Consider the following 56974-nt stretch of genomic DNA (forward strand, 5'->3'; position numbering starts at 1 on the left):
GATCGCGAAGATCCGCCGCGGGTTGTGGATCATGAGCGCGTCGAGCTGCTCGTCGGTGACGCCCTTGGACTTCAGGCGCGGGACGAAGCTGGTGAACATGTAGCCGAGGTCGACCTTCTCGTTGAGCAACTGGGGGTCGGACTCGGTCACCCCGGCGCGCGGATTGAAGAACCAGCGGTCGAACGAGATGACCACGTTGTCCAGGTATCCCTCGTCGATGAGCGTCACCAGGGCGTTCGCCATGGCTTCGTCCAGTTCCTCGGCGCTGCCGACGCGCCAGGGGATGCCGACGTGGTCGAGCTGGACGTTGGCGCCCATGGCGAGGATCTCGCGCATCATCTCGACCTGCGGGGGGACGAAGGCGTGGCCGATGATGACCTTCGCCAGGTCCATGCCCTCCTCCGCGAGGATCTCCAGTTGCTCGCGGCCGGGGTTGGTCACCTCGAAGTCCATGGGATCGATGTGGGTGTTGATGGCGCAGCCCACCTGCGTCGCCGCCCGGGCCGCGGCGCGGATCACCCGGTCCTCCACCTCGTGGATGTGCCGGCCGTTCGGGCCGAGCGGGCTCGGCTTCGGCGTGACGCTCTCCTGGCCGGTCGCGATCTTGATGGCACCGGCCCGGTAGGGGGTCTGCTGCCAGGCGAAGACCATTCCCTCGGTGAGGTCCTTGACGAAGAACTCGGTCAGCTCCTCGACGGTCTGGCGCCGCCAGTAGTACGGCACCCCCATCCGCTCGGGGAAGAAGCCCGTGATGGCGACGACGTTCATGCCCGTCTGCTTGGCCACGTCGACCATGAACTGCGGGTGGCGGCCGACCTCGGGCGGGGTCATGTCGACGATGGTCCCGTAGCCGTACCCGTCCATCCCGCGCTGGACCTGGCCCGCGACGAAGTCGACCGCGGCGCTGTAGTCCAGCACGGTGCGGTGGTCCAGCTCCGCTCCGGGGTAGCCGTAGAGCAGGTGCTCGTGGCTGAGGATCTTGCCCGAGTTCTCCGCGGGCACGTCACCGAGGACTGTTCGTAGAATCTTCAACGTTTCTGCCTCCTGCTCTCGAATGCGGTCGTCGTCACTTCTGGGACCAGCGGCTGAACAGCTCCCGGTACAGCTCGGGCATGCCGTCGGCGTCCGGCGCGGTCAGCCAGTTCGGGCTGGTGAAGCCGGGGCCCAGCAGCGAACGCACGAGGTCGGTGCCGGTTCCGCTGGAGACCAGGTGGCCGTGCCGGACGGAGAAGTCGCCGATCAGGGCGCGCTGACCGGCCGAGGCGACCGGTACCGCGCCCACGCCGCCCGGCACCACCAGGGCGTCGATGGTCAGCCCCGCCAGGTGGTCGACGGTCGAGGTCGGAACGACGGGGTAGCCGAGGTGGCTCTCGCAACCCTCCGGGTCCGACGTGACCAGGTGCAGGTCGGCGCCGGCCTCCCGCGCGCGGAACACCGGATACCAGAACTCGACCTCCTGGTACCCGGGGAACGACAAGACGACGACTGTCCGGGACTGGGGCATACGACTTTCCTTCGGGTTGCACACGGCAAATGAACCTGGCTGGTTGTCTTACAGGTTGAGTATGCGGGATATGTTCAAGGTTCCGCAAGGTTTGTGACCCGAGGTGGGGGAGTGTCCGCGGGGTATCCGGCGGGCTGGTGATTGCGCTCGACCCCCTGACTGGCGCAGACTAGGGTCCGTGGAAGAGCAGCCAGACAGTCTGTCAATACCGGTCCGGGAGCGGCAGTCGCGCAAGCTCGTGGCGATGAAGCGGGTGGCACGGCACAGCGCTGTCGATGTCGTACGCAATCAGCTCGTCGAGCTCATCGAGCGCGGCGAGATTCCCGTGGGGGACTGGCTGCCCTCAGAGGCGGAGATGTCGCGCGCGTTCGGGGTCAGCCGGCCCGCCCTGCGCGAAGCCCTGGGCAGCCTGCGGGCGTTCGGCTACATCGAGTCCCAGACCGGCCGGGGTTCGATGGTGGTCTCCAACCGGGCTTCCAGCTCACTGACGTTGAGCCAGTACTCCTCGACCGATCTCAACGAGGTGCGCCGCCACCTGGAGGTGCCGACGGCCAAGCTGGCCGCGACCCGCCGGTCCGAGGAGGAACTCGCGGTCATCGTGGAGGCCTGCGAGGCGTACGCGGTGGAGGCGGACCCGGAGATCAGGGTCCGGCTGGACAGCGAACTGCACATCGGGATCGCGTCCGCGACGGGCAACCCCCTCTTCCCTCGGCTGATCAAGGACATCCGGTCGATCCTCGAGGAGCAGTCCCTGGCGCTCTCCGTGTCCGCCGAGCGCTGGCGGCACTCGACGGAGGAGCACTTCGCCATCTGCCGGGCGATCCGCGACCGCGACCCGGACCGCGCCTCCGAGGCGATGGTCGCCCACCTGCGCGCCGTCGAGGACGCGGTCAGCATGCTGCAACGACCGGAAACGCCGCTGTCGTCGAACTGAGGTGACCGCGGCGCCACGAGAGTGGCGTCGTCGCGGCCATGAGGCCCGGAACGCCCCGAAGGGGCGTACGACCGGCTCGCACTCCACGTCCTAGCTGTCTGACAGGTCGCCCGAACGCCGTCACGGGACCCGGCTCGCCGTCTGTCGCCGAGCCGTGCCGCGCCGCGCTGAGTCGCGCGTTGGTGCGCGCCGCCGCGCCGCCCTCCGGCATGCGTCCCATGCCCCATGCCCAATGTGTCCGTTACCCCGTGTCCGGGTACGCGTCGGCGCGCGCACCGCCGCGACCTGTGACGCGCCTGCTCCCCGCCGCGTCGCCGTGCTACATTTCAACCTGTCAGACTGCCTGACCTTTGGGGGAAATGTGGGTGACTCGGAAGTGATCGGGATCATCGCGGACGACATCACCGGCGGGTCGGACGTGGCCGCGGCGCTCAGCGCGGCGGGCAGACGGACGGTCCAGCTGGTGGGCGTGCCCGGCCCCGACCTCGAACTGCCTCCGCATGACGCCGTCGTCGTCTCGCTCAAAACGCGCAGTGTGCCGCCGGAAGAAGCGGTGGCCGAATCGCTGGCGGCACTGCGCCGACTGCGGGACCTCGGGGCGCGCCGGATCGGCTTCAAGATCTGCTCGACGTTCGACTCCACGCCTCGCGGCAACATCGGACCCGTCGGACTCGCCCTCGCGGACGCGCTGGACAGCGGGATCACGCTGGTCTGCCCGGCCGCACCGGCCAACGGCAGGACCGTCTACCAGGGGAACCTGTTCGTCCACGACCTGCCGCTGGCGGAGTCCTCGCTGGCCCGGCACCCCCTCAATCCGATGACCGACTCCAACCTCGTACGGCTGCTGACCGCCCAGACCACCGCCGAGGTCGGTCTCGTGGATCACTCCCTCGTACGGTCCGGCGCCCCGGCCGTACGCGCCCGGCTGGCGGACCTGCGCGCGGCCGGTGTGCGTTTCGCGGTCGCGGACGCGATCTGCCGTGACGACCTGCACGTCCTCGCGGACGCCATCGGTGACGCGGCCTTCTGGATCGGGGCGAACGGTCTGCACGCGGCGGCCGGGGCGGCGGCTCAGGACAGCGCGACCTCGCACAGCGCGGTCCCGGCCGAAGCGGTCGGGCCCGGCCCCGGCGACTTCGCGGACACCATCGCGGGACCCACCTTCATCGTCGCGGGCAGCTGCTCGGACGCCACTCGCGGCCAGATCGCCGCCTTCCGCGAGAGCGGCCCGGCCATCGCCCTCGACCTCGCACGGGTACGGGACGACGCGGGGTACGCGGCCGAAGTCGTCGCGCGTGCGCTGACCTTGCTGTCGGACTCGCCTGCGGTGCTGGTCCACAGCGCGGCGGACGCCCGCCAGCCGACCGAAGAAGCCGGGGCCGAAGCCGGGGCCGGAACCGGGGCCGGCTCGACCGACCTGGGCTCCGCCATCGAGACCTTCCTCGCCGAACTGGCCGCCGGAGCGGTCGACGGCGGGATACGGCGTCTGGTCGTCGCCGGAGGCGAGACCTCCGGCGCGGTGCTGCAACGGCTCGGCGTACGGGCCCTCCAACTGGGCGGCCCCATCGATCCGGGCGTGCCCTGGATGCGTTCGCTCGGCCCGACCGAGCTGGCACTCGCGTTGAAGTCCGGCAACTTCGGCGGACCGGACTTCTTCCTCAAGGCCGTGGCCCGATGACGCCGACAGCCGCGGGCGACCTGGTCGCGTACGCCAAGCTCCTGTCCGACCGCGGGCTCGCGCACGGCCGTACCGGAAACCTGAGCGTGCGCACGGCGGACGGCGTGCTGGTCACCCCGACCGGCTCGGCACTCGGCTCGCTGACCGAGGACGGCCTCGCGCACGTCGACGAGCGGGGCGCCCGGTTGTCCGGCCCGCCGCCGACCAAGGAACTCATGCTGCACCTGGCGGTGTACCGCGCCCGCCCCGAACTGCGCGCCGTCGTCCACCTCCATTCCCCCTGCGCCGTCGCGGTCTCGCTGCTGCGGGACACCGATCCGTCCGACGCGATTCCCCCGCTCACCCCCTATTACGTGATGCGGGTCGGCTGCCTTCCGGTCGTGCCGTACTTCCGGCCCGGTGACCCGGCCATGGCCGAGGCGGTCGGCCCGCTGCTCACGCGGTCCCACTGCCTGCTGCTGGCCCACCACGGCACGCTCGCCGGAGGCGGCACGCTCGCCGACGCGGCGGAGGCTGCCGAGGAGATCGAGGCGACCGCCAGATTGTGGCTGGCCGTCCGGTCCCATGACATATCCACTCTGACCAGCGACCAGATCGGTGCCCTGCGTCCGGCCGACCCGAACAGGTGACCCATGTCCGACCGTCCTGTCATCACCATGATCCACACCGTGACCACACTGCCCCCGGTCTTCACCGCCCTGGCCGCCGAGTCGCTCCCCCACGAGATCGAGCTGCGCCACATCGTGGACGACAGCCTCCTCTCGGTGACCCGCGCGGAGGGAGGAGTACGCGCCGGAACCGCCCGGCGCCTGCTCGGGCATGTCTGGTCGGCGGCCGACGCGGGCGCCGACTTCGTACTGGTCACCTGCTCGTCGCTCGGCGAGGCGGTGGAGCTGACCAGGCCCTTCAGCACGGTCCCGGTGCTGCGGATCGACGAGCGGATGGCCGAGGAAGCCGTACGGAGCGGTCCGCGGATCGGGGTGATCGCGACCCTCGGCACGACGCTGGCCCCGACCGCGAATCTGATCCGCCGGGCGGCCGAACAGGCCCATGCGCCGCTCGAACTGGTCGAGACGCTGTGCGTGGGCGCCTTCGAGGCACAGGCGGCCGGCGACCCCGCCGCCCACGACGCGCTGGTCCGTGAGGCGCTGGGCGAGCTGATCCCCCGATGCGACGTCATCGTGCTCGCTCAGGCGTCGATGAGCCGCATCGTCGCGGAACTCGACGAAGCCCCGCGGATTCCCGTACTGGCCAGTCCCCGGTCGGCGCTTGAAGCGCTCGCCGACCGGCTGCGCCAGTCGTGACGGGTACGGCCGAGGACCGGGAGGCGAGCCCGGCCACGCGTATCCGGGCGCGGTGGCTGTACGGGGGAGCGGGCGTCGCGCGACGGGGCGCGGCGATCCTGGTCCGCGGCGACAGGATCGCCGCGGTCGGTCCCGACGCCGATGTTCCGCACACCGGCGGTCCCGAGCTGACGTTCGAGGCGGCGACGGTACTTCCCGGCCTGATCGACGCGCACACCCACCTCCTTCTGCCGTACGGCCGGGATCTGACGCGGGTGGACAGCGGTTCCGCCGCCGCGACGGCCGCCGCGCGCGCCGTCGCCGCCCGTCTGCTGGGCAGGGGTGTCACCACCGTCCGCGATCTCGGCTCACCCGGGACCGACGGCCAGGCCCTGCGGGACGCGATCGGCGCGCGGCCCGCGGACGGTCCCACCGTCGTGGCCGCGGGCCGCCCGATCACCTCACCCGACGGCCACTTCCGCTCGTTCGGCATCACCGTCGAGGGGGCCGCCGAGGCGGCCGGGGCGGTGCGGCTGCTGCACGACGAGGGAGCCGACCTCGTCAAGATCGCGGTGACCGGCGGTTCGCTGACCCCTGGCACCGATATGAGCAGGGCGTATCTGGGGCGGTCCGAGATGGCCGCGATCGTGGCCGCCGCGCACGCCCGCGACATGCGGGTCGCCGCCCACGCGCACGGCACCGAGGGGATCGAGATCGCGCTCGCCGCCGGGGTCGACACGATCGAGCACTGCACCTGGCTCGATGCCCGCGGCCGGATTCAGGCGCCGCCACCTGAGCTGCTGCGCGCCCTGTGCGACCGGAAGCAGTCGGTCGTTCTCGCCGGTCCGATCGAGCCGGCGATCGCCGATCTGCTGGACACGCCAGTGCCGTCCGGCGCGGATTCACCGATGGCGCCCGGCCTGGAGCGGCGGCTGCGGATCTGGCGGAACGGACGGACGCTCGCCCGCGCGGGCGTGCCGGTGGCCCTGGGATCGGACTCGATCTACGGGCAGTTCCCCGACTGCCGCGACCTGACGGTCAGGGCGCGCGCGATGGTCGCGTTCGCCGGATGGCGACCGGCGGAGGCGCTGGCGGCGCTGACCTCCGGAGGCGCCCATGCCCTCGGCCGCGCCGGTGAGGTGGGCACGATCGCGCCCGGCGCGTACGCCGACCTCCTGGTCGTCGCGGGAAACCCGACCGAGTCGATCGGCGACCTCGACCGGGTCGTCGCGGTGTTCAAGCGGGGCCGCCGGGTGGCGCGGGACGCCCCCGTGAACGGCTGACGTTTTTCTCCGCCCAAGAACGCGAACGGCGACCGCCGCCTACCCGAGGGTAGTCGGCGGTCGCTCATGTCCTGCCGCTGCGCCGGCGGTCGGCCTGGGGTCAGCCGGTGGCCGGCAGGTAGTCCGGGGCGACGCAGAACACCGCGCGGGCCCCCTTGGCCGCCACGTTGTAGAACGAGTGCGGCGTACCTTCCGGGATCTGGCACGAGTCGCGCGGGCCGAGCTCGAAGAAGACCCGCGTCTCCGGGAACTCGACATGGACGGTGCCTTCTTCGACGAAGAACAGCTTGTCGCCCTGGTGGGTGAACACGTCGCTGCGCTGGCCCGGCAGGAAGCGCTGCTTCCCGATGGTCACGTGCTCCGTGCTCAGCATGATGCCGGTGAGCAGCTCCCGGCCGCGCTTGTGCCCCTCCAGGCGCCACAGGATGTCCTCGTCCCTGGCCGCCCACATGGTCTTCGCGGCGTCGGCCTCGGCACGCGCCATCGGCCAGCGGCCGATGTACTCGTCCTGCTTGTGCTTGTAGGTGGTGATGTTCTCGTGGGTCTGCGCGTACGGCTGGCCCGTGCCGGTCTTGGGCGAGGGGTGGAAGAACTCCACGAACCGCAGCTCGGTGTCGCTGTAGTTCCACTGGTGGTGCCAGGTGTCCTTGCGGAACCAGGCCGCGTCGCCCGCCTCGATGACGAGGACTTCACCGGTGGTCGGGTTCGACTGGACCATCGTCCCGTCGAGAACGTAGAAGAACTCGTCGGATCCGAAGATCGACCGGTTCTCGTCCGAGTGGATGACGGCACCGCCGACCGGGATGGCCACGATGTTGACGCTCATCTTCTCGTCGCTCGCCAGGAACCAGTCCGGCAGCTTCCCTGACTCGTCGTCGCCCCACACCAGTCGCAGTGCGTCCCGGTAGGGCACGAGGCGAGGCTGTTTGCCTTGGTCGGTCTCTGTCATGTCACTTCTTTCTGCTTGCGGCGGTTCCGTGCGAACTGCCGGCGAACCCAGAACACGTCGTGCGCGGAGGCACCGCGTGACCGCGCCTCGCGTCCTGCCTGGCTGTCAGACAGCAGTGCCATAGTGCCATGGGCTGAGCTTGGCTTGCAATCACCTTGCGGTCACGGTTCGTCCGATTGAGCCCCGGTGGAAGTCCAGGTGAATCAAGTGCGACCTGGCTCTTGACAGGCCCGGCGGACGGACTCATCGTTACCTGCCAGGCAGCCAGACGACTTTTGAAATGTCAGAGAGACGTGGACTCGGTGAACTACGAACCCGGACATATTGCCGCATTTCGCACGATCTGTGTGGAGGGCGACCCGCGGAGACGCGGGGAGTCATACGGCCGCGCCGCCGCACCGGAGATCAAAGAGTCAATCCACCGCTACACCAGGGTCTTCCGGCACATGGTCGGCTGGGACTGGCAGCAGGTGCGGAAGTTCGCCCTGCGGTACGAACGGCCGATCGGCGACTTCTCTCCCGCCATCGGTGAGGAGATCGCGGGCATCGCCGCAGGTGCGGGGGTCGAGTTGAGCGACATCCTCGCGCTCAACGCGCGGAGCGAGATCATGTTCGCCGCCGCCCCGGCCCGCGCCCGGTCGATGCCGGCGGAGTGCACGTCCTTCGCGCTCATGCCGGAACGCACGGGCCAGGGCATCGTCACCGGGCAGAACTGGGACTGGCTGACCCACGCGCGACGGACCACGGTCGTCCTCGACGTCCGGCGGACCGACGCGCCCAACTTCGTGACCGTCGTCGAGGCCGGGCAGCTGGCCAAGGTCGGACTGAACTCGGCCGGCGTCGCCCTGTGCACCAACACCCTGATCGGCGACGTCCGCACCGACGGAGCCGGCGTCCCGTACCACATCCTGCTGCGGTCGGTCCTCGACGCCGGATCGGGGGCGGAGAGCGCGGAGCGGATAGCGACAGCCGACCGGGCGATGTCCGCGAACTACCTGATCAGCGACGGCACCGGCTTCTGCCAGAACCTGGAGACGCCCGCCAGCGACGGGGCGCCGGAGCGGATCACCCCGCGCGACGGGGTGTTGACGCACACCAACCACTTCCTGTCCGCCGGGCTCACCACGACGGACGACTACGCCAGGCGGAAGCCGCACACGCTCGACCGGCACCGCAACATCGAACTGCGCCTGCGCGACCCTCGCGTACGCACGATCCACGAGGTCAAGGAGGCCCTGTCCGACCACCACGACTGGCCCGGCAGCATCTGCCAGCACCCCGATCCCTCGATCGCGATCGAGGAACGGACCTGCACCATCGCCGGATTCATCATCGAACCCGACCGCGGCGTCCTTCAGTACGGCGCCGGCAACCCCTGCTCGACCCATTGGCGGCAGCGCACCGTCTCAGGTGCATAACGTCCGTCGCCGCACTGGTGCGATGTAAGGCTGTCAGACATAGCGTAGAGGCGGAGAAGGTTGGACGTAACCGCCCTAAACGACCTATAGGCACGGCCGTCGAGTATTCCGGCCACCACATCAACGACCGAAGTACCGACCCAGGAGGTCACGTTGAGACGTTCTTCCCGGTGGCGAGTCGCCCTCGCCGGACTCACCGTCATCAGTGTCATCGGCGTCGCGGGATGCGGCAGCCCAGGTTCCAAGAGTGTCGAAGAGACCCCGGCCGCCGCGGACGGCAAGTTCCCCGCGGCCCCCAAGAAGCCCGTCACGCTCACGATCATGGACTCGGCCGGCGGACTGTCCGTCGCCAAGCCGCTGATCGAGGAGTTCGGGAAGAAGCACCCCGAACTGGTCAGCAAGATCAACTACACCACGACGACCTCGCCGGAGATGCCCGGCAAGCTCAAGGCCCAGCAGAACGCCGGCCGGGTAGGTGTGGACATCGTCCTGCTGGGGCCGGACAGCCTCGCCGCGGGCGTGAGTCAGAACCTGTTCACCAAGATCTGGCCCGAGTACAAGGACGGCCTGCCCGATCTGGAGAACACCTACCTCGACAACGCGAAGAAGCTCTGGAAGAACGCGCACGGCCAGGCGCTGATCTACGACACCGGCACGTTCGGCCCGCTGCTCGAGTACCTGCCGGACAAGCTGTCCGACCCGCCGAAGACCGCGCAGGAACTGCTGGAGTGGGCGAAGCGGAATCCCGGCAAGTTCCAGTATGCGTCCGTCGCGAACTCCGGACCGGGCTCGGCGTTCCTCCAGGGCCTGCCGTACCAGCTCGGCGACTCCGACCCGAGAGACCCGGAGAAGGGCTGGGACAAGACCTGGGCCTACCTCAAGGAGCTCGGCAAGTACATCGACAACTACCCGGCCAAAACCAGCGAAACCTACGCCAACCTCACTAATGGAACAGTGAAGCTGGTACCGTCCACCTTCGGATGGCACGTCCAGCCCCGTGCGGACAACCTGATTCCCGAGTCCGCCACCTTCACGGTCCTGGAGAACACGAAGTTCATCCTGTCCGGCGGATCGGTGGCCATCCCGAAGGGCGTCTCGGCCGACCACCTCGCGGTGTCGCTGCGGCTGCTCGGATTCATGCTCCAGCCCGAGCAGCAGGCCATGACCTTCGACCACGGTTACGTCTATCCGGGCCCGGCGATCAAGGACGTCACGGTCGACATGGCACCGCCGGAGATGGCCGAACTCAACAAGAAGTACGGCGTCGCCGACTACGACGACTACATCGCCAAGTATCCGGGCGCGGACCCGCTGCCCGCGGACGTCCTCGTCGCCGCGTACGACAAATGGAACCGAATCATTGGTGGTAAGTGACGTGAGAGCAACCCAGCGACGCGGTGAGTTCAGCGAGCTTCGGCTCGAAGGTCTGACCTGTGTCTACAACGGGAGCGTGGTCGCACTGGACTCCATGACTGCGACGATCAAGGCCGGAGAGTTCACCGCGCTGCTGGGTCCTTCTGGCTGTGGAAAATCCACCCTCCTCGGCTGTCTGGCCGGACATGTCACGGCCACCGAGGGCCGACTCTGGGTGGACGACGAGCGGATCGACCAGCGGCCCGCGGAGAAGCGCGGCTTCGGCATGGTGTTCCAGAACTACGCGCTCTTTCCGCACCTGTCCGTCGCCAAGAACGTCGCGTTCGGACTCGAAGTACGCCGCATGCCCAAGCCTGAGGTGCGCGAGCGGGTGAAGTGGGCGCTGGACCTGGTCCAACTCCCCGACTACGCCGACAATCTGCCCGGCCGCCTCTCCGGCGGCCAGCAGCAGCGGGTCGCCATCGCGCGGGCCCTCGCACCGCGCCCGTCGATCATGCTGATGGACGAGCCGCTGTCCAACCTCGACGCCAAGCTCCGCTTCGAGATGCGCTCCGAGATCCGGCAACTCCACGACGAGCTGGGGCTGACCACCGTCTACGTCACGCACGACCAGGAGGAAGCCCTCTCGATCGCCGACCGGATCATCGTCCTGCGCAAGGGAAAGACCGTGCAGGACGGTACGCCCCAGCAGATCTACAGCGAACCGGAGGCGGATTACGTCGCCGACTTCGTCGGCTACCGCAACCGGCTCCAGGCGCACGTGGTCGGGGGGACCGGCCGCGAACCCGTCGTCGAGGGGCACGGCATCACGCTGCGCGCCACGTCGAGCACCGACCTGCGGTCCGGACAGTCCGTGACCGTGCGGATCCGGCCGGAGGAGGTGAGCGTCACGGACTCCGCCTCCGCGGTGAACACGTTCGAGGCGGTGGCGCGCTCCACGCAGTACCACGGCCGCGACTTCACCGTGCAGGCCGAACTGCCGGACGGCGCGGCCCTGTCCGTACGGACACCGGTGCGGCCGGAAACGGGCACGGTGCTGAAGCTGTCGATCCCGGTGGCGAGCGTCCGGGCCTTCGCCGCGGGAGAGCCTTCCACCGCCCCGGCGGAGGGCTCCGACGACGGCGAGTCCACGGCTCTCGAACCGAGCGCGCTGTCATGACGGCGACCGTGGACACCACACCGGCCCCCGCCGACCGGGCGCCGGGAGGCCCGCCCGACTCGGGCGACCGCCGACGGGCGTGGCTGCGACGTCACGGACTCCACTGGGGGCTGCTGGCCATGCTGCCCGCGGTGGCGCTGATCGGGGTGCTGTTCCTCTACCCGATCGCCTACGGCATCGGCCTGTCGGTGACCCCCGACAAGGGCGGGACCTTCAGCAGCTACCAGCGGTTCTTCGAGGATCCGTATCTCCGCGAGACGATCTGGAAGACCCTGCGGATCGCGGTGGTCGTCGCCGTGATCAACACGGTGGCGGCGATGATCTTCGCCTACCCGCTGCGCGGGGCCGGACGGCGGAAGAAGTACCTCTCGACGGCCTTCCTGATCCCGATGACCCTCGGCAACGTGCTCGTCTCCAACGGGATGATCGCCTACATGTCCCCGCGGGGCTGGCTCAACCGGACCCTGATGAAGATCGGGGTGATCGACGAGCCCCTGATGCTGCTGCACAACTACACCGCCGTCGTGATCTCGATGGTCATCACGGGTCTGCCGCTGGCGTTCCTGCTGACCATGAGCCATCTCGCGTCCATCGACACCCTCTACGAGCGGGCCGCCGCGTCACTCGGCGCGGACCGGTGGACCCGGTTCCGGCGGATCCTGCTCCCTTTGTGGGCCCCGGGTGTGACCGTGGTCCTCTGTCTGACCTTCGTCCTGGGGTTCTCCGTGTTCGCCAGCGCGACCCTCGTGGGCGATCCCGCCGGCTCCACCCACGTCATCTCGGTCGAGGCCTACTTCCAGGCGTACCGGACCCTGGACTACTCGATGTCCATGGCGATGGTGGTCATCTCCGCCCTGGTCCAGATCCTCATCGTGGGCGCGATCCTGCTCCTGCGTTCCCGCCTGTACACGGGCCCGAGTTCCGGTCAGAAAGGGTGATCGAGGTGTCCGAGTCGTCTCCTACCGCACTGCGGAGCCGGATGCGTCGCACCTGGGCCGGTGTCCTGCCCCGGTGGTTCTACCGCCTGCTGGTCGCCGTCTTCCTCGTCAACATCGCCGGGCTCGTCGCCTCCGTGACGGTCAGCTCCTTCGGCCGCCAGTGGTTCACCGGGTGGCTGCCGAAGGGGTACACGACGGACTACTACCGGTCGTCGTGGAACGAGTACGACCTCTCCCACGTCATGGTGATCACGGTCACCGTCGCGGTGGTCGTGGCCGCGCTCGCCGTGATCATCGGCGCTCCGGCGGCGTATGTGCTGGCAAGGGGGAACTTCCCGGGCAAGAAGCTGCTGATCCTGGCCTTCCTGCTGCCGCTGATGCTGCCGCCGGTCACCTACGGTCTGCCGCTGGCGACGCTGCTGTACCGGCTCGGCCTCGGCGGCCATCTGTCCGGGGTGATCGTGGCCAACCTGGTGCCGTCGGTGCCCCTGGTGGTCCTGCTGATGATCCCGTACATCCAGCAGCTCGACACCAACCTGGAACGGGCCGCGCGCTCCTGCGGGGCGAACGGTCTTCAGACGGTCCGGCGGGTGCTCGCGCCGCTGCTGCTGCCCGGAATCCTGGCGTCGGGCCTGCTCACGCTGATCCACACCGCGGGCAGTTTCGAGCTGACCTTCTTCAACTCGGGGCCGGGCAGCGAGACGCTCGTCGTCGCCCTGTACTCCGCCCTGTGGACGCCGGGCTTCCGCCCGCAGCAGTCGATCGACGCGATGTCGGTCATCTACATGCTCACCTGCCTCGTCCTGCTGTTCGTCGCACTGCGTTTCGTCAGCCCCGGCCAGATAGTGACGCACTCGCGCGAAGACGACTGACGCCCGCGCGAGGACGACCAGCCACAGCCCCTGGTGCCGCGAGCGGCCATGTCTGCCCCGCTCGCGGCACCAGGCCCATCAGCCCGAGCCCGTTCCACCGAGGAGATCACCATGCCCGCCGTCATTGTCGCCGGAGGCGCCACGGGAATCGGACGCGCCTGCGTACGCCGCCTGCGTAACCGTGGTGTCGACGTGTACCTCGCGGACATCAACATGGCGGCCGCCGGTGAACTGGCCGCCGAGGAAGCACCCGGCCGCCTCGTCATCGGCGAACACGACCTGTACGACGTGGACGCCGCCCGGGCCATGGTCGACGCGGCCTGCGCGCGGTTCGGCGGCCTGGACGGACTCCTCATCACCACCGCGCTGCTGCGCGAGGCGCCCGTCGCCCGGTACCCCCTGGAGGACTGGACCGCGACGATGGACCTGAACGTCCGCGCCGCGTTCCTGCTGGCCCAGGCCGCGATCGGGCCGCTGAGCCGGTCCGCCGCGCCGCGGATCGTCTTCACCGGCTCGACCTCCGCGTTCCGGGGCGGCTTCGGGTCCTTCGCGTACGCCGCGTCCAAGGGGGCCCTCGTCAGCATGACGCGGGCGATGGCGGTCGAGTGGGGCGCGCTGAAGGTCTGCGTCAACTGCGTGTGCCCCGGCTGGATCGACACGCCGTTCAACGACGAGCACTGGAAGCACTCCTCCGACCGTGACGCGGCGGTCGGCGAGCTGGAGGCGAAGATCCCGCTCGGCCGCCAGGGCGAGCCCGACGAGGTGGCCGCGATGATCGACTTCCTGCTCTCCCCGGCGGCCGGTTACGTGACCGGTCAGGCGATCGTGGTGGACGGCGGACTGCTGTCGTGGTGAGGGGAACCGAGACCGTGCCGAACGCGGCGGCGCCGCTCCACGGAGAGGCGCTGCCGTGCGGATAGGAACATGCGTGATCGACGGACGGCCCGAGCCGGTCGTGTTCGATCCGGCCGGCCGGGCGGTCCCGGTCGGCGACCTCGTCGGCGGCCCCGGCCTCTACGGCGTGCTGACGCTCATCGAACGCTGGGACGACCTGCGCCCGCGCCTGGCCCGCGCGCTCGGGACGGACCGGTCCCCGGCCGCCACCAGCGTGGCCGAGATCGACCGGCTCGGCGCCTGGCTGCCGCCGGTCCCGCGGCCGGGGAAGATCCTGGGCGTCGGTTTCAACAGCCCGGTGTTCGCCGCGTTCGCGTCGAGCGTCCCCGACCATCCGCCGTTCTTCTCCTCACCCGGTTCCGCGCTGGTCGGACACCGGCAGCCGATCCGGCTGCGACCGTCGTTCGGACTCGTCCATCCCGAGCCGGAGCTGGCCGTGGTGATCGGACGGCAGGGCACGCGGATCGACCCGGCCGAGGCACTGGACCACGTCTTCGGGTACACCCTGATCGACGACGTGTCCGCGCCCGGGCTGCGGGCCGGTGACACGGTGGTGGTACCCGGCTCCATGGCGGGGGAGCTGGACCGGCGGCACAGCGGCCGGCCCCGGGCCGCGTCCGGCTTCGAGCACGGGGACATGAGGGTCACCTACCACCTGCGGGCCAAGGGCACCGACAGCTTCAAGCCGTGCGGACCGTGGATCGTGACCAGGGACGAGATCCCCGACCCCGACCGGCTCGGCATCACCCTGGCGACCGGCGACGACGTACGGATCGAATGCCGGACCGAGCGCCTGATCTATTCGGTGGCGGAAGTCATCGCGCACGCCAGCGACCACCACACCCTGTTCCCCGGCGACATCATCCACGTGGGCACCGACATCACGGGGACGCACACGCTGCGGGAGATCGACTACCAACACCGGATCGGCGCGACGCGAACGATCGAGTGCGAGGCGATCGGCACGCTCGTGAACGAGATCCGCACGGTCTGACCCGGCACCACCGGCCGACCCCGCACCACCCGGCACCCGTACGTCCCCGGTCGGACCACGGGCAGGCCGGTTCTGTCTGACGGAACGACGCGGCACCGCATCGGGATCGGAGAGCGGACACTCTCCGAAGGCGGTGCGGCCGCGCCTTTTCGGATGACACGCGCCGCGAGAAGTGTGCGGTGCGATCGGAGACTCGTTGAACGACGTCGGCTCTCAAAAGGTGAAGGTCTTCGACCGACGCATGACTCTGGTCGCGACGGTCACGATTCTCGGCTCCCTGATATCCATCTTCGACACGACGATCGTCCAGGTGGCCGTGCCGTCGTTGGTGAGGAGTTTCGACACCTCGCTCGCCACCGTCCAGTGGGTCAGCACGGTCTACCTTCTCGCCCTCGCCACGGTGGTGCCGCTCACCGGCTGGGCCAACGACCGATTCGGCTCCAGACGGGTGTGGATCGCGTCCATGGCCATGTTCCTGTTCGGCTCGCTGCTGTGCGGACTCGCCAACTCGATGGCGCTGCTCATCGTCGCGCGCGCGGTGCAAGGGATCGGCGGCGGGATGCTGCTGCCCACCGGGCAGACGATCCTCGCCAGGGAGGCGGGCCCCGGCCGCCTCGGACGCGTCATGGCCGTGGTGGGGATTCCGTCCATGCTGGGGCCCCTGTTGGGGCCGATCTTCGGCGGACTGATCCTCTCCAGCCTGTCCTGGCGGTGGATCTTCTTCGTCAATCTGCCGCTGGGCGCTCTCGGGATCGGCTTGGCCTGGGCCGTCCTCGACCGCGGCGAACTGGGCGTGCCCCGGAAGCTCGATCTCATCGGACTGGCCCTGCTGCCGCCGGGACTCGCGCTGCTTGTCTACGGCATCTCCGACTTCGGCGATGCCGGGCGCGTGTCCCCGTCCGTCGCGCTCACCGGAGGTCTGGGAATCGCCCTGACCGCCGCGTTCGTCGTGCACGCGCTGCGGGCCGCTCATCCGCTGCTCGACCTGCGGCTGTGGAAGCACGCGGCCCTCAGATCGGCCCAGACCGCGATGTTCCTCTACCTCGCCGGTACCAACGCGGTGCTGTTCCTGGTGCAGCTCTACTACCAGTTCGCGCGGGGGGACAGCGCCATCGAGGCGGGCCTGCTGGTGGCGCCGTCGGCCTTCGGCGCGATGCTGGTGCTGACGACGGCCGGCCGGGTGATGGACAAGCGCGGTCCCCGGGCGGTGATCGTCTTCGGCCTGCTCATGGTGACCGCCGGAGTGCTTCCGCTCACCATGATCGGGCCCGACACCAGCGACGTATGGCTGTCGGTGTGCTGGTTCGTCCGCGGCGTCGGGGTCGGCGCCACGGCCACGCCGCTGACCGCCGCCGGATACGCCGGTTTGCGCGGCCACGAGATCCCCGGCGCGTCGACGCTGATGAGCATCGTGCAGTACGTCGCCGGGGCCATGGGCACCGCTGTGGCGGCGGTTCTGCTCCAACGTCGGCTCAGCGGCTTCACCGACGGCGGCGGGGTCCAGTCCCTGGCCGGGCTGAGCGACACCGTGCGACAGCGCCTGGCACCCGAACTGGCCGACGCCTTCGGCGGGTTGTTCTGGCCGGCCGTCGCCCTGTCGGTGCTCGCGATCGTCCCGGCCGTGATGCTGCGCACGCGGGCGCCGACCGATGTCGAACGGGACGGGACGGGAGCGTCGAAGACCGCCGACACGCTGACGGGCTGACGCCTGCGGCACGTCGTCGGCCCGGTGCGCGACGCCGCGGGCCCCCGGCCGTGAAGGCGGCGGTCACGGCCGCGGCGTGAGACCTTCGAGCAGCAGATTCAGCGCGTGGTGCGCGTCCAGGGCCCGGGCAGCGGACGCGGACGCGGAGCCGCCGAGCGTGTGGACGGCCAGGGTGATGCCGGTGAGCAGCGCCACGAGCTGGCCGGCGGTGAGGTCGTCGCGGATCGCGCCGAGCTCCTGGGCGGGCCTCAGCAGCAGATCCGCCGCCGACACCAGCAGCGACTGACCCCACTCGGTGTTGGCGACGGGGTCGGTCTCACGGAGCCCCTGCGCGAGCAGTCCGGCGAGGACTCCCTGCGCCTCGACTCCCAGATCGACGAACTGGCGCAGCCAGTTCAGGAGTGCCGCCGTCGGCTCGTCGCGCTGCGCCAACTCCGTTGCCATGGAGGCCAGTCGCGCGACGCGACCGCGGTAGACGCCTTCGAACAGGTGCATTCTGCTCGGGAAGTGCCGGTAGAGGGTGGCGGGCGCGACCCCGGCCTCCTTGGCGATCTCGTCGAGGGTGACGTCGGGCCCCTCGCGTTCGATCAGGGTCTGGGCCGCCGCCAGGATGCGATCGACGTTCCGCCGGGAGTCGGCGCGAGGTGCGCGCTTGCGTACCGGTACCGGTGCTGCGGACTCGTCCGGCAATCTCCGCTCCCCACTCTTGCGATGCGACTGCGGGCAGCCTACTGTGACGGCTAAGTGAGAGTTTACTCCCATTTAACGGCTGGTGACCTCGTACCTTGAGGAGGAACCCGATGCCTGCTCCGGAAAGCCCGCGGCGGGTGCACGACGCCGCCGCGGCGGCCGGCGAAGTGCGCGACACATCCGTCGGCAAGGCGCTCGCCGTGCTCGACACCCTGTCCGGTTCGCGGAAGTCGCTGGGCGTCTCGGAGATCGCCGCCCGCACCGGGATGGCCAAGTCGACCGTCCACCGGCTGCTGAGCGCGATGATCGAGCACGGTTATGTGGCCAAGGAAGGCGAGCGGTATCTGCTCGCCGAGCGCGTCTTCGAGCTGGGCAGCCGGGTGCAGGTCGGCGCCGCGAAGGACCTGCGCGAACTGGCCTCTCCCTATCTGGCGGAATTGTTCGCCCTCACCCGGCAGACCATTCATCTCGCCATTCTCAGCGGCGCGGACATCCTGTACATCGACAAAGTCTCCGGGCTGGGCGCACCGAGAATGGACACGCGTATCGGCGGACGCAGGCCCGCTTATGCCACAGGGCTCGGGAAGGCGCTGCTCGCGTTCGCTCCCTCCCTGCATCTGAGGACCGTTCTCGACGGATCCTTCAAGCGGTTCACCGCGTACACCATTCCCGACGCCCAGCGGATGAAGCTCTCACTGCTCCGGGTGCGCGAGACCGGTATCGCGACGGATCACGAGGAGTCGTTCCTCGGCGTGGCCTGCCTGGCGGCGCCGGTCTGGGCCGCTGATCACAGCCGCGCGGTCGCCGCGGTCTCGCTTTCCTGCCCGGTGCTCGGCCGCACCCCCGCCCGCTACAAGTCGGTGCTCGTCGACACCGCGCAGCAGCTCTCGTCCGCGCTGCGTCGCAAGTGACCCGGGGAGCACGCCGGAACAACTGCTTTCCGTCTGACGGAACAGGATCCTGGCTTCTTTTCGGGCGCTCAATACAGTTATGCGCAGGCCCTTCCATTGTGTGTTTTCCGAGGGCTTCCGCGTCATCCATTGGGAATCGGAGGAATCGCGCGTGAGTTATGTCAAAGCGCTCGGTTACATCGGCATAGGTGCGCAGGACCTCGACGCGTGGGAGGACTTCGCGGGCGACATTCTGGGCCTGCACGTCACCCGCGGACGGGACGCCGACGACGTCGAAACGCTGTTTCTGCGGATGGACGCCAGGCACCACCGCATCGCGGTACGCGCCGGGGACGACACGCTGTCCTACGTCGGATGGGAGGTGGCGACCGAGGAAGACCTCGACGCCCAGGTGCGGGACCTGGAGAGCGCCGGGGTCGCCGTCACGGAGGATCCGCACCTCGCCGACCTGCGCGGAGTCCGCCGACTGGTGCGGTTCGCCGATCCGGCCGGTTTCCGGTTGGAGCTGTTCTACGGCGCCGTCACCGTGTCCTCCGCGTTCGTCTCGCCGACCGGCGTCCGGTTCGTGACGCGCGACGACAAGGGCAACGACCTCGGGGTCGGCCACATCGTGCTCGTCTCGTCCGTCGTGGACGAGATGGTCGCCTTCTACCGCCACGTCCTCGGTTTCAAGGTGAGCGACTACATCACCTTCAAGCCCCTGGTCCTGACGTTCACCCACGTCAATCCCCGGCACCACTCACTCGCGTTCGGCCCCGCGCCGGACGGCAGGAAGCCCTTCATCGACCACTTCATGCTCGAGGTCGACAGCGTCGACGGCGTCGGCCGCGCACTGGACCGGGTGCGCGCGAAGGAGATCTCCCTCACCGCGACGCTCGGCCGTCACACGAACGACGAGATGCTCTCGTTCTACATGAAGTCGCCGTCCGGGATCGGCGTGGAGTACGGAACCGCCGGCAAATTGATCGACGACGAGACCTGGACGATCACGAATTGGGACGCCGCCCAGTTCTGGGGCCACGACCGCAATCACACCCACTGACGCTGACGTGTACGCCAAGGAGAACACCATGAACGACTCCCCGCGCGCGGTGGACCAGCTCGATGACCTGGTCTCTCTCGAAAGAGGCGAGATCGACCGGCGCATCTTCAGCGACCAGGAGATCTTCGATCTGGAGATGACGCGGATATTCGGCCGGGCCTGGCTCTTCCTGTGCCACGAGACGCAGATCCCCAAGCGCGGCGACTTCTTCGAGGCCCCGATGGGATCGGACAACGTCCTCGTGGTCCGGCAGCGGGACGGCTCGATCCGCGCCTTCCTCAACACCTGTTCGCACCGCGGCAACGCGGTGTGCCGGGCCGAGGAGGGAAACGTCCGCAATTTCATGTGCACGTACCACGGGTGGACCTTCGGACTGGACGGCGAACTCATCGGCGTGCCCGGCAAGTCCCTCTTCTACAAGGACAAGCTGGACCTGTCCAAGCACCCGCTGCGCAAGGTGGCGCAACTCGACTCCTACCGCGGCTTCGTGTTCGCCACCATGGACGCGGACGCGCCGCCCCTGGAGGAGTACCTCGGCGCGACGGGCCGGCTCGGACTGGACCTGCTCGCCGAGCGCGGCGACATGGAGGCCGTCCCCGGCGTCCAGAAGTTCACCGTCAGGACCAACTGGAAGTTCACCGTCGACAACGTCTTCGACTACTACCACCCGCAGATCACGCACATGTCGGCCTTCGCCGTCGGTCTCATCCCGGCCCCGCCGGACGAGTTCGTCGACGGCGGGGCCAGGACCGAATCCGGCGCCGACCTCGAAGTCCCCTTCCTGCCCAGCGACTTGCACAACGTCGTGATGGTGGGCGAGTACGGGCACGCGATCTCGGGTCCCGACCAGGAGTCGCTGGAGGTGACGGCGGGGGGCCGGGAGCTGTTCGAGTGGCGCTACACACCGCGGACCCAGGCCAAGCTCGGGCGGCACGGAAGCCGGGTGGGCGGCCACCCGCACATCTTCCCGACCGCCTGGGTCACGGCGAACGCGCAGCTCAGTCTGCGGGTGCCGCGCAGCCCCGACGTCACCGAGATCTGGTGGTACTCCTTCCGCGACAAGAACGCCTCGCCGCAGGAGCAGGCCGCCGCGCTGCACGCGCAGATCCACTTCTTCGGGCCCGCAGGAATGCTCGAACAGGAGGACGGCGAGAACTGGGCGCAGTCCACCCTCCAGGCCAAGGGCACCAAGAGCCGCGAGATCCCCCAGCTTCTGAAGATGGGTCTCGGCACGTCCGAGGTCGTCAAGGACGACGGCCTCGCCGTCATCGACGCGCCCATCAACGAGCACGCCCAGTTGTGGACCTACCACTCCTGGCGCGAGTGGCTCCGCAACCCCACGTGGGAGGGGCTGCGCAAGAGCACGGTTCCCCACGACCGCTACTAGGCCCAGGAGCCCGCGATGACGACCCACGCCGTACCCGCAGCGCGTGCCGTGCCCGCCGCGCACCCCGTCGACCTCGACACGCTGCTGCGGCAGCACGAGGTGGAGCAGTTCTACTCCTACGAGTCGGCGCTGCTCGACGCCCACCAGTACGAGGAGTGGGTCGGCCTCTTCACCGAGGACACCCACTACTTCATGCCGCTGCGGCGGACCATGACCAGGCGGCAGTTGCACCTGGAGTTCACCAAGCCCGGCGAGATGGCCTACTTCGACGAGGACAAGCAGTTCCTCCGGACGCGGGCCAAGAAGTTCGCCACCGGGACCTCGTGGGCCGAGGACCCGCCGTCCCGTACCCGGCACCTCATCACCAACGTCCGGGTGACCGGGGACAGCGGCGACGAACTCGTGGTGCAGAGCAATTTCCTGCTCTACCGCACCCGGCTCAAGAGCGACACCGACCAGTGGGTCGGCCGGCGCGAGGACACGCTGCGGCGTACGGAGAACGGGCTCGCGATCGCCAAGCGGTTCGTCTACCTCGACCAGACGGTGCTCCAGTCCGGCAACCTCAGCAACTTCTTCTGACCCCAACCCGCCCCGCGCGCCGTCCCGCGCCTACCGAAAGGTGCAGCAATGCCGTGGATCCGTGCCTGTTCCGTCGACGAACTCGACGACGGTGACGCACTCCAGATGCCGACGGTGCCGCCCGTCGCCGTGTTCAGGGCGGACGGCGAATTCTTCGCCCTGAACGACACCTGTACGCACGGCAAGTCCTCGCTGGCCGACGGATACGTGGACGGCGACCAGGTCGAATGCGCCTGGCACTTCGCGAAGTTCGACCTCAGGACCGGTTCCGTGCTGTCGCCGCCCGCGTCCCTCCCGCTGTGCACCTACCAGGTGAAGCTGGACGGCGACGACGTCATGGTCGAGATACCGGAGCGGAGTTGAGCACGTTGGCCGTCCCCGGCCAGAGCTGCGTCATCGTCGGGGCCAGCGCCGCCGGAGTCTGCGCGGCCGTGGCCCTGCGCGGCCACGGCTACCGAGGCACCGTCACGCTGGTCGACGCGGACCCCAACCTCCCCTACGAACGGCCGCCGTTGTCGAAAGGACTGCTCGACGGGGAGTCGGCCGGTCTCGTGCCCATCCAGCCCCCGTCGGTCTACCAGGACCTCGACATCGCGCTGCGGCTCGGCGAACGCGTCGTCGGCATCGATCCGGCCGCGCTCACCGTACGGCTGAGCGGCGGCGACGTCCTCGCCTGCGGGCGGCTGGTGCTGGCGACCGGTGTCGCGGCGCGCCGCCTCACCACGCCCGGCGCCGACGCCGACAACGTCCTGACGCTCCGGGACGCCGCCGACGCGGTACGGCTCCACGCGCGGCTGGCCCGCGGCGGCCCGCTGGTCATCATCGGCGCGGGCTTCATCGGCCTCGAACTCGCCGCCGTCGCCCGTCGGCGCGGCATCGAGGTGACCGTGGTCGAAGCGCAGCCGTATCCGCTGGCCTCCGTGCTCGGCCCGGCCGTGGCGGACCTGATGACGCGGCTGCACCGCGACCACGGGGTGCGGCTGCTGACCGGCGTCACGGTCACGGAATTCCTCGGCTCCCCGGCGGGCGTGGAGGCGGTGCGTCTGTCGGACGGCCGCCGCGTACCGGCCGCCACGGTCGTCGTCGGGATCGGCGTACGCCCGCGGACGGAGCTGGCCCGTACGGCGCGTATCGACGTCGACGACTGGGGCATCCCCGTCAACGAGTTCGGCCAGACCAGCCGGGCGTGGATCTACGCGACCGGCGATGTCGCGAGCCAGCCGCACCCGCACCTGACCGCCCGCGGCCGGCTCGAGCACTGGGAGGCGGCGCAGCGGCACGGTACGGCGGTGGGCAGCTCGATCGCCGGCAGCCCGGTGCGGTACACCGCGCCGCCCTACGCGTGGTCGGACCAGTACGACACCACGTTGCAGATCATCGGACGGCCCCGGCGCAGCGACGACTTCGTCCTCCGGGAGGGCGCCGTACCCGACCGGTTCCTCGCCTTCTGGCTGCGCCACGGTCGGATCGCGGCGGCAGCGGGCATGGGCGCCGCCCGCGAGGTCGGCGTGGTGAAGCGGCTCATCGCGGGAAACGTGCCGGTCGACAGCCGACTGCTGTCCGACCCCGGCCTCGACCTGCGCGGAACACTCAAACAGCACCTCGTGAGAAAGAGCGCGCAATGACGACCGTCACCTCAGAGATCACCCACGACTCCACCTACCGGCTGGTCGACACAGCCGACTACCAGATCCAGATCAACGAAGCCGGTGACGGCGATCCCGTGTTCCTGATCCACGGCACCGGGCCCGGCGCCACCGGCTGGTCGAACTTCGAGGCCAACATCCGCGCACTCGCCGCCGACTTCCGGTGCGTCGCCGTCACGATGCCGGGCTGGGGCGACTCCAACCCGCAGAGCGTGGCGACCGGACGCGACCAGGGCGCGGCCGTCACGCAGTTGATGGACGCCATGGGCATCGACCGCGCCGCCTTCGTCGGGAACTCCATGGGCGGCGCGATCGGGATGGTCATGGCCACCGAGCACCCCGAGCGGGTCTCGCACCTGGTGACCATGGGCTCGGGCATCTGGGGCGTCAACGTGATGACGCCGAACGGCATGTCCGAAGGCATCCGGATCATCTTCGACACCTACGAGGACCCCTCACCGGAGAACTTCCAGAAGCTGGTCGAGGTGATGTGCTTCGATCCGGCCCACGCCACCCGCGAGTTGGCCGAGGAACGCTCGCGCACCGCCGTGAGCAGGCCGGAGCACCTGCGCAACTGGCTGGAGGTGATGCGCGCGGGCGTCGGCGCGACCGGCTTCGCGCAGGCGGGGGAGAAGATGGCGCGGTCCGACGTGCCGACGCTGATCATCCACGGCCGGGACGACCGTACGGTGCACTACGAGACCAGCCTGCGCGCGCACGCGGTCATCCCGGACTCCCGGCTGCTGATGTTCGGCCGCTGCGGTCACTGGGCGCAGCTCGAACACGCCACCGAGTTCAACGCCACGGTCAAGCACTTCCTGGAACACCACTGATGGCCGCCGGACAGGGGCGTCTCGCCGGGCTGTCGGTGCTGGTGACCGGCGGCGGCTCGGGACTCGGCCGGGCCGTCGTCGACCGCTTCGTCGCCGAGGGCGCGACGGCCACGGTGCTCGAACGGTCGCCGGAGAAACTGGACAACCTGCGGGAGGCGCACGGCGACCGCGTACGCGGCGTACGCGGTGACGTCACCTCGGGAGAGGACAACACCGCCGCCGTCGAAGCGGCCGTGTCGGCCTTCGGAGGACTCGACACGTTCGTCGGCAACGCGGGCCTGTGGGACTTCGGCCGGGCGGCGCTCGACATGTCGATGGCCGAACTGGAGAGCGGCTACGAGGAATTGTTCGGCGTGAACGTCAAGGGCTACCTGCTCGGCGCCCGGGCGGCGGCCCAGGCGCTCGCCGAGCGGCGGGGATCGATGATCTTCACCCTGTCCAACGCCGCCCTGTACCCACGCGGCGGCGGCGTGCTCTACACCGCGTCCAAACACGCCGGAGTCGGACTGGTCGCGCAGTTGGCGTACGAACTCGCGCCGCGCGTGCGGGTGAACGCCGTCGCGCCGGGCGGGATGGCGACCGATCTGCGCGGGCCGCGCGCCATGGCGCTGGGCGACACCTCCATCAGCGACATGCTGCCGACCGGCGACCGGCTCCGTCGGTACTCCGCCCTCGACCTGGCCCCCAGCGCCGAGGACTACGTCGCCCCGTACGTCCTGCTCGCCTCGCGCGAGGAGTCCGCGACCGTGACCGGCGCGGTCCTCGACGTGAGCGCCGTGGGCACCCCGCGCCGCCCCGACCCCGCGCCGTAACGCTGTCCCGCGCGCCGTCCCACCGCTCCCGGCGGTGACGTGTTTCGGCCGCGTTCCCCCAGGCAGAACGTATTGCTGGCCGCTCACCTGGCCGAATCACATACTCCGGTCACCGGCCGCTCGCCGAGCGGCCCGCCCTCCGCTCGCAGGTGCCGACACCGCGGCGGGGATGGCCCCAGGGGCGTTCATGACATGAGGAGAGGCAGTGCGATGACGCACAGCGAAACACACCACCAGGAAAGACCGCGCGTCGAGAGACCCGTCCGTACCCGCGGGAGGAATCCCCTGATCGCCGTGGCCGCGCTGCTCGGCTTCACCTCGTCCGCGGTGACCTTCATGCTGACCCCGCTGCTTCCCGTGGTGCAGCGCGAGTTCCACCTGACGGTCGGCGACGTCGCGTGGGTGCTCACCTTGCTGCTGATAGGCGGCGGCGTCAGCACGATCCTGCTGCCGCGGCTGGCGGACGTGCTCGGCGACCGCGGAGCCGCGACACTGGGCGCCGCGCTCCTCGCGACCGGCATGCTCGTGCCGGGCATCTCGCACACCTTCCCCGCGATGCTGATCGGCGCGGCGGTCATGGGACTCGGCTCCGCGGCCGGTCAGCTCGGCGTCGGCGTCCTGCGCCGCCACCTGGCGGGCTCCTCGGTGCACACCGCGGTGATCGTCAGCCAGGTCGCACAGGCCGTCGGGGCCGGAGTCGGGCTCGTGGCCGGGGGGCTGGCGCTGAGCCGGGTCTCGATGCAGGACTTCTTCCTGGGCGCGACCGTCGTGTACGTCGTGGTGGGGATCTGCGTCTGGGCCGTCATCCCGTCGAGTTCCCGCGACGCCACGGCCGCGTTCGGCATCGGGAATGTCATCGGCCTGGTCGCCTGGATCGTCCTGCTGCTCTACGGCATCAAGACGGCCGGATCCGACGGCATCTCGTCGGCGAAGGCGATCGGCTTCGCCGCTGCCGGTCTCGCGGGCGGGGCCGTGTGGGTGACGCTGGAGAAGCGGTCGAAGACCCCGGTGTTCCATCTGGCGCTCCTGAGGTCCGGGACCGTCGCGCGGACGGTCGTGGCGGGCTTCACGATCGGCATGGCGATCCAGTCGGTCACCTTCCTCATCCCGTTCTACGTCCAGACGCCCTCCGCCGCGGGATACGGCCTCGGGTACGACGCCCTGGACACCGGGCTGTTGCTGCTGCCCTACTCGCTGCTCGGCGCGCTCGCCGGTATCGGCGCGGGCGTCCTCGGCGCTCGTACCAGGCCGCTGCTGGTGGCGGGGGTCGGCGCGACCTGTCACTGCGCCGCCGCGCTGACCTTGATCCTGGCCATGTCCGGGGGCGCCTCCGTGGCGTCGTTCCTGGTCGCCGCGTGCGTCTACGGCGTCGGCAGCGGCCTGGTGGGCGTCGGACTGTTCAGCTCCATCCAGAGCAGCGTCCGCGCGGAACTCACCGGAATGGGGATCGGCATGATCGGCATCATCATGACGATCTCCGGGTCGCTCGGCCCGGCGGTCTATTCGAGCATCCTCCAGTCGAAGAGTGTCGCCGCCGTCCCCGGGGTGCCGGCCGAGGACCGGTTCCGGATCTGTCTGCTCGTCGCGGGCTGCTGCGACGTCCTGGTCGCCTTCATCTGCTACTCCGCCCGCCGCGGACGGGTGCCCGCGTCCGCGCAGCCGTCCGTCGGCGCACCGGCCGACCAACTGACCAACTGACCAACTGACCTCGTGACCTCGTGACCTCCTGAGGTGGGGCCGGGCCGGGCGACGCTGCCGCCCGGCCCGGCCGGTCACCACCGCGTCGGATGCGCGGCGAAAAGGCACCGACGACAACCTCTGCCAATCATTCGGCCGTCGCCACCGGATCTCCGGTGGCCCCTGTTCTGTTGGGTGGCACACCACCATGGTTTCTTCCCGATCATCCACACGCCCGCACGGGGCCGGCGCACCCCGCCGGCCGGCCGCGGCCGACGAGGCCGCCGTCGCCGCCGCGGCGGCCCGGCTCATCGACGCCGCGGCGCGCGGCGTGCCCTGCGCACCGGTCCGCGACCTGATCGGCGCGGACGACCTGCCGAGCGCCTACGCCGTACAGGCCGCCGTCGCCGCGCACCGCCTGCGGGCGGGCGCCCGCGTCGTGGGGCGAAAGATCGGCCTCACCTCACCGGCGGTCCAGGAGCAACTCGGCGTCGACCGGCCGGACTTCGGCGTCCTCTTCGACGACATGGCGTTCCTCGGCGGTGACACCGTCCCGATCGACCGCGTGACACAGCCGCGGGTCGAGGCCGAGATCGCGTTCATGCTCGGCGACGACCTGACCGAAGGCCCGCTCGACCACGCTCAGGTCCGGGGCGCGATCGCCTGGGGTTCGGCGGCCCTCGAAGTGTGCGGGAGCCGGATCGCCGACTGGGACATCAGCTTCGCGGACACCGTCGCCGACAACGCCTCGGCCGGGGCTTACGTCATCGGCCCGCGGCGGCTCTCGCTCGACGCGTTCAGCCCGGTGGAGCAGCGGATGTCGATGTCGATCGGCGGCGACGAGGTCTCCACCGGCACCGGCGCCGCGTGCCTGGGCGATCCCGTCGCGGCGGTCGTCTGGCTCGCCCGGACCGCGCGGGAACTCGGCGATCCGCTGCGCGCGGGGCAGCTCGTGCTGTCCGGCGCGCTCGGTCCGATGCGTCCCGTCGTCGAAGGCGATGTCGTCGTCGCCCGGCTGTCCGGGCTCGGCGCGGTGCAAGTGCGGTTCGGCAAGGGAGAGCGGGCATGACGGAGACAGCGGGCACGCCGCGTACGACGGACGCGACGAAGACAGCGGGCGCGACGCGTACGGCGGACGCGACGGAGACAGCGGGCGCGACACGTACGACGGACGCGACGGCGGCAACGGGCGCGACGCGTACGGCGGGTGCGGCCAGGACGAAAGTCGCCGTCATCGGATCGGGCAACATCGGCACCGACCTCATGATCAAGGTGCTGCGCAACGCTCGGCACCTGGAGATGGCGGCCATGGTCGGCATCGACCCCGCCTCCGACGGGCTGGCGCGTGCGGCCCGCCTCGGGGTCGCGACCACCCACGAAGGCGTCGACGGTCTGCTGCGGCTGCCCGGCGTCGAGGACATCGCCATCGTCTTCGACGCCACGTCGGCCAAGGCCCACGAAGCGAACTCCGCCAAGCTGGCACCGCTGGGCAAGCGGCTCATCGACCTCACGCCCGCGGCGATCGGGCCGTACGTCGTCCCGGCGGTCAACCTCGACGAGCATCTCGCGGCGCCCAACGTGAACATGGTGACCTGCGGCGGCCAGGCCACCATCCCGGTCGTGGCCGCCATCAGCAGGGTGGTGCCGGTGCCGTACGCGGAGATCGTCGCCTCGATCTCCTCGAAGTCCGCGGGGCCCGGCACCCGGGCGAACATCGACGAGTTCACCGAGACCACGGCCGCCGCGATCGAGCGGGTCGGCGGGGCGCGGCGCGGCAAGGCGATCATCATCCTGAATCCCGCGGAACCGCCGCTCATGATGCGCGACACCGTCTTCGCCCTCGTCCGGGCGCCCGACGCCGAGGACCGGGAACGGATCAGCGCGTCGGTGGAGCGGATGGTCGCCGACGTCGCCGCCTACGTGCCCGGCTACCGCTTGAAGCAGCGGGTGCAGATCGACCGCATTCCGGCCGGGCAGCCCGTGCACAGCCTGCTGGACGCCGCGGCCGACAGCCCCACCCACCAGGTGTCGGTCTTCCTGGAGGTCGAGGGAGCGGCGCACTATCTCCCGGCCTACGCCGGGAATCTCGACATCATGACCTCGGCGGCCCTGCGGGTCGCCGAGCGGATCGCCGCGGCGAAGGCAGGAGTCTGAGATGTCGGCTGCGATATTCGTACAGGACGTGACACTGCGGGACGGCATGCACGCCGTACGCCACCGCATCACCCCCGAGGACGTGCGACGCGTCGTCACCGCCCTCGATGCCGCCGGAGTCGACGCGATCGAGGTGGCGCACGGCGACGGACTCGCCGGGGGATCGGTGAACTACGGTCCCGGATCCCACACCGACTGGGAGTGGATCGAGGCAGCCGCGGACGTCCTGCGGCACGCCCGCCTGACCACCTTGCTGCTCCCGGGCGTCGGAACGATCCACGAGCTGAAGCGGGCGTACGAACTCGGCGTGCGGTCCGTGCGCATCGCGACGCACTGCACCGAGGCGGACATCTCCGCGCAGCACATCGCCGCGGCGCGCGAACTCGGCATGGACGTCTCGGGCTTCCTGATGCTCTCGCACCTGGCCCCGCCCGAACAGCTCGCGCGGCAGGCCAAGTTGATGGAGTCCTACGGTGCGCAGTGCGTCTACGTCACCGACTCCGGCGGCCGGCTCACGATGGCCGACGTCGCCGCCCGCGTACGGGCCTACCGGGACGTCCTCGACGACGCCACCGAGATCGGCATCCACGCACACGAGAATCTGTCGCTGTCGGTCGCCAATTCCGTCGTCGCGGTGGAGAACGGCGTCCGGCGCGTGGACGCCTCGCTTGCGGGCCACGGCGCGGGAGCGGGCAACTGCCCGCTCGAAGCCTTCATCGCCGTCGCCAACATCTCCGGATACCAGCACCGCTGCGACCTGTTCCGGCTCCAGGACGCCGCCGACGACATCGTCAGGCCCTTGCAGGACCGCCCGGTGCGCGTGGACCGGGAGACCCTGACCCTCGGATACGCCGGTGTGTACTCCTCGTTCCTCCGGCACGCCGAGGCCGCCGCCGCCCGCTACGACGTGGACGTCCGGACCATCCTCATGGAGTGCGGCAGCCGACGCCTGGTCGGAGGGCAGGAGGACATGATCGTGGACATCGCGCTCGACCTGGTGGCGGCCCAGAGCCCGTCCGTCTGAGACGGCCGCGACCGGCGCGGGCCCGCAGCTGCCCTGCGCGGTGGGGGAAGCCGGATCGTCGCGGCGGCTGCCCACCGCGCGGGACACCGCTGTCCGGGCGGCGTGCGCGCGGTCCGGACCTACGCCGGAGACGGGCCCCGGCGGCCCCCCGAGAACGCGCACAGCGGGCGCGGCCGTCAACGACGGGTGGCGGCGGGCATGGTGCGCGCGACCCCCAGGACGTGCGCGCCGGATCGCCTGCCGGGAGTCGCCGGTCTTCGGGGAGATCCACGAAGAGAGCTGTCGGCGCTTCGGCCGCGAACTCGTCGCCGTCCCGGCCGGTGAAGCGGCCGACCGGGCGGCGTCGCTCGCGGACTCCATCGCGCGGCTCTCGTGTGAGGTCCGCCGCCAACAGCCGCGCCCAACACCCGCCCCCCACAGCTGTCTTGCGCGATTCCCAGGGCGGCCGGTACCGGGGGATCGCTCCTCGTAGACGTCCCCATTCGCGTGATCGCCGCTCGCCGCGCGCCCCGCGTGCATCCAACCGGGCCTTCGCTGCGGAAAGATCTGCAACGCGGCAGCCGGGCCCGGACGGCCAGGTGTTCGTCGCGCCGGGAGGAGCACGAGTGCGGGACGCGGACGTCGTGATCGTGGGTGCGGGCGCCGCCGGGCTCTCGCTGGCCCACCGGCTGTGCGCGCCCTCGGCCGCCCGGCACCGGCCCGCCGTGGTGCTGGTCGACGCGCCGTCCGGTCCGCTGCGACCGCCCGAGCGCACCTGGTGCTTCTGGGAGCCGCCCGGCGGCCCGTACGACGCGGTCCTGGCCGCCTCCTGGGACCGGTTGCGGGTCCGGGGACCCGACGGCTCGGCCACCGTGGCGGATCCCGCGCCGTTCCGCTACAAGATGCTGCGGTCCGGCGCCTTCGAACGGCTGGTGGGCGAGCGCCTGTCGGGACCGGACGGCTGCCGCCGGATCGAGGCGACGGTCGAGTCCGTCCAGGACACGGCCACCGGCGCGCGGGTCTCCGGGCACGACACGGCAGGTCGGCCTCTGGAGCTGAACGCCCGCTGGGTCTTCGACTCCCGCCCGCTCCCACGGCTCCCCGCGGCCCGCACGACGCTGCTCCAGCACTTCAGGGGCTGGTTCGTCCGCACCGCGGACGACGCCTTCGCCCCCGCTGTCGCCGACCTGATGGACTTCCGCACACCGCGTCCCGCGCACGGGCTGTCCTTCGGCTACGTGCTGCCGCTCGGGCCACGGCAGGCGCTCGTGGAGTACACGGAATTCTCCGCCGGGGTCCTGGACACGGCGCGGTACGACGCGGCGCTGCGGCACTACACCGACGACGTGCTGAGGCTCGGCCGGTTCGAGGTGACCGGCGTGGAGCAGGGCGTGATCCCGATGACCGACGGGCGGTTCACCCCGCGCGCCGGGCGTTCGGTGTTCCGGATCGGCACGGCGGGCGGCGCGACCCGCGCGTCGACCGGTTACACCTTCGCCGCCGTCCAGCGGCAGACCCGGGCCGTCGCCGACGCTCTCCTGACCGGCGATCCCACGGTCGGCGGCCGGCGGCGCCGCGCCCCCGTACCGCCCTCCCCGCACTCGCGCCGCTCCCGGGCGATGGACGCCGTCATGCTGCGGGCGCTGGACACCGGGCGGGTGGACGGCGCGGACTTCTTCACCGGGCTGTTCCGCCGCGTGCCGACCGAGCGTCTGCTGCGGTTCCTCGACGGCGGCTCAGGACCGGGGGAGGACTTCCTGATCGGCCTGAGCACCCCGGTCGCCCCGATGCTGCGGACCGTGGCCGAACTGCCCTTCCTGCGCAGGCGCGAGCCCGGCAAATCTGTCGCCCGCAGACCCGACCCGCCCCCTGTCGCGCCCGTGAGCCGCCGCCCCGGAGCGGCCCCTTGATGCCGCGCCGCCCCGACGCCGCCCGCCCCGATGCCGCCCCCCCAACAGGAAGTCCGCCCCATGCCCCTGCTGCGAGACGACGAGTTGTCGTCGGCGTTCGACCACGGCTCCGCCCGCTACGACCGGCTGACCGCGATGAACCCCGGCTACCACGCGCACCTGCGCCGCTCCGCCCGGCGGCTGCGGCTGCCGCACGGCGGGGCCGGGCTGCGCCTGCTCGACCTCGGCTGCGGCACCGGCTCCTCGACCGCCGCGCTGCTCGCCGCCGCTCCGCTCGCCGAGATCACGGCGGTGGACGCCTCCGCCGGGATGCTGGAGCGGGCGGCCGCCAAACGCTGGCCCGCCACCGTCTCCTTCCTCCACGCGCCCGTGGAGAAACTGGCCGAAGGGGGCTTCGTCACCGGGCGGTTCGACGCCGCGTTCGCCGCGTATCTCGTGCGCAACGTCGCCGACCCTGACCGCGTCCTCACCGCCGTCCGCGACCGGCTCCGCCCCGGCGGCCGACTGGCCGTGCACGAGTACGCGCTCGGCGGGAGCGCCGCGCACCGGGCGGTCTGGGCGGGGGTGTGCAAGGGCGTCGTGCTGCCCGCAGGACGGCTCACCGGCGACGCCGGTCTCTACCGCCACCTCTACACCAGCGTCGTGGCGTTCGACACGGCCGCCGCCCTCGGCGACCGGGTGCGCCGCGCCGGATTCGGCTCCGTCCGTGTCTTGCCGCTGCCCGGCTGGCAGACCGGCATCACCTACACCGTGCTCGGCCGCGTACCCCAGGACCCGCCGCGCGCCGAGCCGGAACAGGGACCACCCCACCCGCCCCGAAGTCTGGCCCAGCCGCAGCCGCAGCCGCAGCCGCAGCCGCAGCGTCAGCTCCGCAACCAGCACGGGGACCCGCGGTGACCGGCCGCCCCGCCGCGCCCCGCCGTGGCCGCGACCGGCGCGCCCGGACGATTCCCGCGCTGCCCGGCCGCCCCCGCTTCGGCGCCGACGCCCCCGAGGTCGCCGTCATCGGAGGCGGCATCGCCGGGCTCGCCGCCGCCACCGGCCTGGCGGAGCGCGGCGCCCGGGTCACCTTGTACGAGCGCGAGCGCGGCCTCGGCGGACGACTGGCCGGCTGGTCCACCGACTTGGCCGACGGCTCACCGGCCACCATGAGCCGCGGCTTCCACGCCTTCTTCCGCCAGTACTACAACCTGCGCGGCCTGCTCCGCCGCGCCGACCCTTCCCTCGGCATGCTCACCGCGCTGCCCGACTACCCGCTGCGGCACAGCAGCGGCCTGTACGACAGCTTCGCGCGCGTCCCGCGCACCCCGCCGTGGAGCGCCCTCGGCTTCGTCGCCCTCAGCCCCGCCTTCGGCTGGCGGGACCTGCTTCGGATGAACCCGGCCGCCGCCCTGCCCCTGCTGGACGTGCGCGTGCCGCAGGTCTACGCACGCCTCGACACGGTCAGCGCCGCCGACTTCCTGGCCCGTCTCCGCTTCCCCGACGCCGCGCAGCACCTCGCCTTCGAGGTGTTCTCCCGCAGCTTCTTCGCCGACCCGCGTGAACTCTCGGCCGCGGAGCTGGTCCTGATGTTCCACATCTACTTCCTCGGCTCCAGCGAGGGCCTGCTCTTCGACGTCCCCGACGAGCCGTACCCCCGGGCGCTCTGGGAGCCGCTCGGCCGCTACCTGGAAGGCCACGGCGCGGACGTGCGCACCGGCACCGAAGTGAGCGCGGCCGGGTCGTCGGGGCCCGACGGCCCGACGGTCACCGCCGACGGCAGGACGCGGCGCTTCGACGCCCTCGTCCTCGCCCTGGACAGCGGCGGCCTGCGCCGCCTGGCCGCCGCCTCGCCCGGCCTGTGCGACGCGCCGTGGCGGGAGCGGGCCGAACGGCTGCGCACCGCGCCGCCGTTCCTCGTCTCCCGGCTCTGGCTGGACCGCCCGGTCGCTGCCGACCGGCCGGGTTTCCTCGGCACCAGCGGCTTCGGCCCGCTCGACAACATCAGCGTGCTGGAGCGCTGGGAGGGCGAGGCGGCGCGCTGGGCGGCCAGGACCGGCGGCTCGGTGATCGAACTGCACGCGTACGCCTACGCTTCCGACGACCTGCCCGCCGCCCAGGACCGGCTGGTGCGGCAGATGCACCGGGTGTATCCCGAGACGGCGCACGCCTCGATCGTCGACCAGCGGCACGAATGGCGCGCGGACTGCCCGTTGTTCCCGGTGGGCGGCTTCCACGACCGGCCCACCGTCCGCACCCCGCACCCGACCGTCACGGTGGCGGGCGACGCGGTCCGCACCGACCTCCCGGTCGCCCTCATGGAACGCGCGGCGACCACCGGCTTCCTGGCCGCCAACGCCCTGTTGGAGCGGTGGGGCGTGCGCGGCCAGACGCTCTGGACGGTCCCGGAGCGGGGCCGCTCAGCCGTACTGCGGGCGCTGGCGGCCCTCGGGGACACGTGACGGGCCGCGCGCCGTCAGCCCGGGAAGCGGCCGGCGGCGCGCAGCGCCCACCGCCGCTCCGCGTACGCCAGGTCGTCGCGCCACAGCCGCCCGGCGGCCCCGCGCATCAGCGGGCGCAGCACCGGGGCGGCGGCCCGCGCGACCGCGAACCCGCGGCGGTCCGACGCGGCGACCACCGCCTCCACCACCGCGGTCCGCGGACGCCCCGACCGGTCGGGGCCGAGCGGCGTGGCGTGCGTCTCGACCACGGAACCCCGCCCCTCGCCCTCGGTGATGTGCATGACCACGGTCCTGGGCTCCGGCGCCGTGAACACCGCGCGCACCGGCACCACCGCCCGCCCGGCGACCTTGAAGGAGACGTCCACCGCGAAGGCGTCGTGCGCCGCGTCGGCATCGCCAGTGGGTGTGCCGACCACCGTGAGGTCCACGAACGAGTACGGGTGCAGCCATCCGCCGTGCCACGGGTCGAGCCGGTTGGCGACCACGTCCTCCGGTTCGCACACCCCGAAACCCGTATAGACCGCGGCCAAGGCGCCCGCGGGCTCCGGCCGGACCGGCACCAGCGGGGCGGCCGTCGGCTCCTCGCCGCCCACCCCGTCCAGCCGCACCCAGACCAGCAGCCCGTCGTCGTGCACGGGGTACGGCTCCCAGCCCGCGAACGGCGCGCCCTTGAGGGACAGGCCGTGCCAGTGGCAGATCAGCGTCCCGCAGCGCACCGAGCTGTCCTTGAGCGGCGCGCCCAGGTGCGGGCAGGCGCCGGGGCCGCCGCGCAGTGTGCCCGCCGCGTCCCGCCACAGCACCACCTCGGTGCCGCCGACGGTCCTGCCGTACGGGCGGCCGTCCTTGACGGTGCGGGAGCCGCCGACGACGAACCAGTTGCCGGACGGCCGCGCCAGGGCCCGCTTCAGGGCGTCGCCGATCAGCCGGGGCGCCGCGTCGCGCCAGGTCGGCCGCTGCTGCGCCCAGTCGGCCGGGTCGCGGCGCAGCCGCAGCGGAAAGCGGCCGGGCCGGTGGTCGGTCACGACATGTTCTCCTTTTCCCAGCGGGACCACGACGGGCCCACCGACGACGGCCGTTCACGCGGTGGTTGACGTGGCCGCCCCTGCGTCCGTGAAGCCTGCCCTCGGTCCTTCGGCTCCGGTGCCGTCGCGCCGCCGCGGGCGCGCAGCCGCGCCGCGCCCAGCCGGACCAGCCCGTCGAGCGCCACCGCCGCGCGCCGCTCGCGCGGTACCACCGCACGGCGGTGCAGGACCGCGTACCCGTCGTCCTCGATCGCGTCCAGGATCCCGCCGTAGAGCACGAGAGCGGTACGGATGCACGGCCTGGCCACCGGGTCGAGCATCGGCAGGCCGGGCGCCGCCTCCCGGTAGACGCCCCGGGTCAGTTCCGCGGCGGCCCGCAGCGCCTCGGTGATCCGTGCGTCGCGGGCGCCGGTCGTCCGGCTCCACAGCAGCAGGCCGCGGTCCACGCCGTGCGCGGCGAGCAGGTCCGCGGGCAGATAGACCCGGCCCCGGTCCAGGTCCTCGCCGACGTCCCGCAGGAAGTTGCTGAGCTGGAAGGCGACACCGAGTGCCGCGGCGTGCGGGGCGGCCTCCGCGCGGGGGACGACCGTGCCCAGCACCGGCAGCATCTGGAGGCCGATCACCGCAGCCGACCCGTGCATGTAGCCGCGCAGGTCCGCGTACGTCGGATAGTCGCGCACCTCGAGGTCGCTGCGCATCGCCGCCATGAAGTCGGTGAAGTGCCGGTGGTCGATGTCGTACACGGCGGCCGTGTGCGCGAGCGCCCGCACCACCGGCTCCTTGCTGTTCCCGTGCCGCAGCCCGGCCGCCAGCTCCTCCTGGAGCGCGTCGAGCGCGGCGGCCCGCTCCTGGAGGGTCCGCGTCCGGTCGAGGCTGTCGACGATGTCGTCGGCCCAGCGGGCGAAGCCGTACAGCGCGTGCACGGCCGGTCGCCGCTCGACCGGGAGCAGCCGGGTGGCGAGGAAGTACGTCTTGCCGTGCCGGGCGTTGAGCTGTCGGCAGCGCGCGTACGCGGCGCGCAGCGCGGGCGCGTCGATCCCGGCCGCGTCCAGCTCGCGCGCGGTCACGCCGGGGTGCCTTCCGTCGCGAGCCGGGTCCGGGCGGGCGGGGACGGCCGCCGCGGGCGCGGCCCGGTGACGCGGGCCGCGGCGAGCTTGCCGGAGATGAGCACGGTCGGCACGCCGACGCCCGGCGTGGTGCCGCAGCCGGCCAGCACCGCGTTCTCGGTGCCTCGCACGAGGTTCCGGGGACGGAACGGGCCGGTCTGCGCGAAGGTGTGGGCCGCGGAGAACGGCGTACCGGCCGCGTGCCCGTCCGCCGTCCAGTCCGCGGGCGTCACCAGGGACTCCTCCTCGATGGCGGCGCCGATCCCGGTCAGGCCGCGCCGCTCCAGCTCGGCGAGGAGGCTGTCGCGGTAGCGCGGCGAGAGCTCTCCCCACGCGCGCGCGTCCGGCCCGATGGCGGTGTTGGGGCACGGCGCCAGGACGTAGTGCAGATGCTTGCCGGGCGGGGCCAGTTGCGGGTCGGTCGCCGTCGGCCGGGTGATCAGCAGCGACGGGTCGGACATCAGGGTCCCGGCGCGGGTCAGTTCGTGGAAGGTGTCCTTCCACGCGGCGCCGAAGGAGATCGTGTGGTGCGCCAGCTCCGGCCAGGTGCGGTCGGTGCCCGCGTGCAGGATCACCGCGGAGGGCGAGTGCCGCAGCGGGACCGCCCGGCGCGGGGTCCGGCCGAGCAGCCGGTAGGCGACCGGCAGATCGGGGGTGAGCACCACCGCGTCGCAGGCGATCCTGTCCTGGTCCGTGACGACGGCGGTGATCCGGTCGCCGGACCGCTCCAGCCGGGTGACGTCCTGCCCGTACCGGAAGTCGGCCCCCGCGTCGGCCGCCGCGTCCGCCATCGCCCGCGGCAGCGCGTGCATGCCGCCGCGCGGGAAGTAGACGCCCGCCACGGTGTCCATGTAGGCGATCACCGCGTAGGCGGCGAGCGCGCGGGCCGGCGGTACGCCCGCGTACAGCGCCTGGAAGGTGAAGACCCGGCGCAGCCGCTCGTCGGAGACGAAGTCGCCGATGCGGGCGTCGAGTCGGCCGAAGCCGCCGAGCGCCGCGAGCCGGGCCAGGTCCGGGTGGACGAGCTGGAGCGGCGAGTCGAAGTTGGCGTCGATGAACCGCCGCATCTGGACCGCGTAGAGGTCGGTGAGCCAGCGGCGCAGCCGCCGGTAGCCCGCCGCGTCCGCCGGACCGGCGAAGCGTTCGATCTCCGCCTCCATGGCCTCGGCGCCGGTGTGCACGTCGAGGCGGCTGCCGTCGGCGAACAAGGCCCGGTAGGCCGGGTGCAGCGCGATCAGGTCCAGCCGGTCGGTCATCGTCTCGCCGACGGCCGCGAACGCCTCCGCGACCAGGTCGGGCATGGTGAGCACGGTCGGCCCCGTGTCGATCCGGTAGCCGCCCCGCTCGATCCTGCCCGCCCGGCCGCCGGGCAGCGCGGCGCGCTCCACAACCGTCACCCGGCGTCCCGCGCCCAGCAGGTGCAGCGCGGCGGACAGCCCGGACAGCCCGGCCCCGACCACCACGACATGGTCGGTGCGTCCCGTCACTGTTCTCATCGGTGGTCTCCTGCGGCAGCGGCTTCCCGCGGGCCCGGTCCGGCGGCTGCCGGTCGGTCCTGCGGGTGCGGGGCGTGGTGTACGGACCGCCCGTCCGGGCATACGCCCGCGGCGCGTTGGAAGAGGTCGAGGAGCCGGGCCCTGGCAACCGGTCCGACGCGCGTCGCGCCCGCCAGGAACCGGGCGCTGTCGGCGGCCAGTTTCTCGATCCGGTGCTCGACGGCGGCCCGCGCGCCGGTCGAGACGAGCAGGTCCCGTACCCGGTCCAGATCGCCGTCGGACAACCGCGGGTCGCCGACGGCCGTGTCCAGCAGGGCGAGGGCCTGCCGGTCGTCCGCGGCCTCGGCGTGGTCGCGGGCCACCGCGATCAGGTAGTTGGGCTTCCCGTCGCGGATGTCCTCGCCCGTCGGCTTGCCCGTGTACGCGGAGTCGCCGAACACCCCGTGCAGGTCATCGCGCAACTGGAAGGCGATGCCCGCCTGTCGGCCCGCCGCGCACAGCGCCCGGGTGGTCTCCTCGTCCGCGCGGGCCAGAGCGGCCCCGAGCGCCAGCGGGCGCTCGACGGAGTACAGCGCGCTCTTCAGCCGGGCCGTGCGCAGCGCCCGCGCGGCCGACCGCGCACCGGTGGTCTGCCCGTGCAGATCCAGGTACTGCCCGGCCACCATCTCGGTGCGCATGGCCTGCCACAGCACGCGCACCCTGCGGGAGGTGTCGCCGGGCAGCGCGGTGGCCGCGACGGTGTCGTCGGCCCAGGCCAGCGCGAGGTCGCCGACCAGGACGGCTGCCGCCCGGCCGAAGGGCTCGGCGGGGCCGGAGCGGCGCGCGCAGGGGTACTGCGCGTCGAGGTCGAGATGGACCGCGGGCTGTCCGCGCCGCAGCGCGGAGCCGTCCATCACGTCGTCGTGCACCAGCGCGCAGGTCTGGACGAGCTCCACCGCGGCGGCGATCCGCAGCGCCGCGTGCACCTGTTCGGCGGACCCGCCGCCACCCGCGGCCCGCAGCCCCCACCACAGGAACTGCGACCGGGTGCGCTTGCCGCCGCCCAGGGTGAACCCGGCGACCCGCTCGGCGAGGTCCCGCGCGAAGACCGCGTCGATCGCCGCCGCTGCCGCCACCCGCTCGCCGAGCTCATGGGCCAGCACCCGCCCGACGTGGTCCGCGACGTCCGCGTCCACGGCCGCGGGGTCCGGCGGGCGGGGGACAAGGACGCGTGCGGAAGCGTCGTACGGGGCGCCCCGGGCCGCCTGCTCACCGGGGGAGGGGTGCTCGTCCGCCGCGATGCGCCTCATCGACTTCCTCTCCTCGCGTCGTTCGGCTTCGTCTTCGGTCATTCCGTCCGGGACGCCCCCGCGGATGCAGCGGACGTCCACTGCTGCCGGGAGGGGCGAAAACACCTCACCACGAGTGACCCATCGTGATCACGCCGCCACATCGGGTCACTGTCGACGAATCTCCGCATGCGGGTGGTCCGGCCCGCATCCGGCCGACCGGGCCGCGCGGAAGAGACCGTGAAGGGGGACGGTGGGGGGAACACAACGCGCGGAACGGAGCTGCTCATGATCAGCGATGCCACCGAACCCGGGCCGCTGTGCCTGGTCACCGGGGCCTCGGGCTACATCGGCGGACGCCTGGTGCCCGAACTGCTGGCCGCCGGGTACCGGGTCCGGTGCCTGGCCCGCTCACCCGGAAAGCTCCGCGACCACCCATGGGTGCACGACACCGAGGTGGTCCAGGGCGATGTCACCGATCCCGACTCGGTGGCGGCGGCGATGCGCGACGTGGACGTGGCGTACTACCTCGTGCACGCGCTGGGCACCGGCTCCGGCTTCGAGAAGACCGACCGGGAGGCGGCCCGGGTCTTCGGCGAGCAGGCCCGCGCCGCAGGGGTGGGACGCATCGTCTACCTCGGCGGCCTGACCCCCGGCGGAGTACCGGAGGCCGAACTCTCGCCGCACCTGCGCTCGCGCGCCGAGGTCGGCCGCATCCTGCTGGACTCGGGGGTGCCCACCACCGCGCTGCGCGCCGCGGTGATCATCGGATCGGGCTCCGCGTCGTTCGAGATGCTGCGCTACCTCACGGAACGGCTGCCGGTGATGGTCACCCCGAGCTGGGTCCGTACCCGTATCCAGCCCATCGCCGTCCGCGACGTGCTCCGCTACCTCGTCGGGAGCGCCGCCATGCCGCCGGAGGTCAGCCGCCCCTTCGACATCGGCGGCCCGGACGTCGTCACCTACCGGGAGATGATGCAGGGCTACGCGGCGATCGCCGGTCTGCCCAAACGCCTGATCGTCCCGGTCCCCGTCCTCACCCCACGGCTGTCCAGCCACTGGATCGGACTGGTCACCCCGGTGCCCCGGTCGATCGCCCGCCCGCTCGCGGAGTCCCTGCGGCACGAGGTGGTCTGCTCCGAGCACGACATCGCCCGCTACGTGCCGGACGGCGAGGGCCAGCCCTTCCCGCTGCGCCGCGCCCTGGCCCTGGCCCTGCGGCGGGTCCAGGACGCACAGGTCACGACCCGCTGGTCCTCCGCCTCGCTGCCCGGCGCGCCCAGCGACCCGCTGCCCACCGACCCCGACTGGTCCGGCGGCAGCCTCTACACCGACCGCCGCGAGCAGGTGGTCGACGCCTCACCCGAGGCGCTGTGGCGCGTGATCGAGGGCATCGGCGGCACGAACGGCTGGTACTCCTTCGGCCTGGCCTGGGCGGTGCGCGGCTGGCTCGACCGCCTCGCGGGCGGTGTCGGGCTGCGCCGCGGACGCCGTGACGCCGTTCATCTGCGGAACGGGGACTCACTGGACTTCTGGCGGGTCGAGGAGATCGACCGCGGCACGATGCTCCGGCTGCGCGCCGAGATGCGACTGCCGGGCCTGGCCTGGCTGGAGCTGCACGCCGACCGCGACGACCAGGGCCGCACCCTGTACTGGCAGCGGGCGCTGTTCCACCCGCGCGGGCTGCTCGGCCACGCGTACTGGTGGAGCATCTCGCCCTTCCACGCGTTCGTCTTCGGCGGCATGGCACGCAACATCGCCAAGGCGGCGGAACAGGGCAGGTCCGCCCCGAGCCCGCGGCCGGTCACCACCCACTGACCGCTACGGTGCGACCGGCCGCTCCTGGCGGGCGGCCATCACGGCCCGCAGCCGGACGGCCGCCCAGTCAGGGCCCCGCTCGCGGACCCGGGCGGACAGCTGCCCGAGTCCGGGCGGCGGCGCGGTGAGCAGTGAGGCCACGGCGTCCCCGATCTCCCGCCCGGTCGCCGCGGCCGGGTCCAGGACGACGGCCGCCCCGGCCCGCTCGGCGTCGTGGGCGACGGCGAACTGGTCGCTGGAGAACGGCAGGACGAGCGCCGGGACGCCCGCGGCGACGCACTCGGTGAAGGAGTTGTTGCCGCCGTGGTGCACCATCGCGTCCACCTCCGCCAGCAGCGCGCGCTGCGGCACGGAGGCCGCGACGCACACCCGCGGGCCCGCCAGATCCGCGAGCGCCGCCGTACGGTCCCCGGCCGCCAGGACGACCGCCGCGTCCGGACATCGCTCCAGCACGCCGCGCGCCACGGTCCGCAGCACGTCGTCCCTGGCCGACAGGAAGGTGCCGAAGGCGACCAGGACGACCTTCCCCGCCGCCGCCCGCAGCCGGTCGGCCGCACCGCGCCAGTACGGGTCCAGGACCGGCGCGTCCTGCGCGGTGCAGTGACCGGCGTAGAGGGCTTCGCGCCCCTCGGGCGGTACGGGCAGGCCGGGAAGCGGCGGGTAGCAGTAGACGACGGCGTGCGGTGAGGTCAGCGCGAACGCCCGGCCGGGCGGCGGCCGATGCGGGGCGTGGAGTGCGGCGAAGTCCGCGAACAGCGACGTGAAGGCCGCGTCGTTCGCCCGTACCGCGGTGCGCAGCGCCGCCCGCTCCGCGGGGCGCGGCCGGATCCCGGCGGGCCAGGCACAGGGTTCGCCGAAGAAGGCGTCGGGGCCCGCTGGCAGGTAGCCGGGATGTCCGGGACAGTAGGAGGCGTACGACAGACCGAGGCAGTGCAGGGCGAGCGTCACCGGGTAATTGAGCTGGTCCACCAGGTACCAGTCCGGCCGCAGCCGGTCGTGCAGAATCCGCAGGTCCGCCAGGATCCGCTCCGGGTCGGCGAGCATGTCGGCGCCTCGGTGCCGGGCCTGGGCGAGCAGCGCGGGCACCGCGCCCGCCCTGGTGGCGTCCAGGAACTCGGTGAGACGCGCCGCCTCCGCCGTGTCCTGCTCGGTCGTCTCCGCGATCCCCGTATTGGCGTTCCGCGTCACCGTGAGCGGCACGAAACCGATGTCCGCCTCCCGCGCCAGCTCCTCGAAGGCGGGCGCGCACGCGAAGTGCACCTCGTCGCCCGCCCGCCGCAGGGCTCCCGCCAGGACCGACAGCGGCCGGGCGTGCGACTGGAAGGGCGGGCTGACCACCACGATCCGGGCCATGGGACTCCTTCGGTCGAGCGGTGTCCGCGTACGCCGACGCGGCCCCCGCGGAACTCCACGACGGCGTGCGGCGCGGCTGCGACGGCAGATCCTGCCAGGTCAGGGGCGTGCGCGCTGTGAGGCAGAACCGGCGCCCGAAGTGCATCCAATCCGCTCGGCCGTACGGAAGCGATGACTGTGCACGATCCGCAGCCCCATTCGCACGGGAGAGGCCGCCATGGAAGACATCGCACTGCCGACCGCCCCCGCGGCGGGCTCCGCCACGGGAGCGGCCGGCGACGGGACGGTCACCGGGAACGTCTTCGCCGGTCCGGGCGCTCGCACCGGGCCCGCGCCGGACGACGACGTCTTCGTCGACCTCCGTTCGACCTTCTGGACCGGCCGGATCCGGCCCGCCGCCGCGGGCGCGGGCGCCGGGGCGCTGCTGAACCTCACGCAGGCGGAGTACGGCTGGCCGTTCCCCGAGGGCATCGCCTGGGAGGCGGAGGACCTGTCGCTGGCGCGACTCCGCCGCGCCTGCCGGATGGGCCTGGCCCACAGCCCCGAGACGCTGACCGGCCACGCCGGTGGCTCGGACCGGCTGCGGGCCGCCGCAGCCGAGGCGTGGCCGGACGCGCTGCGGGTGCACGGCGCGGACAGCGCGCGCGACGCGCTGCGCGAGGCGCTGCGCCACCGCCCGGCCGGGGCCGCGACGGCGGCCCTGCTGGACGTCGCCACGGCCCGGGGCCTGCGGCCGCTGGAGCCGGAGGAGGCGGCCGAACTCGCGGCGGCCGGTGACCGCGCGACCCGCCACGCGGCCTGGCGCTACCTCGCCGGTGTGCCGGGCGGCGCGTCCCTGCTGCCGGTCTCCGCCGAGGCGGAAGACCCGTACGAGCGGCTGATGCTGCTCCCCGGCCAGGACCCGCTGCTGCCCGCGGCGGCACGCAGGCCGGGTCTGCTCGTCGCCCAGCCGATGCTGCTGGGCGGCCTCGACACTCCGGGGGAGGGGCTGAGCGGCGGCCTGAGCGTGCTGCTCAGCGGCCTCGGGGACGCGCTGGCCGACACCGGCGCGGTCGCGGCCGTCGTGACGGTGGTCACCGCCTGCCGCAGCGAACTGGCGCGGGACGACAGCCTGTTGCACGCCCGGGGCCCCGGGCACTGGGTGCTGCGGCTCCCCGTGGACGCGGAACATCCCCTCGGCCAGCACGAGATGGGCGCCCACCGCGAGGCGCTGGCCTGGTGGGCCGTACGGCTGCTCGGCGGCCTCGGCGCACGGCTGGACGTCCTGCACGCGCGCTACGCCGACGACGGCTCGCTCGCCATGGCCCAGGCCGCGGAACGCCTCGGAGCCCGGCTGGTGTTCACCGCGACGCCCGATCCGCACCGGCAGATGACCGCACGCCACGGCCGGGCCCCGGCCGCCTCCGACGACCTGCGCGACGACCTGCACCGGGTGTTCGTCGCCGACCGGCTGGTCGAACGGGCCGCACGCGTGGTCGCCATACCCGGACAGCAGGGCGACGCCTCCGAACTCGTCCGCCACTTCCCCCAACTGGCCGCCGCGCGGGACGGCGCGGGCCCGGCCGCACCACCGGAGGGCATCCAGCCGTACGTGCCGGCCGCGTCCGAGGCGTCCGACCGGGCGGATCTGCTGGGCATGGTCCTCGGCGGGGGCGGTAGCGACGGCGCGCGGCGGGCGCCGCTCGGCCCGGACGCCCTGCGGGAGCCGCTGCTGCTCTGCGTGGGACGGCTGCACCCCGTCAAGCAGCAGGACATGCTGGTACGGGCCTGGCTGGAGCGGGGCCTGTACCGGCGGTCCTCCCTCGTGCTGATCGGCGGCGCCGCCGACCGTCCGTCGGCCGCCGAGACCGCGATGCGCGCCAGGATCGGCCGCCTGCTCGCCCGGCACCCCGGCGCGGCCCACCGGCTCGTCCTGCTCACGGCCCTGTCCAACACCCGCGTACGCCGCCTGGAGCGGGCGCTGGCCGACCCGGCGTCGGGGACACGGGCCTGGTACGTCTGCCCGAGCGCCAAGGAGGAGTTCGGGATCGCGGTGCTCGAAGCCATGGACGCGGGACTGCCGACCGCCGCCCCCGAACGCGGGGGAGTGCGCCACTATCTGCGCGACGGCGACAACGGCGTACTGCTGGACACCTCCAGCGCACCCGCCCTGGGCCTCGGCCTCGAACGGATGCTGGACATGCCGCCCTCCGCCGCCCGCGCCCTCGCCGCGCGGGGCCGCGCCACGGTCACCTCCGGCTACACACTCACCTCCACGGCTGCCGCCTTGGTCGAGGAATACCTGGCCACCGCCCCGCCCGGAACCCCCGGCTGACGCCCGAGCCGCGACGCGCGGCTGACGTATCTCCTCGGCCTGGCGGCGACCCGCCCACCGGCCTGCGGCGGTGTCGGCTGAGGGCCACCCGGACGGCGTCCCGGGGCTTCCGGTGCGTGCGCGTCGGCCTGCGGCGGTGTCGGCTGCTGGCCGGGGCGTCCACGGGCTGCCGCTGAGCCTGCTTCGGCCTCGGCTGAGGACTGGCCGGGGCGTACCCCTCCCGGAGGGGGTCAGGGGGCGGCGGTGGGTGGTGGGGTGGGGGAGCCGATGCGGCTCAGGGCGGACAGGGCGTCGCGCAGGCCCTGGGGTCTGAGCATGCCGGGCATCAGGGGGCCGGCCCAGCCGGGACCGGCGAGGAAGACCATCGGATGGGTACGGGCGCCCTTGACGCCCCAGCTGGTGGCCGCGACATGCCGGGCGAGCGGGCGGTCGGCGGTGGAGCGGGACTGGGACCACAGCACGACGGCCGCCGGACCGATCCGGCGTACCGCCTCGTCCAGGGCGTCGACCGGCACCGCCCCGCCGAACATCCGGGTCGACAGGCCGAGCTCTCCGAGCCCCGCGGTGAGCGCCTCCAGCGGAAGCGTGTGGTGGTCGCCGGGCACGCACGCGAGCAGTACGGGCGCCGCCCCGGTGACGGTCGGCGCCGGGCGGACCCGGCGCAGCGCCGACGAGACGTGCCAGGACAGCAGGTGCTCGACCTCCACGTACCGCTCCCCGGAGGTCTGCCACTTGCGGCCGACGGCGCGCAGGGTCGGCGCCATCACCTCCTCCCAGGCGACGACCAGCCCGTGCCGCTCGACCAGGTCGGTCAGCAGTGCGTCTACCGCCGGGCCGTCCAGCCGCACCGCGGCCCGCGCGAGCCCGCGGCACTCCTGCCGGACATCTCCGAGCGGCAGGCCGCTCCCGGCGGCCGGTTGCCGAGTGGCGGGCCGGGGCGGCCCGGCCGACGCCGGGCTCGTGGGCGCGGGCGCGGTGCCGGCGGCGGCCTGAGCGGCGCGGGCCGCCTCCGCGGGCGGCACGCCCGAGGCGGTGAGCCGGCACATCTCCTCCAGGACGGCCACGTCCCGCGGGGCCCAGCGCCGGTGCCGACCGTCCGAACGGACCGCCGGACCGATCCCGTACCGCCGGTCCCACGACCGCACCGTCGTGGCGGACACCCCGAGCCGCCGCGCCAGCGCACCCGTGGCGATCCCGGCCTCGACAGGCTCCCGCGCTCCCGACGCCCCCTGCGTCCCACCCGTCTCCTCGCTCATCTCTTCAATATACGACGCAGAAACGGTGCGAGTTGCTCCACAGGGCCGGTGATTCGCACGCTAGGACGAGCCGACCCCGCCGCGTCGGCGGCAAGCGGCCCCGCGCGCCGGGCTTCCCGGCGGCTCGCGGCCCGCCCGGCAGGAACCCGACCGAAGAAGGGCAGCTCCATGACCGTACGCACCGTCGCGGAACCCGCGCACGAGCCCGCGTCCGCATCCGCTGCCGCCGCACCCGCTCCCCCCGCCGTCCCGGCGCCCGCCCGCTCCGCCGACGGCCGGGGCGGGTCCGACGCGCCGCTGTGGGAACCGGCCGAGCTGGGCCTGGCCGACTCGGAGCTGGCGGCCGGTCTGGTGCGGGGCAACGAGGACTGCGTGGCCGCCGCCTACCACCGCTGGGGCGGGCTGATCCACGCGCTCGCCCGCCGGTCGCTCGGCGACGCACGCGAGGCCGAGGATGTCACCCAGCAGGTCTTCCTCGCCGCGTGGCGCGGCCGGCACGGCTACCGGCCGGACCGCGGGTCCCTGGCCGGATGGCTGATCGGCATCGCGCACCGGAAGATCGCCGACGCGCTCTCCGCCCGCACCCGCCGCTCCGTACTCGTGGCCAACGCCGGTTCCGCCCTGCCGCCCGAGCCGGACGCCGACGCTCAGCCCGACGCCGCGCTCCACCGGGTCTTCGTGACCCGTGAGCTGGCCAAGCTGCCCGCCGCCCAGAAGCAGGTGCTGTGCATGGCCTTCTACTGGGACCTCACCCACGCCGAGATCTCCGAGCGCACCGGTCTGCCGCTCGGCACGGTCAAGAGCCATTCGCGCCGCGGGCTGCTCAGACTGCGGGCGCTCCTCCAGGCGGACGCCGCGCTCGGCTGATGCGGGGCGGCCCCGGAGGCCGTAGCGCCCATGACACGCTGCAAAAACGCTGCGAGATGAGAGATCCGGACAAAAGGGCCACCCTGGAGAGTGCGAAAGCAGTACATCCGCGACATACGGATCTGCCCGCCCCACAGAGGAGACGGCGATGAAGCTGCAGGACGAACTCCCGCGCGATCACCACCTGGCCACCGTCTACCGCTTCGGCGCCGCCTTCTGCGGCCTGGTGCTGATCGTCTTCGGAGCACTCGGGTTCGCTGACGCGCTGGGCTTCTTCGACACCCACGGGTCCAAAGTCGCCGGTCTGAGCACCAATGGCGCGCTGAGCGTGATCTCCCTGGTGGTGGGCGCCGCCCTGATCCTCGGCGGCATCGTCGGCGGTAACTTCGCCTCCACCTTGAACATGACCGTCGGCGCCCTGTTCCTCCTGAGCGGCTTCGTCAATCTCGCCGTCCTGGACCGGTCGGCGAACGTGCTGAACTTCCGGATGCCCAATGTCATCTTCAGCTTCGTGATGGGCCTGCTCATCATCACGTTCGGGATGTACGGCCGCGTCAGCAGCCGCCTCCCGCACGACAACCCGTACTGGCGCAGCCGTCACCCCGAACAGGCCGACCGCGAGGCCGCCGCCGCTGCCCCGTCCGCGGCGCCCCGCCCCGCCCTCGCGCCCCGCGCCCCCGGCGCGCAGCCGCGCTGACGTTCAGCGGGCCGTCGTCCGCCGGGTGATCAGGACCTCGATTCCGTCCAGGATCCGGGTCAGGCCGAAGTCCACGTCGTCGTCGGCGATGTCGTCGTCGTATTCCTCGCGCTCCATCATGGCCGCGAGGATGGGATAACCGTGCTCGTGCAGGAGCGGCTGAAGGAATCGCGCCACGGCGGCCGACTGCACCGGCGCCGCGGTGCTGTCGCGCACGTCGCGGCGGGCGGCGGCGATGCGCCGCGCGTAACCGTCGAGCAGCAGCGCGCACCCTAGTGATTCGGCGGTGCTCAGCCCGGCCCCGGTGAGCGCTTCGAGCAGCACTTCCGTCCAGCGCAGCAGGTTCGGGGTCGCGGGCGCCCCGCGGATGGGAAGGTCGGGCAGCCACGGGTGCGTGTCGCAGCGCCCGATCATCGCCCTGGTCCAACGGGCGGCAGCCGCCCGCCATTGGTCCGCGCCGGTTTCCAGCTCCGGCGCCGGGCCCCACGCGGTCTCCGCGACCAGGACCAGCAGTTCGTCCCGCGAGCTGACGTACCGGTAGACCGCGTTGGCGGTGAGTCCCACCCGCCTGGCGATGTTCGGCATGGACAGGGCCGCGAAGCCTTCCGCGTCGGCCAGCGCGACCGTCGCTTCGACGATTCCCTCCACGCTCTGCGAGGGCTTCCGGCCCAGCCGTCCCGTCTTGGGGGCCAGTCCCCACGCCTGGGCGAGGCCGGGCGGCAGCGCCTCGTCGTCACCGGTCGTCATCGGGCTCATCTCCATGTCTCGTCCCCGGGGGGAATTGACTTTGTGGGCGCCTCACACTTTATATTAGTGTGGATCCCACACGAATTGTTTGAGGATGTGAACGCCGATGAATCCCCCAGGTCAGAACCGCGCCCCAGGACGTCGCAGGCCACAGGTCAGGGCGCGACCGCGCCTACGGGTCCTGCTGGCCGCTCTGGTCGGCGCCGTCATGACCGGCGGCGCCATGACCGGCTGCGCCGCCGGACACGCGCGGCCGGCCCAGCGCGCGGAGGGCGGCCGAGGCGGTCCCGCCACCGTGGTCAGGACGGACACCGGCCTGGTCGAAGGCCGCCTCGGCACGGACACCCGGATGTTCCAGGGGATTCCTTACGCCGCCCCGCCGGTCGGGCGGTTGCGCTGGGCGTCGCCCCAACCGGCCGCGTCCTGGCCGGGCATACGGACCGCGACCGAGCCCGGCAACCGATGCGCACAGTCGGCGGGGCTCATCGACGAGCAGAGCAGCAGCGAGGACTGCCTCTATCTGAACGTCACCACGCCCGCGAGCGGCGGGGCCCGCGAGCTGCCGGTGATGGTGTGGATCCATGGCAACGGCTTCATCAACGGCGCCGGAAGCCTCTACGACGCACAGCGCCTGGCCAGTCAGGGCAAGGTGGTCGTGGTCAGCGTCAACTATCGGCTCGGTGTCTTCGGATTCCTCGACCATCCCGCCCTCGACCACGGCCCGGCCGCGCACCTGTCGGGCAACTTCGGACTGGAGGACCAGCAGGCGGCGTTGCGCTGGGTGAAGCGCAACGCGGCGGCATTCGGCGGCGACCCGGCGAACGTCACGCTCTTCGGCGAGTCGGCCGGCGGCACCAGCGTCTGCGCGCATCTCGTCGCGCCGGGGTCAACGGGCCTGTTCCAGAGGGCGATCCTGCAAAGCGCCGAGTGCACGGGACGCCACTGGTCACCGGGCCCGCCCACCTGGTTCCCGCTGCCGCGCGCGGAGCGCGAGCGGCACGGACTCGACGTCGCGGCAAAGGTCGGCTGCTCCGACCTCCGGACAGCGGCGGCCTGTCTGCGCGCCGCACCCGTGAAGGAACTCCTCAAGTGGTCCGACGACGGAGTCGGGTCAGGGCCGACGGTCGGCGGCGGCGTACTGCCCGTGAGCCCGGAACAGGCGTTCGCCACCGGCCACTTCAACCGGGTCCCCGTCATCCAGGGAACGACCCGGGACGAACACCGGCTGTTCACCGCGGCCATCGAGGCCGTGACCGGCCGGACGACGACCGACGCCGACTACCGGCAGCAGATCCGGACACTGTTCACCCCGGCCGACGCGGCCCGCGTCCTGGCCCGCTACCCCGCCGACCGCTTCACGTCCCCCGGCGAGGCGCTGTCCTCCGTCGTCACCGACTGGGCCTGGGGGTGCACCGTCCTCGACCGGGACCGGGCCCTGGACCAGCACGTGCCGACCTACGCCTACGAGTTCGCCGACGACGAGGCTCCCTGGTTCAGCACCCTCAAGAAGCCCGACTTCCCCACCGGAGCGTTCCACGGCAGCGAGTTGCAGTATCTCTTCGCCGACGAGCAGCTCCCCGGTCCGGCCACCCCCGCTCAGCGCCGACTCGCCGACACGATGATCCGCTACTGGGCCCAGTTCGCCCACACGGGCGATCCGAACGGCCCCGGCACGGCGCCCTGGCCCCGCTTCGGCACCGGTCGGCACGTCCAGTCCCTGCAAGCGGGGAAGACGGAGCCGGTCGACCTCGCCCAGGAACACCAGTGCGGCTTCTGGCGGACCGTCGGCGGCTGACCGCTGCCGCGACGCCCGTCCCCGCCGGGCTCACGGCCCGGCGGGACTCCGGATCCGGAACCCGGTCCCTCGCTGTGGGGCAACGTCACATTGTATGGTGGGAGTTCGTGTGTCTGGAGGATCGGTCATGGCTCATTTGTCGTCGCGCGGCGTCATTCCCGTACGGGAGCACCTGCGCGACCAGGTGGCCAACGCTCTGCGTGCCGCTCTCATCGCGGGCGAACTGCGGCCCGGTGCGGTGTATTCCGCGCCCATTCTGGCCGCCGAGTTGGGCGTCTCGGCCACCCCGGTCCGCGAGGCGATGCTCGACCTCGCCAAGGAAGGACTCGTCGAGGCGGTGCGGAACAAGGGCTTCCGTATCACCGAGATCACCGAACGCGATCTCGACGAGTACACCGAGATCCGCGCGCTGATCGAGGTCCCCACCATCGGGCGGGCCACCGCGGTGGCCACCCCCGAGCAACTGGAAGCGCTGCGACCGCTCGCCCTGGAGATCGTGGAGACGGCCCGGGGACACGACCTGATCGGTTACCTGGAGGCCGACCGCCGGTTCCATCTCGGACTGCTCGCCCTGGCCGGCAACGGCCATCTGGTGGAGGTCGTGAGCGACCTACGGAAACGTTCTCGGCTGTACGGGCTGAACTGGCTCGACGAGACCGGTCGACTGGTGGCGTCCGCCCAGGAGCACATCGAACTGCTCGACCTCATGCTCGCCCGCGACTCCGAGGGCGCGCAGGAGTGCATCAGCCGCCACCTGGGCCACGTTCGCTCACTGTGGGCGGACGGCGCCGAGGGGGCGGCGACCGCGCCCAACGGACTCCAGCTCGGGACCGCCTGACGTACGGGATGGCCCGACGTACGGGATCGCCTGACGTACGGGACCGCCTGACGTACGGTCCGGGGCGTCGCCCGGCAGCGGACGAGGCCGTCACCGACGGGAGCGTCCGGCGGGCGTCGCCGCCGGACGCCGACCCCGACCGCTCAGGGGTTGAGGAGGCCGCCCATCCACTCCTCGATCGCGTCGGGGGTCCGTGGCAGCGCACCGGACATGAGCCTCGCGCCGTCGGCGGTGATCACCAGGTCGTCCTCGATCCGCAGGCCCATGCCGCGCAGTTCGCGCGGCAGCGTCTCGTCGTCCGGCTGGAGATACAGTCCGGGCTCGACGGTGAGCACCTGCCCCTCCTCCAGAACGCCGTCGAGATACGTCTCGGCCCGTGCGCGCGCGCAGTCGTGCACGTCCATGCCGAGCATGTGACCACTGCTGCACAGCGTCCAGCGGCGGTACACGCCGCTGTCGGGGCTCAACGCCTGTTCCGGCGGGATCTTCAGGACGCCCCAGTCGTACAGCCCCTCGGCGATGACCCGCATCGCGGCCAGGTGGAAGTCGCGGAAGCGCGCCCCCGGGCGCAGCGCGGCGATGCCCGCCTCCTGCGCCGCCAGCACCAGTTCGTACGCGGTGCGCTGGGCCGGTGAGTAGCGGCCGGACAGCGGCAGGGTGCGGGTGATGTCGGCGGTGTAGAGGGTGTCGGTCTCCACTCCCGCGTCCAGGAGCAGCAGTCCCGCGGGGTCCAGCGGGCCGTCGTTGCGTATCCAGTGCAGGACGCAGGCGTGCGCGCCGGAGGCGGCGATGGTCTCGTAGCCGACCCCGTTGCCCTCGGCGCGCGCCCGCAGGGCGAACACGCCCTCGATCCAGCGCTCGCCGCGCGGGTGCCGCAGCGCCTGGGGCAGCGCCCTGACCACGTCCTCGAAGCCGCTCGTCGTGTGGTGGACGGCGAGTTGCAGTTGGCTGACTTCCCAGGGGTCCTTGACCAGCCGGAGTTCGGCGAGGACGGTCGCCAACTCCGCGTCACCGCTGGGCTGGTGGTTCCCGGAGCCGACCAACTCCTCGACGGCCGGGTCCACTCCGGTCAGCAGCCGGACCGGAGGGGAGGCTCCGGTCAGCGGCTTGACCAGGTCGTCCAGGTGCTCGCAGCGCAGCCCGCTGAGGGCGGCGGCCTCGTCGAGGTCGGGACGTCGGCCGACCCAGAACTCGCCGTAACGGCGGTCCCGGTAGAACTCCTGGCCGGTACGGGGCGAGCGGGGCCGCAGGTACAGCACGGCCTGATGGCCGCTGCCCGCCGGCTCCATCAGCAGGACGTTCCCCGGCTGGTCCTCGCCGGTGAAGCCGGTCAGCCAGGCGTACGCCGTGTGCGGGCGGAAGCGGTAGTCGGTGTCGTTGGACCGTACGGCGAGCCGTCCCGCCGGAATGATCAGCCGCTCGCCGGGGAACCGGGCGGACAGCCGGGCGCGGCGACCGGTCGTCAACTCCTCTGCGGGCAGCCGGGTTTCCGGCGGGAGAGGGCTGGGCGCCCAGGCGGTGGCCATGAAGTCGCCCAGAGCGGAGGACACCGGCAGATCGTGGCTGCCGGTGTGCGGTGGGGTGGTGGGTTCGGTCATCGGTGCGCGACTCCTTCGGGTCGGTGCGCGAACGAGGAAAGCGGCCGAACAGGGCGAACGAGGAGGGTGAGGCACGGATCGGTAACGAGAGAGCTGACGGCTTGTCAATGCAATGTCACATTACTATGTTACGAGTCACATCGCACAGGTGTCCTGGCGGCCGCCCTTTTCTCACCCCTTGAAGGCGGTCGCGGTGCCGGGAACTCACAACGGAGTGACACACCATGACCAAGCGCATCAGCGTCGCGTTGGCGATCGGCATAACGACCTCGCTGGCCCTCGCCGCGACGTCCTGCTCGGCCGACACCAAGAGCAGGGACGGAGAGCACAAGGCCCCGGGAGTGGCCACCGGCACCGTCATCGGCGGTACTCCCGAGCGCGGCGGCACCCTCACCGTGCTGTCCAATCAGGACTTCGACCACCTGGACCCCGCCCGCAACTGGGTCATGCCGACCATGGACTTCGGCACCCGGCTGCTCTACCGGACGCTCACCACCTTCAAGGCCGCGCCCGGAACCGCCGGCGGCACGATCGTGCCGGACCTCGCGACCGACCTCGGACGCTCCTCGGAGTACGGGCGGGTGTGGACCTTCACCCTCAAACCCGGCCTGACGTACGAGGACGGCACCCCGATCAGGGCGCAGGACGTGAAGTACAACGTCGAGAGGTCGTTCTCGCCGGACCTGACCGGCGGCCCCGACTACGCCCGGCAGTACCTGGCGGACACCGACGGCTACACCGGGCCGCTGACCGGCAAGGAATTGGACTCCATCCGGACGCCGGACGACCGGACCATCGTCTTCCACCTCAAGCGGCCGGTCGCCGAGTTCTCGTACACCGTCACCCTGCCGACCTTCTCGCCGGTCCCGAAGGCCCGCGAGACCGGGGTGCGGTACGACCTGCGGCCGTTCTCCTCCGGCCCGTACAAGATCGAGAGCTACAAGCGGGGCAAGGAGATGGTGCTGGTCCGCAACGCGCGGTGGAGCCCCGGAACCGACCAGGTGCGCAAGGCGTACCCGGACCGCATCGTGGTCACGATGGGTCTGCAGGGCGGACAGATCGACGACCGGCTGATCGCGAGCTCGGGCGCGGACGCCTCGGCCGTCGAATGGGCCAATCTCAGTGCGGCCAGCGTCGCCAAGGTGCTGCCGAACCGGTCGGTACGGGAGCGGCTGTCCGCCGAGCCGACCGGCTGCACGGACATGCTCTATCTCAACACCGCGCGCGGGCCGTTCACCGATCCCACCGTCCGCGAGGCCATGCAGTACGCCGTCGACAGGTCGGCGCAGGTCACCGCGGACGGCGGACCGGCGCTCAACGACATCGCCACGCACTACCTGCCGCCGCTGCTGACCGGCGGGTTCGTCGCCCCGGTGTACAACGTGCCGCCGTCCGGCGACCCGGCGCGTGCCAAGGAGCTGCTGGCCAAGGCGGGCAAGCCGTCCTTGGAGGCCACGCTCACCGTCGCCACCGGGGACAAGACCAGGGCCGAAGCGCTTCAGGCGTCGCTGTCCAAGGCCGGGGTGAAGGTGAGGATCGACGTCGTGGACCCGTCCGTCTTCTACGACACGGTCGGTGACACCGCCCACGCACCCGACATGACGCTCAGCGGCTGGTGTCCCGACTACCCGTCCGGTTCGACCTTCCTGCCCTTCGTCTTCGACGGGCGCACCATCAAGGCCAAGGGCAACCAGGGCAACTTCTCGCAGTTCCGCGACAGTTCGGTGGAGCGGCGGATGGACCAGATCGCCGCGATGTCCAACGCCAACCAGACCAAGGTCGCCTGGATCGGCCTCGACGCGACGATCATGCACAAGTCGCCCGCCGTACCACTGCTGTGGCAGCGCAAGCCGCTGCTGGTCGGCACCAACGTGGCGGGCGCGTTCGGCCACTCGGCGTGGACCGGGCAGTTCGACTTCGCGGTGATCGGTCTCAAGGACCCCGCTAAGAGCCAGGGGTGAAGGGCGCTACCGGCATGACCACAGAGCGGAAGACCGCCCGGCGTCGGCGCGCCGGGCGGTCGCGGCCCAGCGGCTCCACCGACCTGCCGAATCCGATCCATCCGACCGATCCGAATAAATCTGACGAACCATCACGTCACCTGTGCGGCGGCTTAGTTGACACCAGCGGCGGCCCGTGGCGGCGTGCCTGGCGGCAGTTGTGGCACGAGCCCGCCGCCCGCTGCTCCCTCGTCGTGGTCGTCGTGCTGGTCGTCGTGTCCGTCGCGGCGCCGCTCCTGGCCCGACTGGGCGGTTGGCGCCCCGACGAGTTCGACGAGAGCGCCATCGACCCTTACCTCGGCGGCATGCCCCGCGGTTCGTTCGGCGGCATGAGCGCCGACCACTGGCTGGGCGTCGAACCCGCCACCGGACGCGACCTGTTCGCCCGCGTCGTGTACGGCGCGCAGGTGTCGCTGATGATCGCCTTCGCCGCCACGGCCATCGTGGTCGTCGTCGGCACCGCCGCGGGCATCACCGCCGGTTACTTCGGCGGGCGGGTGGACAGCGTCCTGAGCAGGCTGATGGACCTGACCATGTCCTTCCCCTCCCTCATCTTCATGATCGCCATGATGTCGGTGGCCCAGGACGTCAACCGCGTCGCGCTGATGACCGGCGTCATCGGCCTGTTCGGCTGGCCCGGTATCGCGCGCATCGTCCGCGGCGAGACGCTGTCGCTCCGGCACCGCGAGTACGTCGACGCGGCACGGGTCGGCGGCTCCACGGCGCCGCGCATCCTGGCCCGCGAGGTTCTGCCCAACGTGTCAGGGCCGGTCATCGCGTACACCACCCTGCTCGTCCCCGGCATGATCAGCACCGAGGCGGCGCTCAGCTTCCTGGGCGTGGGTGTGCGGCCCCCCACCTCGTCCTGGGGGCAGATGATCTCCCAGGCCGTCGTCTACTACGACACGGACCCGATGTTCTTCGTGATCCCCAGCGTCTTCCTCTTCCTGGCGGTCCTCGCCTTCACCGTCCTGGGCGACGCCCTGCGCGACATCCTCGACCCGCGGGGAGGGCGGTCGTGACGCTCTACGTGATCCGCCGGCTGATCGGCGTGACGGGCGTGCTGCTCGCCGTCTGCGCCATCACCTTCACCATCTTCTATCTGCTGCCCGCCGACCCGGCCGCGGCGGCCTGCGGAAAGTCCTGCAGCACCGAACGCGTCGAGCAGGTCCGCCACATGATGGGCCTCGACCGGCCGGTCTGGCGGCAGTTCGCGGACTACCTCACCGGTATCTTCGCGGGCCGCGACCTGGGCAGCGGCCCGCACGCCGTGCACTGCGGCTTCCCCTGCTTCGGCTACTCCTACGAGAACTCGCTGCCGGTGTGGAGCCTGCTCACCGACCGGCTGCCGGTGTCCGTCTCGCTCGCGGTCGGCTCGGCCGTGCTGTGGCTCGTCCTCGGGCTGGGCGCGGGAGTCACCGCCGCCCTGAAGAAGGGGTCGCTCACCGACCGCGGACTGATGGTCGGCGCGGTCGCCACCGCCTCGCTTCCCGTCTACTTCACCGCCATGGTGCTGATCTGGGGAGCGGTCCGCATCGCCGGGGTGCTGCCCTATCCGTCCTACGTGGCCCTCACCCGCGACCCCGTGCACTGGGCGTCCAACCTGCTGCTGCCCTGGATCGCCCTGGCCCTGCTGTACGCGGCCATGTACGCACGCCAGAGCCGCAGTTCGATGATCGAGGCGATGGCCCAGCCGTACATCAGGACCGCGCGGGCCAAGGGCATGCCCGAGCGCACGGTCGTGCTCAAGCACGGGCTGCGCTCCGGGATGACACCGGTCCTGACCCTCTTCGGCATGGACCTCGGCGGCCTGCTGGCGGGCGCTGTGATCACCGAGAGCATCTTCGGCATTCCCGGTGTCGGCCAGCTCTTCTTCGACGCGCTCCGCCGTTCCGACCAGCCGGTGATCCTCGGCGTCACGCTGCTGGCCGCCTTCTTCATCGTCGGCGCGAACCTCGTCGTGGACCTGCTCTACGCCGTCATCGACCCGAGGGTGAGGTACTGAGATGGACCAGGACACCGCCGCCGCGGCCACGCCGCCGCTGTTGCGCGTGGACGGCCTCACCGTCTCCTTCCGCACCAAGCGCGGTCCGGTACGGGCCGTCGACGGCATCGGCTTCACCGTCGAGAAGGGGCGCACCCTCGGCCTGGTCGGGGAGTCGGGCTCCGGGAAGTCCGTCACCTCGCTCGCGGTCATGGGACTGCACGAGGACGCCGAGGTCACCGGTTCCATCGCGCTGGGCGGCCGGGAGTTGACCGGTCTGAGCGGTGCGCGACTGAGCGCGCTGCGCGGGCGCCGGATGGCGATGGTCTTCCAGGACCCGCTGTCCAGCCTGCACCCCTACTACACGCTGGGGGAGCAGATCGCCGAGGCGCACCGGCGGCACTTCCGCTCCGGCCGGGCGGTCGCCCGGCGCCGCGCGGTGGAGATGCTCGGCGAGGTCGGCATCCCCGAACCCGCCCGGCGGGTCGCGGAGTACCCGCACCAGTTCTCCGGCGGCATGCGGCAGCGCGTGATGATCGCCATGGCCCTGGCCTGCGAGCCGGACCTGCTCATCGCCGACGAGCCGACCACCGCGCTGGACGTCACCGTGCAGGCGCAGATCCTCGAACTCATCGCCCGCATCCAGCAGGAACGCGGTCTGGGGGTGGTGATGATCACCCACGACCTGGGAGTGGTGGCCCGCGTCGCCCACGAGGTGCTGGTGATGTACGGCGGCAGGGCGGCC

General features: G+C 71.9%; 50 protein-coding genes (2 of these 50 running past the window's edge). 38 read left to right on the forward strand and 12 right to left on the reverse strand.

Going from position 1 to position 56974, the window contains the following annotated elements; genetic code table 11:
• A protein-coding gene (locus ACIO6U_RS17840; RefSeq protein WP_355335400.1) for a hypothetical protein crosses the window boundary here: on the reverse strand, nucleotides 1–1032 show its 5' portion. It extends 9 nt beyond the left edge of the window; only the first 1032 of its 1041 coding nucleotides appear in the window; its start codon is at nucleotides 1030–1032; its stop codon lies beyond the left edge, outside the window.
• Nucleotides 1033–1066: 34 nt separating this feature from the next.
• Nucleotides 1067–1504: a DJ-1/PfpI family protein gene (locus ACIO6U_RS17845; RefSeq protein WP_401720015.1), complete on the reverse strand. Its 438-nt coding sequence runs from the start codon at nucleotides 1502–1504 to the stop codon at nucleotides 1067–1069.
• Between the two features lie 178 nt (nucleotides 1505–1682).
• Here ACIO6U_RS17845 and ACIO6U_RS17850 point away from each other — a divergent pair, with 178 nt between their 5' ends.
• The 5 genes from ACIO6U_RS17850 (at nucleotide 1683) to ACIO6U_RS17870 (ending at nucleotide 6682) form a co-directional block, all read left to right on the forward strand.
• Nucleotides 1683–2438 (forward strand): FCD domain-containing protein, encoded by a 756-nt coding sequence (locus ACIO6U_RS17850; protein ID WP_391048182.1) that lies wholly within the window; start codon nucleotides 1683–1685, stop codon nucleotides 2436–2438.
• 361 nt (nucleotides 2439–2799) lie between these two features.
• A complete protein-coding gene (otnK, locus tag ACIO6U_RS17855; protein ID WP_401720019.1) occupies nucleotides 2800–4116 on the forward strand; it encodes a 3-oxo-tetronate kinase in 1317 nt (438 codons plus the stop codon).
• Nucleotides 4113–4745: a class II aldolase/adducin family protein gene (locus tag ACIO6U_RS17860; protein ID WP_401720022.1), complete on the forward strand. Its 633-nt coding sequence runs from the start codon at nucleotides 4113–4115 to the stop codon at nucleotides 4743–4745. The genes otnK and ACIO6U_RS17860 overlap by 4 nt, the downstream gene beginning before the upstream one ends.
• Nucleotides 4746–4748: 3 nt before the next feature.
• Nucleotides 4749–5420, forward strand: coding sequence for an aspartate/glutamate racemase family protein (locus ACIO6U_RS17865; RefSeq protein WP_401720025.1), 672 nt, complete (start codon nucleotides 4749–4751; stop codon nucleotides 5418–5420).
• Nucleotides 5417–6682 (forward strand): amidohydrolase family protein, encoded by a 1266-nt coding sequence (locus ACIO6U_RS17870; protein ID WP_391162846.1) that lies wholly within the window; start codon nucleotides 5417–5419, stop codon nucleotides 6680–6682. Before ACIO6U_RS17865 ends, ACIO6U_RS17870 begins: the two co-directional genes overlap by 4 nt.
• Nucleotides 6683–6782: 100 nt before the next feature.
• On the opposite strand, the gene ACIO6U_RS17875 is transcribed toward ACIO6U_RS17870, so the two are convergent.
• Nucleotides 6783–7631, reverse strand: a complete 849-nt coding sequence (locus ACIO6U_RS17875; protein ID WP_355335383.1) for a cupin domain-containing protein — start codon at nucleotides 7629–7631, stop codon at nucleotides 6783–6785.
• Nucleotides 7632–7978: 347 nt separating this feature from the next.
• On the opposite strand from ACIO6U_RS17875, the gene ACIO6U_RS17880 reads away from it, so the two are divergent.
• The 8 genes from ACIO6U_RS17880 (at nucleotide 7979) to ACIO6U_RS17915 (ending at nucleotide 16985) form a co-directional block, all read left to right on the forward strand.
• Nucleotides 7979–9049 (forward strand): C45 family autoproteolytic acyltransferase/hydolase, encoded by a 1071-nt coding sequence (locus ACIO6U_RS17880; protein WP_401720029.1) that lies wholly within the window; start codon nucleotides 7979–7981, stop codon nucleotides 9047–9049.
• A 153-nt stretch (nucleotides 9050–9202) separates the two neighbouring features.
• Entirely contained in the window at nucleotides 9203–10423 is a 1221-nt protein-coding gene (locus ACIO6U_RS17885) for an extracellular solute-binding protein (protein ID WP_355335377.1), read from the forward strand.
• A gap of 1 nt (nucleotide 10424) precedes the next feature.
• Complete coding sequence (locus tag ACIO6U_RS17890; RefSeq protein ID WP_401720032.1) at nucleotides 10425–11582, forward strand: ABC transporter ATP-binding protein; 1158 nt, start codon at nucleotides 10425–10427, stop codon at nucleotides 11580–11582.
• On the forward strand, nucleotides 11579–12520 hold the full coding sequence (locus tag ACIO6U_RS17895; protein WP_401720035.1) for an ABC transporter permease: 942 nt from the start codon (nucleotides 11579–11581) through the stop codon (nucleotides 12518–12520). Before ACIO6U_RS17890 ends, ACIO6U_RS17895 begins: the two co-directional genes overlap by 4 nt.
• A gap of 41 nt (nucleotides 12521–12561) precedes the next feature.
• A complete protein-coding gene (locus tag ACIO6U_RS17900; protein WP_188279655.1) occupies nucleotides 12562–13392 on the forward strand; it encodes an ABC transporter permease subunit in 831 nt (276 codons plus the stop codon).
• A gap of 111 nt (nucleotides 13393–13503) precedes the next feature.
• A complete protein-coding gene (locus ACIO6U_RS17905; RefSeq protein ID WP_355335370.1) occupies nucleotides 13504–14247 on the forward strand; it encodes an SDR family oxidoreductase in 744 nt (247 codons plus the stop codon).
• Between the two features lie 73 nt (nucleotides 14248–14320).
• Nucleotides 14321–15280, forward strand: coding sequence for a fumarylacetoacetate hydrolase family protein (locus tag ACIO6U_RS17910; protein ID WP_355335367.1), 960 nt, complete (start codon nucleotides 14321–14323; stop codon nucleotides 15278–15280).
• Nucleotides 15281–15521: 241 nt separating this feature from the next.
• On the forward strand, nucleotides 15522–16985 hold the full coding sequence (locus ACIO6U_RS17915; protein WP_401720040.1) for an MDR family MFS transporter: 1464 nt from the start codon (nucleotides 15522–15524) through the stop codon (nucleotides 16983–16985).
• A gap of 63 nt (nucleotides 16986–17048) precedes the next feature.
• Here the strand turns inward: ACIO6U_RS17915 and ACIO6U_RS17920 are convergent, their stop codons facing one another.
• On the reverse strand, nucleotides 17049–17675 hold the full coding sequence (locus tag ACIO6U_RS17920) for a TetR/AcrR family transcriptional regulator (RefSeq protein WP_401307858.1): 627 nt from the start codon (nucleotides 17673–17675) through the stop codon (nucleotides 17049–17051).
• 110 nt (nucleotides 17676–17785) lie between these two features.
• On the opposite strand from ACIO6U_RS17920, the gene ACIO6U_RS17925 reads away from it, so the two are divergent.
• The 15 genes from ACIO6U_RS17925 to ACIO6U_RS17995 all read left to right on the forward strand — a co-directional run bounded on the left by ACIO6U_RS17925 (nucleotide 17786) and on the right by ACIO6U_RS17995 (nucleotide 34070).
• Nucleotides 17786–18586, forward strand: coding sequence for an IclR family transcriptional regulator (locus tag ACIO6U_RS17925; RefSeq protein WP_355335360.1), 801 nt, complete (start codon nucleotides 17786–17788; stop codon nucleotides 18584–18586).
• Nucleotides 18587–18737: 151 nt separating this feature from the next.
• On the forward strand, nucleotides 18738–19628 hold the full coding sequence (locus ACIO6U_RS17930) for a VOC family protein (protein WP_391048161.1): 891 nt from the start codon (nucleotides 18738–18740) through the stop codon (nucleotides 19626–19628).
• 28 nt (nucleotides 19629–19656) lie between these two features.
• Entirely contained in the window at nucleotides 19657–21015 is a 1359-nt protein-coding gene (locus tag ACIO6U_RS17935) for a Rieske 2Fe-2S domain-containing protein (protein ID WP_401720045.1), read from the forward strand.
• 15 nt (nucleotides 21016–21030) lie between these two features.
• Nucleotides 21031–21594: a 3-phenylpropionate/cinnamic acid dioxygenase subunit beta gene (locus ACIO6U_RS17940; RefSeq protein ID WP_401720048.1), complete on the forward strand. Its 564-nt coding sequence runs from the start codon at nucleotides 21031–21033 to the stop codon at nucleotides 21592–21594.
• A 48-nt stretch (nucleotides 21595–21642) separates the two neighbouring features.
• The gene (locus ACIO6U_RS17945) at nucleotides 21643–21957 is read left to right on the forward strand and encodes a bifunctional 3-phenylpropionate/cinnamic acid dioxygenase ferredoxin subunit (RefSeq protein WP_401720051.1); all 315 of its coding nucleotides are present in this window, start codon (nucleotides 21643–21645) and stop codon (nucleotides 21955–21957) included.
• Nucleotides 21954–23219 (forward strand): NAD(P)/FAD-dependent oxidoreductase, encoded by a 1266-nt coding sequence (locus ACIO6U_RS17950; RefSeq protein ID WP_401720054.1) that lies wholly within the window; start codon nucleotides 21954–21956, stop codon nucleotides 23217–23219. The genes ACIO6U_RS17945 and ACIO6U_RS17950 overlap by 4 nt, the downstream gene beginning before the upstream one ends.
• Nucleotides 23216–24073, forward strand: coding sequence for an alpha/beta fold hydrolase (locus tag ACIO6U_RS17955; protein ID WP_401720057.1), 858 nt, complete (start codon nucleotides 23216–23218; stop codon nucleotides 24071–24073). The genes ACIO6U_RS17950 and ACIO6U_RS17955 overlap by 4 nt, the downstream gene beginning before the upstream one ends.
• Nucleotides 24073–24885: a 3-(cis-5,6-dihydroxycyclohexa-1,3-dien-1-yl)propanoate dehydrogenase gene (gene hcaB, locus ACIO6U_RS17960; RefSeq protein ID WP_391048151.1), complete on the forward strand. Its 813-nt coding sequence runs from the start codon at nucleotides 24073–24075 to the stop codon at nucleotides 24883–24885. Before ACIO6U_RS17955 ends, hcaB begins: the two co-directional genes overlap by 1 nt.
• Nucleotides 24886–25095: 210 nt before the next feature.
• Nucleotides 25096–26583, forward strand: coding sequence for an MFS transporter (locus tag ACIO6U_RS17965; RefSeq protein ID WP_391048148.1), 1488 nt, complete (start codon nucleotides 25096–25098; stop codon nucleotides 26581–26583).
• Nucleotides 26584–26770: 187 nt separating this feature from the next.
• Nucleotides 26771–27631, forward strand: coding sequence for a 2-keto-4-pentenoate hydratase (locus ACIO6U_RS17970; RefSeq protein WP_401720060.1), 861 nt, complete (start codon nucleotides 26771–26773; stop codon nucleotides 27629–27631).
• Nucleotides 27628–28716 carry an acetaldehyde dehydrogenase (acetylating) gene (locus ACIO6U_RS17975; RefSeq protein WP_401720063.1) on the forward strand — a complete coding sequence of 363 codons (1089 nt, stop codon included), beginning with the start codon at nucleotides 27628–27630 and terminating at the stop codon, nucleotides 28714–28716. The genes ACIO6U_RS17970 and ACIO6U_RS17975 overlap by 4 nt, the downstream gene beginning before the upstream one ends.
• A 1-nt stretch (nucleotide 28717) precedes the next feature.
• The gene (gene dmpG, locus ACIO6U_RS17980; RefSeq protein WP_401720066.1) at nucleotides 28718–29740 is read left to right on the forward strand and encodes a 4-hydroxy-2-oxovalerate aldolase; all 1023 of its coding nucleotides are present in this window, start codon (nucleotides 28718–28720) and stop codon (nucleotides 29738–29740) included.
• Nucleotides 29741–30345: 605 nt separating this feature from the next.
• A complete protein-coding gene (locus tag ACIO6U_RS17985) occupies nucleotides 30346–31629 on the forward strand; it encodes a lycopene cyclase family protein (RefSeq protein WP_401720068.1) in 1284 nt (427 codons plus the stop codon).
• 60 nt (nucleotides 31630–31689) lie between these two features.
• Nucleotides 31690–32526 (forward strand): class I SAM-dependent methyltransferase, encoded by an 837-nt coding sequence (locus tag ACIO6U_RS17990; RefSeq protein ID WP_401720070.1) that lies wholly within the window; start codon nucleotides 31690–31692, stop codon nucleotides 32524–32526.
• Entirely contained in the window at nucleotides 32523–34070 is a 1548-nt protein-coding gene (locus ACIO6U_RS17995; protein ID WP_401720072.1) for an FAD-dependent oxidoreductase, read from the forward strand. The genes ACIO6U_RS17990 and ACIO6U_RS17995 overlap by 4 nt, the downstream gene beginning before the upstream one ends.
• Before the next feature lie 14 nt (nucleotides 34071–34084).
• Here ACIO6U_RS17995 and ACIO6U_RS18000 read toward each other — a convergent pair whose 3' ends face one another.
• From ACIO6U_RS18000 to ACIO6U_RS18015, 4 genes are read right to left on the reverse strand one after another with little or no spacing between them, the layout of a single operon-like run.
• On the reverse strand, nucleotides 34085–35092 hold the full coding sequence (locus ACIO6U_RS18000) for a DUF5914 domain-containing protein (RefSeq protein ID WP_401720074.1): 1008 nt from the start codon (nucleotides 35090–35092) through the stop codon (nucleotides 34085–34087).
• Nucleotides 35089–36159, reverse strand: coding sequence for a phytoene/squalene synthase family protein (locus tag ACIO6U_RS18005; protein ID WP_401720077.1), 1071 nt, complete (start codon nucleotides 36157–36159; stop codon nucleotides 35089–35091). The genes ACIO6U_RS18000 and ACIO6U_RS18005 overlap by 4 nt, the downstream gene beginning before the upstream one ends.
• Nucleotides 36156–37694 carry a phytoene desaturase gene (locus ACIO6U_RS18010; RefSeq protein ID WP_401720080.1) on the reverse strand — a complete coding sequence of 513 codons (1539 nt, stop codon included), beginning with the start codon at nucleotides 37692–37694 and terminating at the stop codon, nucleotides 36156–36158. The genes ACIO6U_RS18005 and ACIO6U_RS18010 overlap by 4 nt, the downstream gene beginning before the upstream one ends.
• Nucleotides 37691–38983: a polyprenyl synthetase family protein gene (locus tag ACIO6U_RS18015; RefSeq protein ID WP_401307811.1), complete on the reverse strand. Its 1293-nt coding sequence runs from the start codon at nucleotides 38981–38983 to the stop codon at nucleotides 37691–37693. Before ACIO6U_RS18015 ends, ACIO6U_RS18010 begins: the two co-directional genes overlap by 4 nt.
• Before the next feature lie 267 nt (nucleotides 38984–39250).
• On the opposite strand from ACIO6U_RS18015, the gene ACIO6U_RS18020 reads away from it, so the two are divergent.
• Complete coding sequence (locus tag ACIO6U_RS18020; RefSeq protein WP_401720084.1) at nucleotides 39251–40780, forward strand: SDR family oxidoreductase; 1530 nt, start codon at nucleotides 39251–39253, stop codon at nucleotides 40778–40780.
• Nucleotides 40781–40783: 3 nt separating this feature from the next.
• On the opposite strand, the gene ACIO6U_RS18025 is transcribed toward ACIO6U_RS18020, so the two are convergent.
• A complete protein-coding gene (locus tag ACIO6U_RS18025) occupies nucleotides 40784–42133 on the reverse strand; it encodes a glycosyltransferase (protein WP_401720087.1) in 1350 nt (449 codons plus the stop codon).
• Between the two features lie 217 nt (nucleotides 42134–42350).
• Here ACIO6U_RS18025 and ACIO6U_RS18030 point away from each other — a divergent pair, with 217 nt between their 5' ends.
• Nucleotides 42351–44447: a glycosyltransferase gene (locus tag ACIO6U_RS18030; RefSeq protein WP_401720090.1), complete on the forward strand. Its 2097-nt coding sequence runs from the start codon at nucleotides 42351–42353 to the stop codon at nucleotides 44445–44447.
• Between the two features lie 230 nt (nucleotides 44448–44677).
• Here the strand turns inward: ACIO6U_RS18030 and ACIO6U_RS18035 are convergent, their stop codons facing one another.
• Nucleotides 44678–45703: a MerR family transcriptional regulator gene (locus tag ACIO6U_RS18035; RefSeq protein ID WP_401720093.1), complete on the reverse strand. Its 1026-nt coding sequence runs from the start codon at nucleotides 45701–45703 to the stop codon at nucleotides 44678–44680.
• 168 nt (nucleotides 45704–45871) lie between these two features.
• On the opposite strand from ACIO6U_RS18035, the gene ACIO6U_RS18040 reads away from it, so the two are divergent.
• Nucleotides 45872–46570 carry an RNA polymerase sigma factor gene (locus ACIO6U_RS18040; protein WP_401720096.1) on the forward strand — a complete coding sequence of 233 codons (699 nt, stop codon included), beginning with the start codon at nucleotides 45872–45874 and terminating at the stop codon, nucleotides 46568–46570.
• A 148-nt stretch (nucleotides 46571–46718) separates the two neighbouring features.
• A complete protein-coding gene (locus tag ACIO6U_RS18045; protein WP_355335301.1) occupies nucleotides 46719–47267 on the forward strand; it encodes a DUF4383 domain-containing protein in 549 nt (182 codons plus the stop codon).
• A 3-nt stretch (nucleotides 47268–47270) separates the two neighbouring features.
• Here ACIO6U_RS18045 and ACIO6U_RS18050 read toward each other — a convergent pair whose 3' ends face one another.
• Nucleotides 47271–48014, reverse strand: coding sequence for a TetR/AcrR family transcriptional regulator (locus tag ACIO6U_RS18050; RefSeq protein ID WP_401720100.1), 744 nt, complete (start codon nucleotides 48012–48014; stop codon nucleotides 47271–47273).
• 106 nt (nucleotides 48015–48120) lie between these two features.
• Between ACIO6U_RS18050 and ACIO6U_RS18055 the strand changes: the two genes are divergently transcribed.
• A complete protein-coding gene (locus tag ACIO6U_RS18055) occupies nucleotides 48121–49809 on the forward strand; it encodes a carboxylesterase/lipase family protein (RefSeq protein ID WP_401720103.1) in 1689 nt (562 codons plus the stop codon).
• A gap of 127 nt (nucleotides 49810–49936) precedes the next feature.
• Nucleotides 49937–50647, forward strand: coding sequence for a GntR family transcriptional regulator (locus tag ACIO6U_RS18060; protein WP_355335293.1), 711 nt, complete (start codon nucleotides 49937–49939; stop codon nucleotides 50645–50647).
• Between the two features lie 143 nt (nucleotides 50648–50790).
• Here ACIO6U_RS18060 and ACIO6U_RS18065 read toward each other — a convergent pair whose 3' ends face one another.
• The gene (locus ACIO6U_RS18065) at nucleotides 50791–52245 is read right to left on the reverse strand and encodes an aminopeptidase P family protein (protein ID WP_401720106.1); all 1455 of its coding nucleotides are present in this window, start codon (nucleotides 52243–52245) and stop codon (nucleotides 50791–50793) included.
• A gap of 224 nt (nucleotides 52246–52469) precedes the next feature.
• Between ACIO6U_RS18065 and ACIO6U_RS18070 the strand changes: the two genes are divergently transcribed.
• From ACIO6U_RS18070 to ACIO6U_RS18085, 4 genes are all read left to right on the forward strand, one after another.
• Nucleotides 52470–54206, forward strand: a complete 1737-nt coding sequence (locus ACIO6U_RS18070; protein ID WP_401720109.1) for an ABC transporter substrate-binding protein — start codon at nucleotides 52470–52472, stop codon at nucleotides 54204–54206.
• A gap of 83 nt (nucleotides 54207–54289) precedes the next feature.
• Nucleotides 54290–55267 carry an ABC transporter permease gene (locus tag ACIO6U_RS18075; RefSeq protein WP_401720906.1) on the forward strand — a complete coding sequence of 326 codons (978 nt, stop codon included), beginning with the start codon at nucleotides 54290–54292 and terminating at the stop codon, nucleotides 55265–55267.
• Nucleotides 55264–56250 (forward strand): ABC transporter permease, encoded by a 987-nt coding sequence (locus tag ACIO6U_RS18080; protein ID WP_355335283.1) that lies wholly within the window; start codon nucleotides 55264–55266, stop codon nucleotides 56248–56250. The genes ACIO6U_RS18075 and ACIO6U_RS18080 overlap by 4 nt, the downstream gene beginning before the upstream one ends.
• 1 nt (nucleotide 56251) lies before the next feature.
• Nucleotides 56252–56974, forward strand: the 5' portion of a protein-coding gene (locus ACIO6U_RS18085) for an ABC transporter ATP-binding protein (protein WP_401720113.1). The gene runs 456 nt beyond the window's last position; only the first 723 of its 1179 coding nucleotides appear in the window; the start codon lies at nucleotides 56252–56254; its stop codon lies beyond the right edge, outside the window.

The sequence above is a fragment of the Streptomyces sp. NPDC087422 genome, assembly GCF_044744145.1.
Lineage (GTDB): Bacteria > Actinomycetota > Actinomycetes > Streptomycetales > Streptomycetaceae > Actinacidiphila.

Excerpts from the sequence above, each read along its gene's own strand:
- dmpG (WP_401720066.1), top strand. The coding sequence starts at position 28,718 with ATGTCGGCTGCGATATTCGTACAGGACGTGACACTGCGGGACGGCATG.
- ACIO6U_RS18030 (WP_401720090.1), top strand. The coding sequence starts at position 42,351 with ATGGAAGACATCGCACTGCCGACCGCCCCCGCGGCGGGCTCCGCCACG.
- ACIO6U_RS17845 (WP_401720015.1), bottom strand. The coding sequence starts at position 1,504 with ATGCCCCAGTCCCGGACAGTCGTCGTCTTGTCGTTCCCCGGGTACCAG.
- ACIO6U_RS18020 (WP_401720084.1), top strand. The coding sequence starts at position 39,251 with ATGATCAGCGATGCCACCGAACCCGGGCCGCTGTGCCTGGTCACCGGG.
- ACIO6U_RS18065 (WP_401720106.1), bottom strand. The coding sequence starts at position 52,245 with ATGACCGAACCCACCACCCCACCGCACACCGGCAGCCACGATCTGCCG.
- ACIO6U_RS17975 (WP_401720063.1), top strand. The coding sequence starts at position 27,628 with ATGACGGAGACAGCGGGCACGCCGCGTACGACGGACGCGACGAAGACA.
- ACIO6U_RS18025 (WP_401720087.1), bottom strand. The coding sequence starts at position 42,133 with ATGGCCCGGATCGTGGTGGTCAGCCCGCCCTTCCAGTCGCACGCCCGG.
- ACIO6U_RS18070 (WP_401720109.1), top strand. The coding sequence starts at position 52,470 with ATGACCAAGCGCATCAGCGTCGCGTTGGCGATCGGCATAACGACCTCG.
- ACIO6U_RS17940 (WP_401720048.1), top strand. The coding sequence starts at position 21,031 with ATGACGACCCACGCCGTACCCGCAGCGCGTGCCGTGCCCGCCGCGCAC.
- ACIO6U_RS17905 (WP_355335370.1), top strand. The coding sequence starts at position 13,504 with ATGCCCGCCGTCATTGTCGCCGGAGGCGCCACGGGAATCGGACGCGCC.
- ACIO6U_RS17865 (WP_401720025.1), top strand. The coding sequence starts at position 4,749 with ATGTCCGACCGTCCTGTCATCACCATGATCCACACCGTGACCACACTG.
- ACIO6U_RS18035 (WP_401720093.1), bottom strand. The coding sequence starts at position 45,703 with ATGAGCGAGGAGACGGGTGGGACGCAGGGGGCGTCGGGAGCGCGGGAG.
- ACIO6U_RS17900 (WP_188279655.1), top strand. The coding sequence starts at position 12,562 with ATGCGTCGCACCTGGGCCGGTGTCCTGCCCCGGTGGTTCTACCGCCTG.
- ACIO6U_RS17875 (WP_355335383.1), bottom strand. The coding sequence starts at position 7,631 with ATGACAGAGACCGACCAAGGCAAACAGCCTCGCCTCGTGCCCTACCGG.
- hcaB (WP_391048151.1), top strand. The coding sequence starts at position 24,073 with ATGGCCGCCGGACAGGGGCGTCTCGCCGGGCTGTCGGTGCTGGTGACC.
- ACIO6U_RS18060 (WP_355335293.1), top strand. The coding sequence starts at position 49,937 with ATGGCTCATTTGTCGTCGCGCGGCGTCATTCCCGTACGGGAGCACCTG.
- ACIO6U_RS17990 (WP_401720070.1), top strand. The coding sequence starts at position 31,690 with ATGCCCCTGCTGCGAGACGACGAGTTGTCGTCGGCGTTCGACCACGGC.
- ACIO6U_RS17860 (WP_401720022.1), top strand. The coding sequence starts at position 4,113 with ATGACGCCGACAGCCGCGGGCGACCTGGTCGCGTACGCCAAGCTCCTG.
- ACIO6U_RS18055 (WP_401720103.1), top strand. The coding sequence starts at position 48,121 with ATGAATCCCCCAGGTCAGAACCGCGCCCCAGGACGTCGCAGGCCACAG.
- ACIO6U_RS17895 (WP_401720035.1), top strand. The coding sequence starts at position 11,579 with ATGACGGCGACCGTGGACACCACACCGGCCCCCGCCGACCGGGCGCCG.
- ACIO6U_RS18050 (WP_401720100.1), bottom strand. The coding sequence starts at position 48,014 with ATGACGACCGGTGACGACGAGGCGCTGCCGCCCGGCCTCGCCCAGGCG.
- ACIO6U_RS17955 (WP_401720057.1), top strand. The coding sequence starts at position 23,216 with ATGACGACCGTCACCTCAGAGATCACCCACGACTCCACCTACCGGCTG.
- ACIO6U_RS17935 (WP_401720045.1), top strand. The coding sequence starts at position 19,657 with ATGAACGACTCCCCGCGCGCGGTGGACCAGCTCGATGACCTGGTCTCT.
- ACIO6U_RS17970 (WP_401720060.1), top strand. The coding sequence starts at position 26,771 with ATGGTTTCTTCCCGATCATCCACACGCCCGCACGGGGCCGGCGCACCC.
- ACIO6U_RS18045 (WP_355335301.1), top strand. The coding sequence starts at position 46,719 with ATGAAGCTGCAGGACGAACTCCCGCGCGATCACCACCTGGCCACCGTC.
- ACIO6U_RS18040 (WP_401720096.1), top strand. The coding sequence starts at position 45,872 with ATGACCGTACGCACCGTCGCGGAACCCGCGCACGAGCCCGCGTCCGCA.
- ACIO6U_RS18015 (WP_401307811.1), bottom strand. The coding sequence starts at position 38,983 with ATGAGGCGCATCGCGGCGGACGAGCACCCCTCCCCCGGTGAGCAGGCG.
- ACIO6U_RS17915 (WP_401720040.1), top strand. The coding sequence starts at position 15,522 with ATGACTCTGGTCGCGACGGTCACGATTCTCGGCTCCCTGATATCCATC.
- ACIO6U_RS18010 (WP_401720080.1), bottom strand. The coding sequence starts at position 37,694 with ATGAGAACAGTGACGGGACGCACCGACCATGTCGTGGTGGTCGGGGCC.
- ACIO6U_RS17965 (WP_391048148.1), top strand. The coding sequence starts at position 25,096 with ATGACGCACAGCGAAACACACCACCAGGAAAGACCGCGCGTCGAGAGA.
- ACIO6U_RS17945 (WP_401720051.1), top strand. The coding sequence starts at position 21,643 with ATGCCGTGGATCCGTGCCTGTTCCGTCGACGAACTCGACGACGGTGAC.
- ACIO6U_RS17925 (WP_355335360.1), top strand. The coding sequence starts at position 17,786 with ATGCCTGCTCCGGAAAGCCCGCGGCGGGTGCACGACGCCGCCGCGGCG.